Annotated in this window: 40 protein-coding genes, 1 tRNA gene and 2 pseudogenes; 21 read left to right on the top strand and 22 right to left on the bottom strand. The window is 55.0% G+C overall.

Annotated features, from left to right (window positions below; genetic code table 11):
• The 4 genes and pseudogenes from JUJ53_RS18580 to JUJ53_RS18565 form a co-directional block, all read left to right on the top strand.
• Positions 1-221 (top strand): annotated as a pseudogene (locus JUJ53_RS18580) (RNA-guided endonuclease TnpB family protein); the annotation flags it as partial.
• 66 nt (positions 222-287) lie between these two features.
• Positions 288-1208, top strand: coding sequence for a tetratricopeptide repeat protein (locus tag JUJ53_RS18575; protein WP_204153529.1), 921 nt, complete (start codon positions 288-290; stop codon positions 1206-1208).
• Between the two features lie 8 nt (positions 1209-1216).
• Entirely contained in the window at positions 1217-2380 is a 1164-nt protein-coding gene (locus JUJ53_RS18570; protein WP_204153528.1) for an IscS subfamily cysteine desulfurase, read from the top strand.
• Positions 2381-2591: 211 nt separating this feature from the next.
• Complete coding sequence (locus JUJ53_RS18565) at positions 2592-3362, top strand: PspA/IM30 family protein (protein WP_204153527.1); 771 nt, start codon at positions 2592-2594, stop codon at positions 3360-3362.
• Between the two features lie 241 nt (positions 3363-3603).
• Here the strand turns inward: JUJ53_RS18565 and JUJ53_RS18560 are convergent, their stop codons facing one another.
• The 4 genes from JUJ53_RS18560 to JUJ53_RS18545 all read right to left on the bottom strand — a co-directional run bounded on the left by JUJ53_RS18560 (position 3604) and on the right by JUJ53_RS18545 (position 9370).
• Complete coding sequence (locus tag JUJ53_RS18560; RefSeq protein ID WP_204153526.1) at positions 3604-4209, bottom strand: NYN domain-containing protein; 606 nt, start codon at positions 4207-4209, stop codon at positions 3604-3606.
• Positions 4210-4315: 106 nt separating this feature from the next.
• A complete protein-coding gene (metG, locus tag JUJ53_RS18555) occupies positions 4316-5923 on the bottom strand; it encodes a methionine--tRNA ligase (RefSeq protein WP_204153525.1) in 1608 nt (535 codons plus the stop codon).
• A gap of 727 nt (positions 5924-6650) precedes the next feature.
• Positions 6651-8081: an ABC transporter substrate-binding protein gene (locus JUJ53_RS18550; RefSeq protein WP_204153524.1), complete on the bottom strand. Its 1431-nt coding sequence runs from the start codon at positions 8079-8081 to the stop codon at positions 6651-6653.
• A 125-nt stretch (positions 8082-8206) separates the two neighbouring features.
• Positions 8207-9370, bottom strand: coding sequence for a pyridoxal phosphate-dependent aminotransferase (locus JUJ53_RS18545; RefSeq protein WP_204153523.1), 1164 nt, complete (start codon positions 9368-9370; stop codon positions 8207-8209).
• Positions 9371-9929: 559 nt separating this feature from the next.
• Between JUJ53_RS18545 and JUJ53_RS18540 the strand changes: the two genes are divergently transcribed.
• Together JUJ53_RS18540 and JUJ53_RS18535 are read left to right on the top strand one after the other, a co-directional pair.
• Positions 9930-11882, top strand: coding sequence for an FAD-dependent oxidoreductase (locus JUJ53_RS18540; protein WP_204153522.1), 1953 nt, complete (start codon positions 9930-9932; stop codon positions 11880-11882).
• A gap of 185 nt (positions 11883-12067) precedes the next feature.
• Entirely contained in the window at positions 12068-13159 is a 1092-nt protein-coding gene (locus tag JUJ53_RS18535; protein WP_204153521.1) for an aromatic ring-hydroxylating dioxygenase subunit alpha, read from the top strand.
• Here JUJ53_RS18535 and JUJ53_RS18530 read toward each other — a convergent pair.
• From JUJ53_RS18530 to trpC, 6 genes are all read right to left on the bottom strand, one after another.
• The gene (locus tag JUJ53_RS18530; RefSeq protein ID WP_204153520.1) at positions 13156-13722 is read right to left on the bottom strand and encodes an adenylate kinase; all 567 of its coding nucleotides are present in this window, start codon (positions 13720-13722) and stop codon (positions 13156-13158) included. The genes JUJ53_RS18535 and JUJ53_RS18530 overlap by 4 nt on opposite strands.
• 226 nt (positions 13723-13948) lie before the next feature.
• Positions 13949-15463, bottom strand: a complete 1515-nt coding sequence (locus JUJ53_RS18525) for a DUF1565 domain-containing protein (RefSeq protein WP_204153519.1) — start codon at positions 15461-15463, stop codon at positions 13949-13951.
• Positions 15464-15884: 421 nt separating this feature from the next.
• Positions 15885-16469: a DUF1997 domain-containing protein gene (locus JUJ53_RS18520; RefSeq protein ID WP_204153518.1), complete on the bottom strand. Its 585-nt coding sequence runs from the start codon at positions 16467-16469 to the stop codon at positions 15885-15887.
• 220 nt (positions 16470-16689) lie between these two features.
• Positions 16690-17637 (bottom strand): DMT family transporter, encoded by a 948-nt coding sequence (locus tag JUJ53_RS18515; RefSeq protein ID WP_204153517.1) that lies wholly within the window; start codon positions 17635-17637, stop codon positions 16690-16692.
• A gap of 6 nt (positions 17638-17643) precedes the next feature.
• The gene (locus tag JUJ53_RS18510) at positions 17644-17907 is read right to left on the bottom strand and encodes a DUF5340 domain-containing protein (RefSeq protein ID WP_204153516.1); all 264 of its coding nucleotides are present in this window, start codon (positions 17905-17907) and stop codon (positions 17644-17646) included.
• Positions 17908-18103: 196 nt separating this feature from the next.
• Positions 18104-18985, bottom strand: coding sequence for an indole-3-glycerol phosphate synthase TrpC (trpC, locus tag JUJ53_RS18505; RefSeq protein ID WP_204153534.1), 882 nt, complete (start codon positions 18983-18985; stop codon positions 18104-18106).
• A 367-nt stretch (positions 18986-19352) separates the two neighbouring features.
• On the opposite strand from trpC, the gene JUJ53_RS18500 reads away from it, so the two are divergent.
• Entirely contained in the window at positions 19353-21062 is a 1710-nt protein-coding gene (locus JUJ53_RS18500; protein ID WP_204153515.1) for a mechanosensitive ion channel family protein, read from the top strand.
• A gap of 65 nt (positions 21063-21127) precedes the next feature.
• The gene (gene argS / locus JUJ53_RS18495; protein ID WP_204153514.1) at positions 21128-22885 is read left to right on the top strand and encodes an arginine--tRNA ligase; all 1758 of its coding nucleotides are present in this window, start codon (positions 21128-21130) and stop codon (positions 22883-22885) included.
• 2 nt (positions 22886-22887) lie between these two features.
• Here argS and def read toward each other — a convergent pair whose 3' ends face one another.
• A complete protein-coding gene (gene def, locus JUJ53_RS18490) occupies positions 22888-23433 on the bottom strand; it encodes a peptide deformylase (RefSeq protein ID WP_204153513.1) in 546 nt (181 codons plus the stop codon).
• A 491-nt stretch (positions 23434-23924) separates the two neighbouring features.
• On the opposite strand from def, the gene JUJ53_RS18485 reads away from it, so the two are divergent.
• The 3 genes from JUJ53_RS18485 to cbiT all read left to right on the top strand — a co-directional run bounded on the left by JUJ53_RS18485 (position 23925) and on the right by cbiT (position 26329).
• On the top strand, positions 23925-24131 hold the full coding sequence (locus tag JUJ53_RS18485) for an NfeD family protein (protein WP_204153512.1): 207 nt from the start codon (positions 23925-23927) through the stop codon (positions 24129-24131).
• A gap of 61 nt (positions 24132-24192) precedes the next feature.
• The gene (locus JUJ53_RS18480; RefSeq protein ID WP_239125196.1) at positions 24193-25686 is read left to right on the top strand and encodes an aminotransferase class I/II-fold pyridoxal phosphate-dependent enzyme; all 1494 of its coding nucleotides are present in this window, start codon (positions 24193-24195) and stop codon (positions 25684-25686) included.
• A 40-nt stretch (positions 25687-25726) separates the two neighbouring features.
• A complete protein-coding gene (cbiT, locus tag JUJ53_RS18475; RefSeq protein WP_204153511.1) occupies positions 25727-26329 on the top strand; it encodes a precorrin-6Y C5,15-methyltransferase subunit CbiT in 603 nt (200 codons plus the stop codon).
• A 160-nt stretch (positions 26330-26489) separates the two neighbouring features.
• Here cbiT and JUJ53_RS18470 read toward each other — a convergent pair whose 3' ends face one another.
• Positions 26490-27008 (bottom strand): hypothetical protein, encoded by a 519-nt coding sequence (locus tag JUJ53_RS18470; protein ID WP_204153510.1) that lies wholly within the window; start codon positions 27006-27008, stop codon positions 26490-26492.
• A gap of 5 nt (positions 27009-27013) precedes the next feature.
• A complete protein-coding gene (locus tag JUJ53_RS18465) occupies positions 27014-27262 on the bottom strand; it encodes a Ycf34 family protein (RefSeq protein ID WP_204153509.1) in 249 nt (82 codons plus the stop codon).
• A gap of 242 nt (positions 27263-27504) precedes the next feature.
• Here JUJ53_RS18465 and JUJ53_RS18460 point away from each other — a divergent pair, with 242 nt between their 5' ends.
• Positions 27505-28797 (top strand): CCA tRNA nucleotidyltransferase, encoded by a 1293-nt coding sequence (locus JUJ53_RS18460; RefSeq protein ID WP_239125195.1) that lies wholly within the window; start codon positions 27505-27507, stop codon positions 28795-28797.
• Between the two features lie 93 nt (positions 28798-28890).
• Here the strand turns inward: JUJ53_RS18460 and JUJ53_RS18455 are convergent, their stop codons facing one another.
• The 6 genes from JUJ53_RS18455 to JUJ53_RS18430 form a co-directional block, all read right to left on the bottom strand.
• Positions 28891-29841, bottom strand: a complete 951-nt coding sequence (locus tag JUJ53_RS18455; RefSeq protein WP_204153508.1) for a DUF1517 domain-containing protein — start codon at positions 29839-29841, stop codon at positions 28891-28893.
• Between the two features lie 297 nt (positions 29842-30138).
• Positions 30139-30354, bottom strand: coding sequence for a sulfur carrier protein ThiS (thiS, locus tag JUJ53_RS18450; RefSeq protein WP_204153507.1), 216 nt, complete (start codon positions 30352-30354; stop codon positions 30139-30141).
• A gap of 62 nt (positions 30355-30416) precedes the next feature.
• On the bottom strand, positions 30417-31514 hold the full coding sequence (locus JUJ53_RS18445) for a thiamine phosphate synthase (protein WP_239125194.1): 1098 nt from the start codon (positions 31512-31514) through the stop codon (positions 30417-30419).
• Between the two features lie 54 nt (positions 31515-31568).
• Positions 31569-32546 (bottom strand): helix-turn-helix domain-containing protein, encoded by a 978-nt coding sequence (locus JUJ53_RS18440; RefSeq protein WP_204153506.1) that lies wholly within the window; start codon positions 32544-32546, stop codon positions 31569-31571.
• Positions 32547-32724: 178 nt separating this feature from the next.
• Complete coding sequence (locus JUJ53_RS18435) at positions 32725-33753, bottom strand: hypothetical protein (RefSeq protein ID WP_204153505.1); 1029 nt, start codon at positions 33751-33753, stop codon at positions 32725-32727.
• A gap of 333 nt (positions 33754-34086) precedes the next feature.
• Positions 34087-34758: an Npun_F0813 family protein gene (locus tag JUJ53_RS18430; RefSeq protein ID WP_204153504.1), complete on the bottom strand. Its 672-nt coding sequence runs from the start codon at positions 34756-34758 to the stop codon at positions 34087-34089.
• A 718-nt stretch (positions 34759-35476) separates the two neighbouring features.
• Here JUJ53_RS18430 and JUJ53_RS18425 point away from each other — a divergent pair.
• The 3 genes and pseudogenes from JUJ53_RS18425 (at position 35477) to JUJ53_RS18415 (ending at position 38268) form a co-directional block, all read left to right on the top strand.
• Positions 35477-35549: transfer RNA gene (locus JUJ53_RS18425), tRNA-Arg, on the top strand.
• A 312-nt stretch (positions 35550-35861) separates the two neighbouring features.
• Positions 35862-36458, top strand: a complete 597-nt coding sequence (locus JUJ53_RS18420; protein WP_204153503.1) for a DUF4126 domain-containing protein — start codon at positions 35862-35864, stop codon at positions 36456-36458.
• A gap of 180 nt (positions 36459-36638) precedes the next feature.
• Positions 36639-38268: pseudogene (locus JUJ53_RS18415) on the top strand (Ppx/GppA phosphatase family protein).
• 84 nt (positions 38269-38352) lie between these two features.
• Here the strand turns inward: JUJ53_RS18415 and JUJ53_RS18410 are convergent.
• Positions 38353-39864 carry a UbiD family decarboxylase gene (locus tag JUJ53_RS18410; protein WP_204153501.1) on the bottom strand — a complete coding sequence of 504 codons (1512 nt, stop codon included), beginning with the start codon at positions 39862-39864 and terminating at the stop codon, positions 38353-38355.
• A gap of 397 nt (positions 39865-40261) precedes the next feature.
• Here JUJ53_RS18410 and JUJ53_RS18405 point away from each other — a divergent pair, with 397 nt between their 5' ends.
• Positions 40262-40897 carry a peroxiredoxin gene (locus JUJ53_RS18405; protein WP_204153500.1) on the top strand — a complete coding sequence of 212 codons (636 nt, stop codon included), beginning with the start codon at positions 40262-40264 and terminating at the stop codon, positions 40895-40897.
• Between the two features lie 320 nt (positions 40898-41217).
• Positions 41218-42297, top strand: coding sequence for a C39 family peptidase (locus JUJ53_RS18400; RefSeq protein WP_204153499.1), 1080 nt, complete (start codon positions 41218-41220; stop codon positions 42295-42297).
• Between the two features lie 161 nt (positions 42298-42458).
• Here JUJ53_RS18400 and trxA read toward each other — a convergent pair whose 3' ends face one another.
• Positions 42459-42788 carry a thioredoxin gene (gene trxA, locus JUJ53_RS18395; RefSeq protein ID WP_204153498.1) on the bottom strand — a complete coding sequence of 110 codons (330 nt, stop codon included), beginning with the start codon at positions 42786-42788 and terminating at the stop codon, positions 42459-42461.
• Positions 42789-43124: 336 nt separating this feature from the next.
• On the opposite strand from trxA, the gene JUJ53_RS18390 reads away from it, so the two are divergent.
• Both JUJ53_RS18390 and JUJ53_RS18385 read left to right on the top strand, forming a co-directional pair.
• Positions 43125-44000 carry a RodZ domain-containing protein gene (locus JUJ53_RS18390; RefSeq protein ID WP_204153497.1) on the top strand — a complete coding sequence of 292 codons (876 nt, stop codon included), beginning with the start codon at positions 43125-43127 and terminating at the stop codon, positions 43998-44000.
• A gap of 148 nt (positions 44001-44148) precedes the next feature.
• Positions 44149-44355, top strand: a complete 207-nt coding sequence (locus JUJ53_RS18385; protein ID WP_204153530.1) for an RNA-binding S4 domain-containing protein — start codon at positions 44149-44151, stop codon at positions 44353-44355.
• 133 nt (positions 44356-44488) lie between these two features.
• Here JUJ53_RS18385 and JUJ53_RS18380 read toward each other — a convergent pair whose 3' ends face one another.
• On the bottom strand, positions 44489-44887 hold the full coding sequence (locus tag JUJ53_RS18380; protein ID WP_204153496.1) for a universal stress protein: 399 nt from the start codon (positions 44885-44887) through the stop codon (positions 44489-44491).
• Between the two features lie 426 nt (positions 44888-45313).
• On the opposite strand from JUJ53_RS18380, the gene JUJ53_RS18375 reads away from it, so the two are divergent.
• A complete protein-coding gene (locus JUJ53_RS18375) occupies positions 45314-46519 on the top strand; it encodes a phosphoglycerate kinase (RefSeq protein ID WP_204153495.1) in 1206 nt (401 codons plus the stop codon).
• Between the two features lie 332 nt (positions 46520-46851).
• Positions 46852-47564, top strand: a 713-nt coding sequence (locus tag JUJ53_RS18370) for a tetratricopeptide repeat protein (protein ID WP_204153494.1), incomplete at its 3' end; no start/stop codon positions are given.

The raw sequence follows: 47564 nt of genomic DNA, 5'->3' as shown, positions 1-47564 counted from the left end.
GGTCAATCAAACCCCGTGATGTGGCGGCAGCTCAAGTCATTCGTACCCGTGGGCAACGGGGAATAGAAAATGCCTGTGGAGTCGATGCGGCGGGGGCTGGGGTCACTCAGTCTAGCTGGCTGGCTGTGAAGCAGGAACTCTTTGGGGCGACCCAAGGAATCTCCACCCAATCGCTAGGCGATATGGGTGGAGAGGATGTCAAGCTGGAGAACATAAAGTAGGCATGGAACATAGATAGGGTTATCTAGATGTGTTAGACGTAAATGAGCAGAGCGGGGCGATCGCAGATGAGACAACATAAATCATGGCGTTGGGTGGGCTGCATGGGGGGGCTAGCGCTGGCGTTGGGGAGCGTATGTGTCCATGGTCCAGAAATCTATGCTCAGGATCTGCCCCATGGGCAAATAGCCCAAACATCCAATTTAGGTACAGCAGAGGAACAGTTCAATCTTGGTCTAGAGGCGATTCAGCAAGGGCAGCTTGAGGCAGCGATCGCCGCCTTCCGACAAGCCACGCAGCTCAACCCGTCCATGGCTCCGGCTCACTACAATCTCGGTCTAGCCCTACGCCAACAGGGGCAACTGCAGCCAGCGGCCGATGCGTTTTACAATGCCACAGTGGCCGATCCGCAGTTTGCTCTGGCCTATGCCAATCTTGGCGCAGCGTTGCTGGAGGGCTTTAATTATGATCAAGCCTCCGACTATCTAGACTATGCCATTGCCTTGGATCCGACGATGGGTCTGGCCTACTACAACCTAGGACTAGTGCGGCAACAGCAAGGACGTTGGCCCGAGGCGATCGCCGCCTTTGAACGCACCCTAGAACTCAGCCCCAATGTGCCAGAGCCGCCCTACTATCTGGGCATGAGCTATCTGCAGGAACAGCGGTTAGAGGACGCCATTCAAGCCTTCCAGCAGGCGATCGCCCTCAACCCTAACTACACCGAGGCCCACTACAGCCTGGGCACCATCTATCTACAGCAGGGGCAATTGGAGGCGGCGATCGGGGCCTTTCGGCAAGCCGCGGAGTCCAATTCCAACTATCCCAATGCCTACTACGGAGCCGGTCTAGCGTTTATGCAGCAGGGCAAGTATGCCGATGCTCGCCAGGTGCTGGAATATGCGCGGGATTTGTTTTCTGCCCAAGGCAATCCTGAATGGGCTGCCAATGCTGAACGGTTAATGCAACAGGCCCAGAGTCAGCTCTAGCGATCGCCATGCCCCACCGTCCTATTTACCTCGATGCCCATGCCACCACGCCCTTGGATGAACGGGTGCTGCAGGCCATGCTGCCCTATTTCACCGAGTACTACGGCAATCCCGCCAGTGCCACCCATCAATATGGCTGGGAAGCCGAGGCGGCGGTGGAGCGATCGCGACGGATTCTAGCGGAAGCGATCGGGGCCACACCGGAGGAACTGGTGTTCACAAGCGGCGCAACGGAAGCGAATAATCTAGCCATTAAAGGGGTTGCCGAAGCCTATTTTGCCCAGGGCAAGCATATGGTGACCGTGCAAACCGAGCATCGGGCGGTGCTCGATCCTTGTCAGTATCTCGAAACCTTGGGCTTTGAGATCACCTATCTGCCGGTGCAGCCCGATGGGTTTATTGATCTTGGGCAACTGGCAGCGGCCCTGCGTCCAGATACTCGTCTGGTGTCGGTGATGGCGGCCAATAACGAAATTGGCGTGATTCAGCCCCTAGAAGCAATTGGCCGCCTCTGCCACGATCGCGGCGTCTTGTTCCATACGGATGCGGCCCAAGCGATCGCCAAGATGCCGCTGAATGTGCAAACTATGCAGATTGACCTGCTGTCGATCACCGCCCATAAGGTCTACGGGCCCAAAGGCATTGGAGCGCTCTACGTGCGACGGCGCGATCCCCGAGTGCAGCTTGCTCCCCAGATGCACGGCGGTGGTCATGAACAAGGGCGGCGATCGGGCACCCTCTACCCTCCCCAAATTGTTGGTTTTGCGAAGGCCGTCGAGATTGGTCTAGCTGAGTTGGAGTCGGAAACTCAACGTCTCTGCCATCTACGCGATCGCCTTTGGACATCACTCAGGGATCTGGGGGGAGTTCACTTAAACGGACATCCCACCCAGCGCCTGCCCGGAAATCTGAATATCAGCCTTGAAGGTATGGATGGGCGAGCATTGCTGCGGGGGTTGCAGCCCCACGTGGCGGTGTCCTCTGGGTCAGCCTGCACGGCTGCCAAACCGTCCGCGTCCCACGTCCTCAAAGCCTTGGGGCGATCGGATGCCCTAGCCCAAGCGTCCCTACGTTTTGGTTTAGGACGCTTTACCACCGACGCCGAGATCGATCAGACCATTCAGGTAGCGATCGCCACGATTCAGTCCCTACGAGGGATGGCCGTGGACTAAGCTGGTACTCAGGGTCTACTGAATCCATGGGCGAATCAATAGGTGAATCAATAGGCAAACCGCTCTGCTCAGAAAGAGATGTGTTAAGACTATTGGCAAGGCGTCACTGAAGGTATGTGGGCTAAGCTAGATTTGGAACGGTAGCTGTGGCAAGCCTGTACCCACATTGCTGCTTACCGTCGTACACCACGCTTAAGGAAAGCATAGAGTCATGGGGTTATTTGACCGTGTTAACCGGCTCGTTCGGGCTAACCTAAACGCGGCTGTCAGTTCAGCCGAAGATCCAGAAAAAATCTTGGATCAAGCAATCATTGATATGCAAGAAGACTTGGTGCAAATGCGCCAGGCCGTTGCGGGAGCGATCGCTAGCCAAAAACGCACCCAACAGCAGTACGACAAGTCTCAGTCTGAAGCCAATACCTGGTATCAACGGGCTCAATTGGCGATCCAAAAAGGGGATGAAAATCTGGCTCGCGAAGCCCTCAGTCGCCGTAAGTCGTTAGCGGATGCAGCTGGGTCGCTCAAGACGCAGTTGGATCAACAGCTCACCAATGTTGATCAGCTCAAGCGAAACTTGATTGCCCTAGAAGGCAAGATTTCGGAAGCCAAAACCAAGAAGGATATGCTCAAGGCTCGGGCCAGTGCGGCCAAGGCCAATGAGAAGCTGCAAAGCACGATGAATTCCATGGGCACCAGCGGCGCAATGGCTGCGTTTGAGCGCATGGAAGACAAGGTGATGCAAATGGAAGCTCGTTCCCAGGCGGCCTATGAGCTAGGTAGCAATGATCTAGAAAATCAGTTTGCGGCCTTGGAATCGGGCAGTGATGTGGATGATGAATTGGCAGCCATGAAAGCCCAGCTCACTGGCGCTGCGCCTAGCCAAGGTCAACTACCTGCGGGAACCACGGAGGCTGCTGCTCCCCAAGATCAAGCCGTGGATGCAGAGCTAGAAGCGCTGAAAACGCAACTGGATCAACTCTAAGTCTCTCTAAGTCCGTGCAACTCTAAGTCTGTGTCACGTTAGGTCTTCCATCAACAGCTAACGGGGTTAACATTCCCGCTCGTTGATGGATGGCCACCCTTCTAGATCCTCCGAATAACGGGGGATTTTGAGTATGGAAAGATAGAGCGCCTGTACAGCGCCCGCACTTGCAGGGTAGCCGTGAGGCTACCCTACGTTCCTATGCACAGATTCCTATCTACAGATCTAGGGGATCGTCTCGTTATTCTTCATCGGGATCATCTACAAAACCAATGCCCGAGAGAGGGCGATAGGTGTAGTTGTGGCGCGGTGTTTTTTGGATGTCTTCCTTGATGCCATCGAGGTCGATGTAGCGATCGGCCACGTTGATGAGGCTGTCACTGGTCATCGATCGCAGGCTGACGACTTCCACGCGCACTCCCCGATAGCTGACGGCATCGACGGCGTAGGCCAGATCCCCGTCGCCACTCACCAACACAGCAGTGTCATAGGCTCCCACCAATGCCATCATGTCTACAGCGATTTCCACGTCTAGATTAGCTTTCTTGGAACCATCGGGAAGCTGTACCAGATCCTTGGAGATGACGCGATAGCCATTGCGCCGCATCCACAGCAAAAAGCCCTGCTGCTTTTCATTGGTGCGATCGACACCGGTATAAAAGAAGGAGCGCAGCAGGCGAGACCCGGCGGTCAAGCGGCAAAGGAGCTTCGTATAGTCGATTTCAATGCCCAGTTGCAATGCGGCATAAAACAGGTTGGAGCCATCAATGAAAATCGCTACCCGACCCCTATTTTCTAAAACTTGCTCTGGTGTGAATACAGAGTCTTTCTCAATATGATCAAACATTTGTTATGCCTCGGTTTTTATGAAGAAGAGCAGAGTTGCTCAAGGGTTAATAAAACAGCAGATTAGAAAAACTCACGATCAGGATAGATTCCAACGATGCACGCCCTTAAGACGGGGTAGATAGTTCGGGCACAGCTAGCTGTTGGAAGATGGGCTGGGGCTCTCCGAGGGGTTGTTCGGGAGGGAGGCAGCCCCAAACGGTGTGGAGGGGGAAGGGAGCGATCGCCCCGGCCTCTGGCTGGTTGAAGTCAAGGGTGTAGCCAAGCTGCTGGTAAACGGCATTGCTAATATCAGGAATGATGGGAGATAGAAGATAGGCCGCTAGCCGAGTCGATTCCAAGACACTGTAAATGAGTTCATCAACGTCGGCCTGCTTCCCTGCTTTAAACAATGCCCAAGGAGCTTGATCATCAATCAGCTTGTTGCTAGCACGGGTCAACGACAGGACTAGCTCACAAACGTGACTGAAACTTAGACGGCTGTAGGCTTGGGACACCTGCTCGGCCAGATCGCTCCCCTTGGATTTGAGTGGATGATCGTCAGCGATCGCCCCCACATCAATCCCCGGAACCGCCCCATCACAATACTTCTTAGCCATTTTCAGGGTACGATTCAGCAGATTTCCCATATTTTTGGCAAGATCTGCGTTGAGGACATCGACGAAGCGGGTTTCGCTAAAGTCTCCATCTTTACCAAACTCAATAGCCCGCAAGAAATAGTAACGAACGGCGTCCGCTCCATAACGGGTTACCAAATCAACAGGATCCAGGGTATTGCCTAGGCTTTTACCCATTTTCTGCCCATCTTTGGTGAGAAATCCATGGCCAAACACCTGACCGGATACGGGCACCCCCGCCGACATTTGCATGGCGGGCCAATAGACGGCATGGAAGCGCAGGATATCTTTGCCAATCAGATGGATGTTGATGGGCCACCAGCGCTTCAGGGCATTGTCTAGGGTGGGCTCATCCTCCGGATCCAGCAGGGCGGTGACATACCCCAGGAGGGCATCAAACCAGACGTAAAGGGTATGTCCTGGATCCGTGGGTACTGGAAAGCCCCAGTCTAGGTTGACGCGCGAGACGGAGAAGTCTTGCAGCCCCTGTTCTACAAAGCTCAAAACCTCGTTGCGCCGACTAGTGGGCTGAATAAAGTCAGGGCGATCGCGGTAGAGCTGTTCTAGAGCTGGCTGGTATTTAGACAGCCGAAAGAAATAGTTAGACTCGTCTCGCCATTCGGCTTGGCGATTGGTGTGAATGGGGCAATAGTGATCGTCTAGAAGGTCTCGCTCCTCCTTAAACTCCTCACAGGAGACGCAGTACCATCCTTGCTGCTGCCCCAGGTAGATATCTCCATTATCCCAAACCCGTTGGAAAAATTCCCGCACAATAGCTTCATGGCGAGGCGCAGTGGTGCGGCTGAAGCGATCGTAGTGGATATTCAACTGTTTCCAGAGCCGGTCAAACCCAGCCGCCACTTGGTCGCAGTGATCCTGGGGCGATCGCCCTGCCGCCTCCGCCGTGCGCTGAATCTTTTGCCCATGTTCATCCGTCCCCGTAATCATTAAAACGGGCCGCCCCTGTAATCGATAAAACCGGGCGATCGCATCCGCCGCCATCGTCGTGTAGGCGCTACCAATGTGAGGCAAATCGTTTACATAATAAAGCGGTGTTGTAATTGAGAAGACTTCTGTATTTGAAAATGTAGAATCCATTGAGTCGTTAGAGTTTTAAAAATACTATCGCACTAGAATTCAATCATACTTGAGGTTCTTATAATTGCGTCTTTAGCCCGATATTTTCCAAGAAAAATGCGGAACGCATTCAGTAAAATCTCTGAATACTCTGATTGATTTAGGGCTTGACCTAGGATGGGTGGCTGTGCAGGACGTCAGGTATCGATAGGAACCCTGAGTCGGTCACCCAAACTCACGGCGCGGGAGATTAAGCCTTTCAGGATGTCGCAGAAAACATTGATATAGAAGACTTAAGACGAGTTACATTGAGCCCAGGGAAGACATCAGAGGGATAAACCAAGGTTGTTTTGCTAGTAGGGTTCTTAAATCTGAATCTCCCTCAATAGCTAGGGGAAGTTCATGGTTTGCCCATGCCATAGAGTAGATTGTCTTGGGTCGATCAAGGGATCTCATAGCCTCAAGACAACCGCTTCAGCAGCATTGAGTAAAGGGTTGGACAGAACAGCAACGGGTCAAGAATTGATGACGTATTTGCACTATGTTTAGTGTGCAGCACAGTTGCAAAAAATCGACAGGTTTTAAGAGTTTCTACAGACATGGACGTCTAGTTTCAGACTGATTAGGGAACCCTATCACTGTCATTGAATAGCCCTATCATTACTATCAACACCATTCGGTATACTCCCGACCAGTCTATCGATCTAGACCATCGATGCCAGAGCTCCCCCGCACCGCCAAGTATCCCCTAGGGTAGGGGTGTGAAATCATACCCATAGCCCGACTGGGATCCAGGCTGCACCACCACGAGCTGTGCCGCGCGGTTGCGATCGCCTGAAGGCAAAAACTGAATTGTCCCAGATGCGCCATTTGCCGAAAAGTTGGGCGTATTAAGCGCTTGATGGATACCTGAGCGCGTTGGGTTTTGGGCCATGGCGGCAATAAAAACCTGAGCTGCATCGTAGGTCATGGCAGACCGCCAGCTCACATCCCCGCCCCAGAGTTGACGGGCCGCTTGGGGAAAGGTGGCCGATGGGTCAGCATCCCGATGCCACGGAGCTGCCACCACCATACCCACAGCATCAGCCTGTCCCGTTTGCAGCAGTTCCGCCGTAAACAAGCTGTCGCCCCCTAGGAGCTGCAAGCGCTGGCGATTGGCGGCGATCACCTGTAGAGCCTGGGGGCGAGTTTGGGTATTGGTGGCCAGCATTAAAACCTGAGTGCCTTGCTGAATGGCTTGCTCCACGGCAGCGTTGGCATCAAACCCCGAGCTGACATCCACTTCAGCGGTAATTTGCCCACCCCCTGAGAACACCGCCGATGTAAAGGCATCTTTGAGCGAACTGCTGTAGTCGCTGCTGGAGTCGTAGACGACCGCCGCCTGCTGCAGATTGTTGTCTAGCATGTAGCGGGCCAAGCTATCGGCGGTGAAGCGATCGCTCTGGACGGTGCGAAATACATAATCGCCTAGTCCTGAAATGCGGACGGAGGTGCTGGTGGGGGAGATCACCGGTAGACTTTGCTGTTGATAGACCTCGCCAGCAGCCAGGGTGGCATCACTGCTGAAGTGACCAATGACGCCGAGAATGTCTGACTCACCCGCTAGGGTTTGGGCAAGTTGGGCCGCCGTGTCTGGGCTATTGCCATCATCCGCGATCACCACTTTGAGGGGCGTGCCCTGAATGCCGCCAGCTTGGTTGACTTCGTTTTGCGCTTGGGCGATCCCCCGCAGCAGTTCTTCTGTGGAATCACTGGCGCTGCTGGCAGGAACGGCGATCGCCACGGTATAGGCAGGGCGATCGGCAATCCGAGCGTTGTTCAGGTAGATCAACGCTTCGGGATCATTGCGGTTGGCGGCTATAGCGGCTTCTAGTTGCTGCACGGCTTCGCTGTAGTTCCCAGCGGCGATCGCTTGAATGCCGGCTTGCTTCTGCGGCGAGGTATTGCTGGAGACCAGCAGGCGATCGCCTTGGCTGAGTTGGCCACCCGTTGGGGAGGATGAACCAGGAGCAGCGGGATCGCTAGAGCCATCGCTAGAGCCAGACGTTGTGCTAGTTGCCGCCGGATCGCCCCCTAGCAACCCAAGATTTCCCACCAGCCAATAGGCACCAAAGCCAATAGCGGCCAGGGTAATAAACAGCGACAGAATTAGGATGGGAGCTTCATTTTTCTGGGACATACGATACCGCCTTGAACGCTTGAACCAATCTCTTACCCTAGCCTAGCCGCTTGTTGGCGATCGCAGACAGAGGAGATGTCTGGATAGCGGTTCGGGATCATGCATCGAGCGTCAAGAGCCGCGGGCTATCGAGATGCAACAAATGCGGCAATGCGATCGAACCCGGTTTTCAGGGTGGCTAGGTCTGTGGCATAGGAGATGCGCACGTGGTCATCGGCACCGAAGGCACCCCCTGGGATCACCGCCACTTGCTGTTCCTCCAGCAACTGATCGCAAAATTCCAGAGACGTTAATCCAGTTTTACTAATATTCAGAAAACTATAGAAAGCACCGTTGGGCGTTGGGCAAGAGAGACCAGGAATGGACGCGATCGCATCCAGCAAAAATCGGCGGCGTTCGGCAAAAGCGCTGACCATCTCCTGCACGCAGTCTTGAGGGCCCTCACAGGCAGCGATCGCTCCATATTGGGCAAAGGTGCAAACATTGGAGGTGCTGTGCCCTTGAATGGTGGCAGCGGTTTTAATCAGCTCAGCCGGCCCAGCCAGAAAGCCAATCCGCCAGCCGGTCATGGCGTAGGCCTTGGCAAAGCCGCTGCTGATGATCGTGCGGCTAAAGGCCGCCGGACTGACCGCGCCAATGCTCAAATGGGTTGCGCCATCGTACAGAATCTTGCTGTAGATTTCATCCGACACCACCCAGATATCATGGTCGTCCACCACCTTGGCTAGGGCGCGAATTTCCTCCGGTGTGTAGACCATGCCGGTAGGATTGGCAGGGGAGTTGAGCACAAACAGCTTCGTGCGCGGCGTGATCGCCTGCTGGAGAGCTTCGGGGGTGATGCGTAGCCCCGTGCTGGTATCTGTGGGAACAATCACCGGCGTGCCACCGGCCAGCTTCACCATTTCTGGATAGCTCACCCAGTAGGGCGCAGGAATAATCACCTCATCCCCTTCTTGGATCATCGCCAGCATCAGGTTGAACAGGGAATGCTTGCCACCGTTGGTGACGATAATATTTTCGGGCCCGTAGCAAAGATCATCATCCTGCTGCAGACGGGCGGCGATCGCTTCCCGAAGTTTGGGTTCACCGGCGGCTGGGCCGTAGCGGGTCTTGCCTTGGTCAAGAGCTTGCTTAGCTGCTTCGCGAATATGAATCGGCGTATCAAAGTCGGGTTCGCCTGCCGTAAAGCTACAGACATCTACCCCATCAGCTTTCATGGCCTTCGCCTTTGCCGTAATGGCTAGGGTCACAGAGGGCTGAACGCTTCCGACTCGTGCTGCAAATTCCATGATGCAAAAAATCCTGTCTCTCTAACCAGCCATTGATGAAGATTCGCGGTGAAAAAGCGCTAGCCCGTCATCAGCCAGCACCCAACTCGCTGAGGCTAAGCGATGAAAAGGCAACTCAGATGACCCTCAAGGCATGTCCCCATAAGTTTTACGATACTACGTCACTAGAGAGACTCTACGGCTAGAGTTTCAGGAGATGTTCATATTTCGCAAGATGTTTCCCACACCGCCAAACGTCCCAGCTAGGGCGTACCTCACCCTGGGTGGAGCTAAAGAGATTCCGAAGTATCGTTGAATTTTCCGCATTTGGGCGTATGTGTAGTGTCAGCAACACGGTTCCAGATGCAGCATCTTGAACACTAGGGCTACTAGGACTAGAACGACTAGGACTAGACATCCTAGAACTACACAGGGAGCATCCCGCTAGACATCTGACATAAGATGCAGTGATGCTAGAAACTCAGCTATCATCATCCACATCCATGCGATCGCTCCACGGGATTACCTTTGCTGATTATTGACTGTTTTTGTTTAACGGCATCTTTTAACTGCATCGTTCATGAATCCAAAGCTTCAATCGCTATTGTCTACCCAGGTTTCTCGGCGTACGGTGCTCAAGCTGGCGGGCGTGAGTACGGTAGGGGGAGCCCTGGGCTACTCTCGGTTTTCTAAGCCCCAGCCTTCTACGTACCAAGAAGATGCGATCGCTCTGCCGACTCACCTCAGCCAGCCTCGACGAGCGGTGGTCGTCGGGGGCGGCTTAGCGGGCTTGGCAGCAGCCTACGAACTCAGCCAACGCGGTGTTGAGGTGACGTTGCTGGAAAAATCACCCCAGTTGGGCGGCAAAATCGCCAGTTGGGATATTGAAGTCGGTGGAGAACCCCTGCGCATGGAGCACGGCTTCCACGGCTTCTTCCCCCAGTACTACAACTTGTGGAGCTTAGTGGATGAGCTAGAAGCCCAAGAGAACTTCACCTCCCTGCCGTTTTACGCCGTCGTCTATAAAGGCGATAAGCAAGCCTATGCGCCAGAACGCTTCCGACCAAGCAGTTCAGCTTTTCCCTGGAACATCGTCGATCTAGCGATCGCCTCCGATAATCGGTTGAACTGGGGGCTGAACCTGCTGAAGTTTTCCCATTGGCAGGTGTTTCGCGAAATTACCGGCTTCCATCCCCAGCGCAGCTATGGCCGCTTGGATAACATGTCGGTGACCGAGTGGGTGAAGAATGACTTTCCCCAAGGTCTCTATGACCTGTACTTTTTACCCTTTGCCAAATCCAGCCTCAATGCCCCGGATGTTTTAAGTGCGGGAGAACTGATGCAGTTTTTCCACTTTTACTTCTTTGGCAATCCCGAGGGGCTAGCCTTTCGCGGCACCCGCCAGGATATGGGTCGCAGCTTAGTCGATCCAATTGTGGCGGCCATTCAGAGCAAGGGCGGCAAGGTGCTCACCGGGGTCTCGGTCACTCAGGTGAACTGGGCCGATAGCCAAGTTGCTTCTGTGGACTATGTGGACGGTAGCGCCACCTCGCCAGCTCCCTTCTGGGTGGCGAAAAATGACGTGATCCCCACCGAAGGTGCAACCCAGTTCTACGGCGCAGGCGATCGCGTCTATGCTACCCAAAACCACACCGAAGCCCTATCCCTCACCTGCACCCATCAAGGCTGTACCGTTCAGCCCGCCGCCAACGGCGAATTTCACTGCCCCTGCCATGGCGCTGTCTACGATGCCCAAGGGCGCGTGGTCAGCGGCCCTGCCCGCCGTGATCTAGACCGCTATCAGGTGGTACAAACCGAGGGCGATCGCATCCAGCTCGCCAGCGCGGATCCAACCCCCAGCCTGGCCCAAACTCTAGATGCCGACTACTTTGTCTTCGCCACCGACGTGCCCGGCGTTCGCTACCTGCTGGATCAATCCCAGGGAGACGTTCATCCCCAGATCCAAGAGCAAATTGGTCAGTTAGCGATCGCTGATCCCTTTGCTGTAGCCAGATTCTGGTTTGACCAAGACTTTGACTGGGAGTTCAGCGACTTCACCTCCCTGTCAGGCTATCGCCTCACCGATAGCATCACCCTCTACCATCGCATTCAGGACGACTATATCGAGTGGGCTAAGAAAAGCGGCGGCAGCGTTGTGGAACTCCATGCCTACTGCTACAAAGAGCGGGACTTTCCCACCCAGCAAGCCATCCTGACCACCTTTGAGGAAGAACTTTACGACATTGTTCCAGCCCTCAAGGATGCTTCTATGCTGCATCGAGAACTGGTCAACCAGAAAAACTTCTCCGGCTTCCCCCCCGGCAGCTACCCCAACCGTCCCGAAACCCAGTCTCTGGCTCCCAACCTCCTCTTCGCTGGCGACTGGGTGAAAATGCCCTTCCCCTGCGGCTTGATGGAGCGGGCGGTGAGTAGCGGTCTGCTGGCAGCCAATGCGGTTCTACACCAAGAGGGTCTACAGCGTCGCACCTTACTCACGGTGCGTCCTCAAGGCGTATTTTCCATCCTCGCTTAACGCTGGTTCATAAGCAAACCTGGGAGAACGACTCACGTCTCTCAGGTCAAGGCATCAGGGGAAATGTCGAGGTGTTGCGTATTCCCCTAGTCGTCCCGCCAGATCCTGAACCTCCTCCTCAGTTCTCCCCAATCCTAAGGACTTGATGAGCCATCCCCTTTCCATTGCATTTGGTACTCACTGCGATGACCCAAACCTTTAGCGATCCTGTCGAATCTCCTGCCTCTCAGCCAGGATCCTTTGATGTGCGCCAAGCTGGCATCAACCCCAACCATTGGTACGTTGCGGCGCGCAGTGACGAGGTGACGACTACGCCCCGGGGGGTGACGATCTGGGGAGAGGCGATCGCTCTTTATCGAGACAGTCACGGCCAGGTGCAGGCGTTAGCCGATCGCTGCCCCCATCGCTTTGTCAAACTCAGTGAGGGGCAGGTGGTGGGCGATGACTTGGAATGCGCCTACCATGGCTGGCGGATTGCTGGCGATGGACATTGTACAGCGGTGCCCTACCTAGCCGAGGATCAGCGGCTGCCCTCCTGTCGGGTACGGCTCTACCCGGTGCGAGAGCAGGATGGCTTTATCTGGGTCTTTCCAGGGGATGCGGCCCTAGCCGAGCAGGTGAATCCCCTCAGCATTCCCGAGTGGGAGCATCTCAACTACATCGCCACCGTCTCGATCATCGACTGTCAAGCCCACTATTCCTACCTGATCGAAAACCTCATGGACATGTACCACGGGCATCTCCATGCTGATTATCAAGCCTGGACAGAGGCGAAACTGCAGGCTTTAGAGGAAACAAGCGATCGCGTCGATGTTCACTACGAAGCCCAAAGCTACTACCGCATTGATAAGATCTGGTCGATTTCCCAACTCTTCTTTCCCAGCCTGCGGCGATTACACCCCGAGCCCTTAGACGTCAGCTATGTGTATCCCAACTGGGTTTCGACCCTAGGGCAAGACTTCAAAATCTACTGCCTCTTTTGTCCCATCGGCCCTACCCAGACCCGCGCTTACCTGATTCACTTCACCTCCCTCCAAGCCTTCTCGCGACTGCATAAACTGCCGATCGCCTTCCGCCGATTTTTGAAACAGCGTCTCTTTGGTGCAGCTCAATCGCTTCTAGATGGCTTAGTGCGCCAAGATGTGGTGATGATTGAGCAAGAGCAGCAGGCCTATCTGGCCACCCCCCAGGCTCGCCCCCATGAACTAAACCGTGCCTTGGTGAGCGTGCAGCGCCTGATTCGGGAGCAACATCAGCGATCGCTCAAGATACCCTAGGCTTCGGTACTTCCCTGGCCAAGAGCTTGGCGAATCGCCTGCTGTACCTGCTCCATGGATTGGTTGCCATCAATCTTCAGCAGCCGTTTGCGGTAGCCGTAGTAGTCCAAAATGGGCACCGTCCGTTCTTGGATTAATTCCAGGCGACGATGCACCACATCCGGCTGATCATCCGATCGCGATCGCTCCAACGATCGCTCCACCAACACCGCATTGGGCACCTCTAACCAGATGGCCCAGTCAATGCGCTGCTCTAAGGAGTCCAGCAAAAAGTCTAGTTCCTCCGCCTGAAACGCCGTCAGGGGATAGCCGTCCAGCAACCACCCCTGCTGACTATCGGGCTGCTGCAATCGCTGACGAATCAGCTCAATCATGATCTTATCGGGAACAAATTCGCCCTGTGCCACATAAGCCTGCACCTGTTTCCCCAAGTCACTATGGGCAGCGATCGCCTCCCGCAAAATCGTCCCCGTAGAAATATGGGGAATGCTTAAAAATTGGCATAGCTGACTGGCCTGCGTGCCCTTGCCGGCTCCGGGCCCACCCAGAATAATTAATTTCACACTGACTCCTACGCCCTTATAAACGGACACCACCATAGCCCCTGACCGAGGCCCTCTTGCCTAGGGTAGCGCTAAGGGCGATCGCGGGTCGAGAGGAGATGTCCCTACCGATACCTACCGATACCTACCGATACTTATCGATATCTACCTCTATCCAGCGTCACCGATACCTACCGATACCTACCGATACTTATCGATATCTACCTCTATCCAGCGTCAACCGTTTCTATCGGGATTCTAGACTGGCCTGAAACCCATAGCTGGTTAGTAGATCCACTAACTCTTGCGCATTGGCGCGATCGCTGAACGCCCCGGCCTGCATCATCGTCTGTCCATTGACCACCGTGGAAAATGCGCCCGGCACCAACGACTGAATGCGGGTGCGGGTCGTCGCCTGGCTGGTCTCCACAAGAACCCGGTATTGGGCCATCGATCGACTAGATGACGCAACCGCATAGGATGTACCGCCAGAGACAGGCACCCGCGCCAGACCACCCACGTTGCCAACAGGGATCTCCATGCTAGGAACGGGTAACACATCCGGCGATCGCGTTGGCGCAGCAGCTTGGCTAGGGACGGTTGTCTGCACAGGTGGCGGCGACACCGGAATTTCAATGGGGGTTTGCTGAGCCCCTGAGTCTAGCAATCCTGGAGAAATCGTCCAACTAGGCTCTTGACGGCTCACCAAGCTGGAAACGGCTGACCCTGACTGCGGCAGGATCACCGGAATCTCAACCGCATTCTCGGCAGGCTCCTCTAGCTGGTAGCCAATGGTCGAGCCCTGGTTCAGAATGCCATTGAGCTGAATGGAAGGGGTATCCCATGGGGAACGTCCTGCTGGCGGAGATTGCACGGGAATGGGGATCTCTGGTGCAGCCGTGGGTCTAGCTGAAGTGGCCACAGGAGGAATGGCGGTGGCAATGGAATGATTAGGCTCCACGCGGGGCAGGGGAGAGGTTGTTTCCACAGGACGGGCAGCGGGCGGCGCTGGCTGCACAGGCACCGATGGCATGGGTGATGCCGGTGATGCCTGGGCCGTTTGACTGGCTGCTTGATTTGCCGTTTGACTGGCTGGATCTGCCGCTGGGGTCGGATCAGCAGTCCTAGTCGCTGCCACCATGCGGTTATTTTGCAGGGTGGGCTGGCTGGATTGGGCGACGTGCAGCGATTGGGCCGGCGATAGGCTGTTGTTCATCAAAAGCGGCGTTCCATCGGCCACCCAAACGCTATAGCCATCAGCCTGAGGCTGGGTCACACTCACCCCCACCAAGGCGGCCTGCCCCGACAACATGACGGTAGCCGACCCTTGGGCCGATCCTTGAATGACAATGCCCTGACCATAGAGCCCGGGATTGCCTTGCAGCGTGATCTGGCGATCGACTTCTAGGGGAAAGGTTTCACCACTGTCGGCGCTGTAGACCCCCGGCGCGAGCATAATCACGCTATTGGGTTCAGCCAATTCCAGAGCGCGGGTGATTGTCCGCAGGGGCGATCGCCCGCTACTACCATCCTGGCTATCCTGCCCCAGACGAGGATCCACGAAGAGAAGATGGGTGCTGGCGGAGGATGAAGCTTGCGCTAGGGTCGCAGGGGCAGTTTCCGGCAAGGGTTGAGCGATCGCCCCCCCAGACCCCAAAAGTCCAGCCGCGATTGGCAGGAGAGCCCAGCTAAGATGCTGCAGGATCGGTCGTCGGGGGCGAGGTGAGGCAGTGGAGCAACGGCGCAAACGAGTAGACAACATAGCAGTTCTAGGAGCAACAGAACGATGACACCAAAGGATGCACAATTGTAGTAGCGCTCGGCAAGAATGGCACCTGGTTGATCAGCGAACTAGTATTGCAAGACAGAAGAACGAAGATAGAAGAACGAAAAGAGATGTCAGGACGCACAAGGGTTTCCGCTTGAGTCAATAGGCGGTTTACTTCTCAGAGGACTAGCCATACTAAATAATCCCCAGCGGCTGAAAGCAACTGGGGATTTTCTGTCGGTCGATGGTAACTCGCTAAGAACCTGGATAACTGACCAATTGTGTTCCGTAGGCTGGGTCGAGCAATGGAAAAGCCAGCACCAGCTCAGAGTCCGTTGGGTTACGCTGACGCTGACTCAACCTAGGTGAGAATCAGGATGACAGAAGTTTTGTCGATCAATCAGGCTAAGACAAGCTAAGAACTAATAGGACTATTGCCCAATACCATACCCTGGGGTGCCGACTGCTGCTCTGGATCCGTGGCCCAAACCGCATAGTCTGACAATAATTGATGCATCAAACGCTGCTTGATCGTCAGCAAAACGCTTTGCAGCAGTCCATTACCGGTGGCTTCCAGAATAGGGCGCGGCGTTAGCCAAAGCGGCGGTGGTAGATCGACGCCAACGGCAAGATCTGCTTGCCCCACCAAGTGGGGTTTGTCATCATGGATCTGGGGGCGGAGTTTGCCCAGTAAATCTAAGCTAAACCGCTGGTTGATATAGTCATTGCCGCGAATTTCACACCCCACCGATCGCAGGTGAATGGTGCCATCTGAACTACCCCACAGACGCAAATCCACTGTGGGCTGCACGCTAATCATCATGAAACTGAGCGATCGCATCTTGAGACGAAAGACTTCTGGGCTCAGTTGTTCCGTGCGCTTAGGATCCACCAAGGCCCGAATTAAGCGCTGGGGCTGGCGGAGATAGTGCTGGATGGGTACCGATTGCTCAGGGACAGCCAAGCAGACCGATTGGGAGGCGTTAAATTGAACATTCATAGCAAACCATGCGATCAACCGAGCGAGACCACCAGGGGACAGATTAAAATCTATCGGCGGACGTTCTTCATTAAACTTAACAACTTTCTCAGGGTTTGAACTGAGGAGTCGCTGAGTTTTGCTGAAAAGCCGTGAAGAATTGACGGCTGTCCTTTAGCATCTAATGAAATATACCGATAATCGCTAGGTTGTTCATCATTCTTTATGCAGATTCTTGAAGTTAGCTCTGCAGTTGCTCAGGCTTCCCCATACGTTTGCTGAGGGCGATCGCCACCGAACCACCCACCACCAGCAGGGCTCCCACAAAGCCCAGGGCGCTAATATGTTCTGGCGCTATCAATCCCGGAAACCAGCGCGCCGCCACCTGCATGGAAGCGATCGTCACCAGGGGCGTCAGAGAAATAATGGCGCTGACCCGCGAGGCTTCTAGGTGTTCCAAGGATTCGCTAAAGGCACCATAGGCTAGGAGGGTGTTGATGCCGCAGAAGATCAACATGCCCCATTGAAACAGCGACAGCTCTAGCAGATCCGGTAATTGGGACAGGGGTAAAAACAGCAGGGCACAGCCGCCGTAGATCACCAGCATGATAGCGGGGGAGGGAAGCACCCTCAACAGTTGCTTTTGGGCCAACGCGTAGATCGTCCATGTAAGACAGGCTAAGACCGTTAGGCCGTTCCCCAAGAGATAGGTAGCAGTAGACTGCAGCAGCACCTGTAGTTGCTCATGGAAAAACAGCGCCAGCCCCAAGGTCATCACGCCCAGACCCGTCCACTGCAGGCGACTGTAGCGTTCCTTAAAAATCACGAGGGCAGCAAGACCAAAGGTGACCGGCGCAAGCTGCATCAAAACTTCCACATTGGTGGGAGATGTGAGTTTCAAACCCATCAGGAACAGTAAATAGTTCAGCCCTAAAAACACAATGGCGATCGCCATCAGCTTAAAGGAGGCACTGCGAAGCTGTTTGCCTTGGGGAAATTGTCCCTGCTGTTTGAGATAGAAAGCCAGGACGCTGAAGGCGATCACAAATCGTACACAGGTGATCGTGTATACGTCTAAAACATTCAGCACAACGGCTAGGGCAATGGGCAGAATTCCCCATAGCAGCATAGTCGTGGCAGCGAGGATCATCCCATACTGCCACCGTCCAGAGGTTTGATGTAGCGTCATGGATGGTTAGGAAGGGAGCGATCGCTCCGAGGGAGATGGCTCTGAGGTGGCGTCGTTGAGAGACCAGTGAAAATCAATGTCAATGTGAGCGCGTTGGCAGCTTTCTTCTAGATGTCGCTGCTGACTACGGGCTTTGCGTAGGGTAATGATCAGTTCATTCAACTGTTCTCGCAACTGGGGCTGATTGCCAACCGCGTGGGAGGTTTGGCGCTCTAGCAATTGCAGCAGTAGTTCATAGTGAATATGAGAGGGTAGGGGGATGCGATCCATAGGGGTAAGCTAATTCAGCCGTAACGATAGTGGAACCAGACTAGGCAGATAGCCCCATGGGGTTAACATGCCCGGTTTTCGGGGTAGAACAGCTAGGACATGGACTGCTGCTGACGCAGACTTAGAAGATCTATCATCGATGGCATCAATGGCGGCCGGGCGATCGCTGCCATCGATGAGCACGGCTAGGGAAGGGTTAGGACAACAGGGAGGCGATCGCTGCCCCAGGATCGTCTTGCCGCATCAAGGATTCTCCCACCAAGATGGCATTCACCCCTGCCTGGGTCACCGTTTGCACATCAGCGACGGTGTGAATACCCGACTCACTCACCACGATAATATCGCGCTCTTGCAGGGTCTGCCGCCGCTCCGCCATGATTTGACAGGTGGTTTGCAGGTCAACATGAAAGGTTTCGAGGTCGCGATTGTTGATGCCCACCAACTGCACGCCATCGAGCGCCAAAACGCGATCCAGTTCTTCTAGGGTATGCACTTCCACGAGGGCCGTCATGCCAACCGTGCGCACAATCTTCAGGAAGTATTGCAGATCCGCGTCCGACAAAATGGCCGCGATGAGCAGGATCAGATCGGCTCCACAGGTGCGGGCTTTATAGATTTGGTAGGGGTAGATGATGAAGTCTTTGCAGAGCAGGGGAATGTCCACAGCGGCGCGAATGGCTTTGAGGTAGTCAAAGCTGCCTTGGAAAAATTCCTCATCGGTTAACACCGAGATACAGGTTGCGCCGTGCTCAGCGTAGGTCTGGGCGATCGCCACTGGATCGAAATCAGGGCGGATGACGCCTTTGCTGGGCGATGCCTTCTTCACTTCGGCAATCAGGGCCGGAGTAGTGCGACCTTGGCGCAGGGCAGCGAGGGCGTCGAGGGGCGGTGCTGCATCCGGGAGCTGCTTGCGTAGATCGAGTAAGGGAAGGCGATCGCGCAACGCATCCACCTCATTTTCCTTATGCCACACAATTTTTTCGAGGAGATGAAGCGGTTCGGCACCAGGCGCAGCGACCTGATACTGAAGATAGCTAACTTGGATGGCAGGGCTAGGCGGACGGCGACGAATCTGCATGAAGGGTAAAACGGCTGAAAACTCGACAGTGGGTGGACAGGGAGGATGCACAGAGGCACCCCCAATCCTGCTTCCATTATGGGTCGATTTGGTGCGGATTTTCGAGCCCCGCTCCGTTTTCCCTAGATCCAACGCAGTCAATAGGGGCCCGTCCCGATCTAAAATCGCGGGGACTGTCCCTTCCTTCCGTTCTTAGAAAGTCCAGTCAAAATTCATCTGATCGGTGGAGGGCGATGAAGCGATCGCGCCCTAGCCTGGCCATGACAACATGAATCAAATCGTCAGCGAACGCTTCATAATGGATATCCACCGTGATCCATCTTGATAGTTGACGTCCTAGTTCTGCCCATCTGGTGTGAGGTACGTGATGAAACGATCTAGAACTCGATGGCGGCGATCGCTGCTGGTAAAAGCCAAGCATCTTTGGCTGAAATGGCTAGCATGTATGCTGCTGTTGTTCGTGCTGATCAGCGGCCTCCATATCGTCTCCGTCTCTGCCCAGCTTCCGAGTCCTGCGGACTTTACCGATCCGCTACCGATATTTAAGTCCACGTTGGCCCAAGATGAGATCGAAAGTGGTTGGGTGCGGCTGGATGGCCGGCCGCTCTTTCGGGTAGCAGCTCCAACCTCAGAGCTTAGCCAGCGGGTTCAAGACATTCAACGCAACCTAGCTGCCGTCAGTCGGGCCTATCGCGAAAGCGAAACGTCAGAGCTGAACCTAGAGTTGCGGGGATCTGCCGATCTTCCCACCATTTATATCAACGATCGCTACGTGATGACCGTCACTCATCTGGATGCCCAGCTTGAGATGACCACCCCCACGGCCCATGCTGAACGTCTGAGGGATACCATTCCCCGGGCCTTGCGAGAATCGGCCCGGGAGCGACAGTCGTCAGCCTTGGCCGATCAATCCAAATGGGCGATCGCCATCCTCTTGGGCATGTGTGTTTGCAGTTTTGGCATCTCCGTAGCCCAGCATCAGTGGCGATCGCGACGGCGGGCCGCGGCAGCCAATCAGTCTCCCTCCACATCACACATTAGCCAACGCCGCCGGGAGAACCTTAGTGCTATCCAGGTTTTAGCCTTCCAGTTGAGCCAAGCATTGGTGTGGTCAGGAGGAACTCTATTGATCCTGCGGTTATTTCCCCAAACCCGCTGGCTGCAGGTATGGGTTTTGACCCATCTACCCACCTATCTATCCATGCCGCTGATTGCCCTCGGCATCTACATCAGCGTTCGCCTCAGTTTTGTCACCATTGACTGGTTTATCGACACCCTTGTCGATGGTGGATTGCTCACCCCCAACCGCAACCAGCGCTTGCAGCAGCGGGTCTCAACCATTTCTCGGGTGATCAAAGGCGTCACGGTGCTCCTCTTGGTGCTGATCGGCATCTTTATTGTGCTGATTAACTTCGGGGTGGATATTGCCCCCCTAATTGCCGGTGCTGGTTTAATTGGTGTGGCCATTTCCCTAGCCTCCCAAAACCTGATTCGAGATGCGATTAATGGTTTCCTAATCTTGGTGGAAGATCAGTATGCGGTAGGCGACGTGATCGCCGTGGGCACTGTCTTTGGCATGGTGGAAAACATCACCCTGCGCATCACCCAGCTCCGCGATCCGGAAGAGCGCTTGATTACTATTCCCAACAGTGAGGTCAAGGTCGTCTCCAACCTATCCAGCCGCCATTCCCAGGCCGATATCCGCATCCCCGTGGCCTATAGCGCCAATATTGACCAGGCGTTAGATCTTGTGCGGCAGGTGGGAGAAGAGTTGGCCCTAGACGAAGAATGGATGGGCAGGATTTTAGCCAAACCGCTGACCCTAGGGCTGGATGAATTTGGCGATCGCGGCATGGTGATCCGCGTCTGGATTCGTACCCAGCCGTTAGAGCAATGGAATGCGGCCCGGGAATATCGTCGGCGCATTAAAGTAGCCTTCGACCGCGCTAAAATTCCGCTGATGCTATCCCAGCAAGAGCTGTGGCTCCATGATACCGAAGTAGAGATGGCTCCTCCGCCCATGGCCTATCCACCAGCCGACGCGACCCATACGCCCTCAGCCGAATCAACGATCTAAGTTCGGGGTATCGTGGAACAGTAACGTCATCCAACTCACGTTTATCCTCGAACATTCCTAGGTTCATGAACTCCACGATCGCCTACCTTACGACTCAACTTGAAGCTGCCCTCGTTGCCGCCTTTGGCCCCGACCTAGCCGGCACCGATCCGGTCTTGGTACCCACCACCAATCCTAAATTTGGCGACTACCAGGCCAACGTAGCTTTGTCCTTGGCCAAGCGTCTCCAGGATAAACCTCGGGCGATCGCCGAAGCTTTAGTCGCCAAGCTAGAGGTTAGCGACTGTTGCGAACCACCGGCGATCGCTGGCCCAGGGTTCATTAACCTAAAATTGCGCACCGATTATCTACAAGACCAACTGCGGCAGATGCACCAAAGCGATCGCCTTGGCGTAGCCCCCACCTCAGCGCCCCAGCGGGTGATTGTAGACTTTTCCAGCCCCAACATTGCCAAAGAGATGCATGTGGGCCACCTGCGCACCACGATCATTGGCGACTCCCTAGCGCGGCTGCTAGAATTTCGCGGTCATGACGTGCTGCGGCTCAATCATGTTGGCGACTGGGGGACTCAATTTGGCATGTTGATCACCCACCTGCGAGACGTTTGCCCCGAGGCGATCACCGATGCCAGCACGGTCGATATTGGTGACTTGGTAGCCTTCTATCGCCAGGCCAAGCAGCGTTTTGATGCCGAAGATGATTTCAAGGAGCGATCGCGCCAAGCTGTAGTGGAACTGCAGGCTGGTGATGAATCTGCCCGGAAAGCTTGGCAAGTGCTCTGCGACCAGTCGCGCCGCGAGTTCCAGCAGCTCTACGATCGCATGGACATTCGCATCACCGAGCGGGGCGAGTCGTTTTACAATCCCCTGCTGGCCGACGTGGTGGCCGATCTAAAAGCATCGGGGCTCCTCGTGGAAGACCAGGGTGCCCAATGCGTGTTCCTCGAAGGATTTACCAACAAAGAGGGTAATCCCCTGCCGCTGATTATTCAAAAGTCCGACGGCGCCTACAACTACGCCACCACCGACCTAGCCGCCATTCGCTACCGCACCCAGCAGGATCGGGCAGAGCGGGTGATCTATGTCGTCGATGCGGGCCAGGCCAACCACTTCACCCAGGTCTTTCAGGTGGCCCGCCGGGCCGGTTGGGTGCCGGAAGGCGTCGAACTGATTCACGTGCCCTTTGGCGTGGTCAAGGGTGATGACGGCAAGAAATTTAAGACGCGATCGGGGGATACGGTACGGCTGAAAGATTTGCTGGATGAAGCAGTGCGCCGGGCCCAGTCCGATGTGGAAAACCGCCTACAGCAAGAAGAGCGGCAAGAGTCACCAGAGTTCATCCGCCATGCTGCGGAAACCATCGGCATGGCCGCGGTGAAGTATGCCGACCTCAGCCAAAACCGCACCAGTGACTACATTTTCAACTACGATCGCATGTTGGCTCTGCAGGGCAACACAGCTCCCTACATGCTCTATGCCTACGTGCGGGTGCAGGGGATTAGCCGCAAGGGCGATATTGACTGGAGCCAGCTTCAGCAAACCGTGCCGGTGGATCTAGACGACGAGACCGAATTTGCCCTAGCGCGCCATCTGCTGCAACTGGATGAGGTGATTCTGGCGGTGGAGGCAGACCTATTGCCCAACCGCCTCTGTCAATACTTATTTGAACTGAGCCAAAAGTTTAACCAGTTCTACGATCGCTGCCCGATTTTACAAGCAGACGAGCCGAAACGTACGTCTCGACTCGTCTTAGCAGATCTGACTGCCCGTACTATTCAGCTAGGACTATCGCTGCTAGGCATTTCTGTCCTAGAGCGCATGTAGCCCTATCGACCAGCCAGCACAGGTGTCAGCACCCGTTGGCGGTATTCCTGTTCGGTCATCAGCTCTTGGGGCTGTTGCAGGCGATCGAGAAATACCATGCCTTCCAGATGATCAAATTCATGCTGGAAAATCCGGGCAATGAAATCGGTGAACACCTGCCGCTGCAGTTTGCCAGCCGGGGTGGTATATTCCACCTCAACGGCCTGGTAGCGGGGCACTCGACCACGAATATTGGGAATGCTCAGACAGCCTTCCCAATCGGTCACATAAGCCTCCGAGTGATCAATCATCCGAGGGTTGATCAACACGGTTGGTTCCATCATCGGCGCATCGGGATAGCGCTCGTTGGGATGGGAGGCCATCACCACAATCCGATGGGGACTACCCACCTGGGGAGCCGAGATGCCCACTCCCTGAGATTGGATCAACGTCAGAATCAGATCATCAATCAGCGGCTGCACCCAATCATCCTGCACATTGGAGATAGGGCGGGCAGTTTGCCGCAGGACGGGATCACCCAATTGCGAAATCGGTCGTTTGTCGGCCATATTGAAATCCCTGAGTTTGTCTATGGCACCACAGCGATCGCCTTCTATCAATACCTAAAGCAATGGGAATAGAGATATGGTTTTCATATGAAGGGCAAACCATCAGAGCGATCGCACCGGAGTTGGGGCTAAAGAACCGGCAATTGCGACCTAGGATGGGCTGCTAGTAGGGGGGTGTTATGAATGGAAGGTTGAAGGCAAAAGCGTGGCGTGGATGAGCCTATTCAGCTCATATTCACTGTAGCGAATTTCTCGAAAGCTGGCTTTAATTTGCAATTAAACTTGAATGAGAAATCGTAATAAGACTAGTTTGCAATGATCCTGACTAGGTTTTCCTTTGAATAGCTGCATTCCAGGCTGAATTTCATGTTCCATCGGAAGCAATCGCCCTAGGACAGTTTCTCAATTGGTTGTGGCACTGCATAGTTGGTTCCCTAGTCATCCGACATAGAGGTAATGGTCCACTATCAGGATGCCCGGAGGCCGTGATCATGACTTGGAACACTATTGACCCCTTCGATTTTTCAGACATACCTGCGATCGCCACGGTGGAATGGGTAGAACCTCGCTTGCGCGTCACCTATTCAGCATCAACCTGGCCCGCCAGCCTGGTGATGCCCATCAACAGTCCCTTAGAGTTAGGGCAGCAAGTGCGTGTGATTGGCCGACAAGGCCTGACCTTACTTGTCACGCTCTAACCCTTGCCCCCCTCAGCACCTGATCTCTCTCCATCTCGCGAAGGCAGGGCCATGCAGGATAATGACTCCTGTAGCGCGATCGCTCTCCATGGCCCAGTTCAACCACCTCGACGCCCACCAAACGCCCTTGCTCGACGCCCTGCGGGCCGCCGCCACGCGTCCCCATGCGCCCTTCTACACCCCCGGCCATAAACAAGGGCAGGGAATCTCTCCGCGTCTAGCAGCCCTCTTCGGAACCGAGGTCTTTCGCGCCGACCTGCCAGAATTGCCCGATCTTGATAACTTGTTTGCCCCCGAAGGCGTGATTCGTGCCGCCCAGGATTTGGCTGCGATCGCGTTTGGTACCGGGGAAACCTGGTTCTTAGCCAACGGTTCCACCTGTGGCATTCAGGCAGCGGTGTTGGCCACCTGTTCGCCGGGTGATTCCCTAATCCTGCCGCGCAATGCCCATCGCTGTGCGATCGCCGCCTTGATTCTCTCGGGAGCCATGCCGGTCTTTGTGTCGCCGGAACTGGATAGCCAAGGACAGATTCCCCTAGGTGTCTCCCCAACGGCGATCGCCCAGGCGCTAGAGCAGCATCCTGCCGCCGCTGTGCTGCTGGTGTCGCCCACCTACCACGGCGTCAGTAGTGACCTACAGGCGATCGCCGCCCTTGTCCATGACCGCCACCTTCCCCTGATCGTTGATGAAGCCCACGGGGCCCACTTCGCCTTCCATCCCCAGTTTCCTCAGACCGCGATCGCCGCCGGGGCAGACCTAGCCGTGCAGTCTATCCACAAGACCCTAGGCGCTATGACCCAAGCCGCCATGGTACATAGCCACCTCCACAGCCGCATGGATCGCGATCGCTTGGTTGATAGCTTGGCCCTCGTGCAGTCCAGCAGTCCCAGCTACCTACTCTTGGCGTCCTTAGATGCAGCGCGGCATCAGATGGCGATCGATGGCGAAAGGTTGATGGCGCAAACCTTAGATCTGGCCGATTGGGCTAGGCTAGAGCTATCCAAGATTCCCGGTGTCCGCGTTTGGACGCCTCCCACTGGTACCCCCTGGGATCGCACCCGCCTGACCGTCGATGTGAGCGGTTTGGGATGGACAGGGTTTGCAGCCGACGAGCACCTGCACCAAACCTTAGGGGTGACGGCAGAACTGCCCAGCCTGCACCATCTCACGTTGATCATCAGCCTAGGCAATACCCGCGAGGATCTGCGGCATCTCGTACAAGGCATTCAAACCCTGGCGCAGGACAAGCGATCGCCCCTGTCTCTGCCCAGCCTTCCCCTGCCGCCGCTGCAGGTGCCGATCCTCTCCCCGCGCCAGGCCTTTTTCAGTCGCCGCCGTACCGTACCGGCCTCAGACGCCATCGGTCAGGTCTGCGCTGAACTCATCTGTCCCTATCCCCCCGGCATTCCCGTCCTCATGCCCGGCGAACCGATTACCATCGAAGCGATCGCCTACCTCACCCAGATCTGTACGATGGGAGGCACGATCACCGGCTGTGCCGATCCCACCTTACAAACCTTGACTATTGTGGAAGAGGCGATCGCCCTTCCCTAAGCTCCCCCAGCACTGCCCACAACCTCATCATCCTGATTCTATGGTTTCTGAACTTTGGCCCTACCAAACCCCCGGCATCCCCGATCGCCTGTTTGAACGGTTGCCCGGCATTCCCATGAGTAAGCGCGAGGTGCGTGTCTTGCTCATTTCCCATATGTACCTGCGCCCTGATGCCGTACTGTGGGACATTGGCGCTGGCACTGGCACCATTCCCGTTGAAGTGGGTCTGCTCTGTCCTAAGGGGAAAATTATGGCCATTGAGCGCGATGAAGAGGTGGCTGGCCTAATTCGCCGCAACTGCGATCGCTTTGGCGTCACCAATGTGCAGGTGGTTGAAGGGAATGCGCCCGACTGTCTGACGGATCTCAAGCCCTTGCCCGATTGTGTTTTCATTGAAGGTGGACGGTCTGTGAAAGCGATCGCCCAAACTGCCTGGGCCTGCCTCAAAGCGCCAGGCCGCATCGTCGCCACCGCCACCGATCTCACCAGCCTCTATGCCCTATCAGAAACCTTGGCAGAACTGCAGGCGCGCAACGTGGAAGTCATCCAATCTGCCGTCAACCGCCTAGAGTCGCGGGGCAACAACCAGGTCTTTGCCGCCGTGGATCCCATTTTTATTCTGAGTGGCGAAAAACTCACGTGACCATCGTTCAGCCCTGTCCTCCTTGTACCTGAGTTCGATGACGTTCTGAGTAGAAAACTCTATACAGGCAGGATGCATGAGCGACAGCGTAACGCATCAAAGCCTTATGAGATAGTGCGTTACGGCTCTAACGGTACCCTACTCCTAGGCTCAGGTTCTATCAAAATGAAAATAGGGATAGAGGAGGAGCTTCAATAAAACTGAACGGCGGCAGGCCAAGAAAATCGGACACCAGCCAGGCAGCATTCTGGGCTTTCTCTAAGTTAAAGAACGTATCAGACGACAGGGCAAGCCGCTCCCGCGATGAGCGCAGCTCTAGGTACACCCAATACACCCGTCCCTCTCGCCACGAACGCTTGCGATACCGCCGCTCTTGCAGGGTGATATGGGACACGGTAGGCAAAGGCACGACCGTCGTGGTGGTACCCCGCAGACCACTGCGTTGATAGGTGAGGCGGCCCTTTTGCTTATCAAACGCGCAGGTCACCTGATCTCCCCGCCAGAGCAACAAGATCAGGGCAAAACTTAGCAGGAATAGTGCATATATGGCTCGGGCCGCAGCAGTGCCCGACACACCCGCCACAAAAATGTAAACGATCGCCCCTGCTGCCATCAGCCAGCGATGCACAGGATTATATCGAATGACTAGTCGCTGAGGAGTTTGCTCAAGAATTTGCATGGTGATTAGGTCGGAACCAGTTCTCCCGGACGCAACCGCGACCATTTGCCTTGATCAGCGGTAAAACTTTCGCACCCAACCACATCCCACTCCATCTCAATTTCTTGATCATGGTGGCGGATATTGACATTAATCGTTGGTTCAACCGCTTCGAAATCTGGAGATTCTGTGAGATGGGGTTGCTGATGCTGGTGCTCGACCTCATGATAGGTAATACAGCGATCGACATAGCGGCAGTTGACGCAAATACACATCTCAAAGCCTCCCCCTGGGTAAAAATGACCAACCAATGACCGTTTTTTGTTAATCTAACTCATGTTTTGCCGAATCTGGGCTGTCGTTGGGTAGATGTTGCAAAATGCAACGATTCCCCGATCGCCCCATTCAGCTTCCCCGGTGTAGGCATTGGCTCGGCAGATTCATGTCCCCATGACTATCCCCATAACTGTCCCACTTACTGTCGTACCCTCCCCTCTGGGAGGCTGTGTTCTATCCCTTGATTTCTTTACAACAGGTGTCTAAATCCGCATCGGTCTTATCCCCAGAGACGTGGCCATTCAGCGTCAATTGGCTACCATCCGATGCCTATTTGGTGGGTGGCAATGTTCGCGATGCCTTACTAGAACGGCACGCCGACTATCTGGATCTAGACTTTGTGCTGCCCCATCATGCGGTGGAAACCGCGAAAGCGATCGCTAAACATTACCGAGCTGGCTTTGTGGTGCTTGATGCAGAACGCCAAATTGCTCGCGTTGTCTTCCACCAAGCCACGGCAGACTTTGCCCAGCAGGTCGGTGAAACCATTGACGCCGATCTCAAGCAGCGCGACTTTACGGTGAATGCGATCGCTTACCATCCAGCCAGTCAGACGCTCTTTGATCCGCTCCATGGCTACGCTGACCTGCAGCAACGACAAATCCGCATGATTGCCCCCTGCAACCTCCAGGATGATCCCCTGCGACTGCTGCGGGCCTACCGCCAGGCGGCCCAGCTCGGCTTCTGGCTCGATGCTGATACCCGGCAGACGATTCAGGGGCTAACACCGCTCTTGCAGCACATTGCCGCCGAGCGGGTGCAGTCGGAGCTAAATTATTTGCTCAGCGCCCCCAGCGGTACGGCATTTTTGACCATGGCCTGGCAGGATGGGCTCTTTCGCCATTGGCTGAGCCACGCCACAGCCGCATCCATGGACTGCATTGCCCAGATTGACCGGGCTGCTATCGCCCTTGACGAACACTATCCTGCCCTTGCCGCCGAACTCACCACCTGGATGCGCGATCAGCAACATGCCTCTGGAGTGGGGCGCAGTTGGCTACGCATCGCTAAGCTAGCCTGCCTCGTCTCGTCGGTGCCGGCCCAGGCAGAGGCAGAACTGTGGCAGTTGAAATATAGCCGCGCCGAGGTGCAGTCGGTGGTCACCGCCCTCAACCACAGCCATGTTTTTGCTGACTTTGCTGAGCGTGGTCTATCAGCCCGTGAGCAATACTACGCCTTCCGCCATATAGGAGCGGCGCTGCCGGCGCTGGTGGTGCTGGCTCTAGGCCAAGGCGTTGCCCTAGGCGCGATCGCCCCCCTGATTGAGCGGTTCCTAGATCCTCAGGATGCGATCGCCCATCCTGTTCCCTTAGTCAGCGGTCGAGATTTAATCCAGCATCTGCAAATCCGCCCCAGCCCCCGCATTGGTCAACTGCTGGAAGCCATTCAACTGGCCCATGCCGAAGGCCAACTTCACACGGCCTCGGAGGCCATGGCCTGGGCGCGATCGCTGGTGGAAAACAACCTGGCCTAGCGTCATTCCACAGCAAAAACGGGTGAGTCTTGTTGGTAGACCCACCCGTCTTATTATGTTTCAGCGAGCCAAGCGAGGCTCGCCGAGGCTCATCTAGACCAGTCGTAGGTCAGGATATTCCGCCAGCAGCTCATCCGCCGATAGGGTATCACCCTCGGCTTGGGGGGTCCATAGCACCTCCAGAGCCGCAAGTTTATCCCCAGCGATCGCGCCCATCTGGCTTAGCGCCCGGCGCAGATCTTGAGAGCTTTGAATGGTCGGCAGATCCAGCTTGCCTTGGTTGGCCGTAATCAGCGTGACCACAATGTATTCGCCAGGTTGATCCGGTAGCTTAGCGGGATCAATTTCACCTTTGGAACCTAGGGCCAAGCGATCGCTGGCTTGACGCAGTTGGTTATTCACATTAGACAGCGTTTCTTCGCTGAACTTACTGCGCTCCGTCAACGCCAGCCGGTTAAACTGCAGTTCCGCAGAATCCATCTTGGCCTGTTGGCTGCTGCTGCTGCCGTAGACCCAATATTCCGGGTGCCGCAGCAGCGATAGGCTGGTTTCTTGCAGCACTTGGGCTAGCCCAGCAGTGGAACCTGTATCAGCGGATTCCGCAATGCGGTTTAGGTCATCCTGTAGGGTGCGGGCATCAGCCAACAGCGCCACCTGCAGTTTGTTCACCGACATGGTGGGGTTGTAGGTTTCCTCCATCGTCCCATTCTCCTGCGATCGCCGCACCGCCGACATCAGGAAGTTGCCCACGGCAATCACCATAAAAATGGTGAACAGACCGCCAAAGCCACCGCCAAAGCCGAAGAAGGGGATCAAGAAGGGAAAGCCGAACCCACCGCCACCATAATAGCCGCCCCCTGGAGCCGGCCGTGCTGGAGAAGTGTAGGTGCGACTGGGCGCTGACCGGAAGCTACCGCCTCCCATGCGTCCACCACGGGCCGCTAAGGCGCTATCGGCTTGGCCAAAGACCAAGGCAACCATGAGGGCAAGGGCTAACAGGGGCTTAACTAGGGACTTGAAGCGTTTAATTCGTGTGTTGTGCATAGTGTTTGTGTTATTCCAGCAAACCAAGACCAGGGATGGCGATCGCTTCATCTAGAGCGATCGTTGATGCTCAAGGTTGGGTTGATGGCGTTGAGCATCCTACGCTCCCTACTTATTACTGTACTGTCTTGTTCTTCAGAACCGAGGCGAGCTTAAGGAGGAATTTATGGGGAATATCCGAACTAATACCGCAAGATAGAAGAATGAAGACAGAAAAACGAAAAGGAAGTCCAAGACACACAAGGGTTCCTGCCTTAGCACCTAGGCGGGTTACGTCCGCGTAGGAGTACTAGTCACCTAGCCGCCGCCCACAATTGTGACCACTTCGAGGCGATCGCCCTCTTGGATCAGCGTCTGCTCCCAAAACTGACGATGGAGAATTTCGCCGTTATATTCCACCGCCACTAGGCGAGGATTCATGCCAATTAGGGTTAAAAACTGGGGTAGCGACGTTTGGGGTGGACAGGTTTGGGTCTCCCCATTCACCGTCAAGGTTACAGAAGCAGAAGTCATAAAGTAGCGTAGGAACGTCTAAGGGATGCAGTCGGTCGCAGCGAGGCATCGAGAGGGCATCTCTAGGGCGATACAGCCGGGGTCTGACTCGCCCGCATCATCTGCACTCGATGCAGTTGGGATAGGACATACTGGGTGATCAGCGTCGGTTGCTCCGCCTGCATAATGGCGCGAACAATGGCCACCCGCTCAGCCTGAGCCCCCAACACATGGGTAAGATTGTCGGCATCAATACCGCCGATGGCATACCAGGGAATCGGGCAATGCTCGGCAGCATAGCGCACATAGCCCAGACCCGCCGCCGCCTTGCCGGCCTTGGTAGGCGTTTCATACACCGGGCCAACGCCCACATAGTCGGCACCGTCCTGGATGGCCTGGTGCAGCTCGTCAGGATTTGTGGTAGACCGACCAATAATTCGGTTTGTCCCCAGAATCTGTCGCGCCAGGGCAATGGGAATATCCTGTTGACCTAGGTGTACGCCGTCGGCATTCACCGCTAGGGCTAAATCTACCCGGTCGTTCATGATAAACAGAGCGTTATAGCGATGGCACAGCTCACATAGGTCTTTACCTCGCTGTAGGCGAGTCGTATCGTCGGCCGTTTTATCCCGATATTGCACCAGAGACAAACCGCCCTGCAGGGCCGCTTCCACCGCTGATAGCAGATTCTCTTGGGGAGAGGTGACCAAATAGAGAGGCGATCGCCCTAGGCGCTGATGGCGCTGCTGGCCGGTGAGTTGGCTATCCAGCGTATACACCCGGTAGCGCATTTTCTTGCAGGCTGCCCCCATCTCGCTGGAGTAGAGCTTGCCATATTCTTCCAGCACCCGCAGGGCTTCCTGGATGCGGCTGAAGTTAGCCTGGAGCAGATGGGTAATACTCTGGCGCTGCTCTTCTTGGGCATGGGTCAGATCAGTGCCCACATCTGCCAAGGTGTCGCGGGCGGCCCGAATATCTGGGGTGTGCCAGCGGGCTAGCTCCTGCCGCAGTTGCTTGCACTCGTCCGTCAGCGTCCCTTCATTCAGGCCAAACCGGCACCATTCTTCGATGGTACGTAGGCCTTCCCTTGCTCGGTCTAGGTTGGCATCAAGAATCCGATGCACCGCCGATCGACTGACGTCTGGCTGATTGCCAACAGAATGGTCATCCATTGCGCCCATGGTGATTCCCGTAACAGTGCTTCCCTTGTAGCTGTGATTCCCGTAACAATGTCATTAAACCTCGTAGATATGCCCATCTACAAAGAGGCGGGTAATGCCCTTGGCATTGAGATAGCGGCTGACCTTGTGCAACACCTTGCCATCGGGCACCTTGACAATGCGCTGGGTGCGACGAGAAAAGCGGCGGGCAATACGATGATTGTCAAACACCGGCAGCGTCCGCTCCCGAGTTTCGGCTTCGTCAATTTGCCCAAGGTCGGCAAAGTCTTTCAGGGGACGGGTAATTAAATTCGCCGAGCGATCGACGACCACATAGTAACTCCGGGTGAGCGATGCTTCAATCAGCGGACGGACTTCTAGCGGCGAGAAGCGATCGCCCCCCGTAGATAGCCCTTGAAACGCATTGCCATCGTCGTCATCGTCATCGTCATCCTCGTCGTCGTCGCTGTAGTCAGCATTGTCGAGGTCATCAAGGTCGTCATCGTCCTCGTCGTCGTCATCCTCCAGATCGGCTGACAGCTTGCGATCGCTCTTCTCATCCTCCTCATCCAGCCGATCTACCGACGGAGTAGGCGCAGATGAACGAATTTTTGGCAAAATTAAGCGATCTTTAACCGGCTTGTCGAGCGTCTCCTTTTCGTCCTGAGGCTCTTCAGGCTCAGATGCTACAGCCGGCTCTGGACGCGGCCGTACCCGTCGAGGTCGAGGAATCTCAGGCTTGGCAACCGGTTCCGGCGTTGGATCAGGAATCGGTTCGGGGGGCGACTCAATCGCATCAGAGGTTGGCTCAACCTCTGGCGTAAAATCCATGGGAGGTGATAGCTCAAATTGGATCACCGATCGTGGCCCACTGCGCTTTTGCTGCACTAGGTCTTCATATTCAGCGCTGGGCAGACCTTGCTTAACAATGCGGCTAATGGTGCTGCTGCTGACGCCAAATCGGTTGGCCAGCGTTGAGGTTGATTCATCTGGATGGCGATACAGCTCAATAATGGTCTGCTTGTCCGCATCCGATAGTTTTTTAGGAGCCATGTTGTTGCCGTCCTCCCGCAGTTCCCAAGCAATTCGCCCTTTGCGCAGCTCCCTACCAATACAGATCCGAGCATGGATCGTTTAGTACAGCCGAGGCTTTCCTAGAATAACGCGTCTTTGCTCAATCCGTACGGGATTCTTGAAAGAAACTCACCCTTGGGTGGGGGATACAGGTGCTTTACATGCGGCGACGGGTCGTGCGGCGAGAACGGGTGGATAAGTCGTACTCCAAAGCAGCGCCAATGCTGACCAAGACCGCGCTAAAAATCCAAAAGACTTCTAGCAGTGCGCCGGTTTGGTAGTTGGGGATATAGCTAATGGCAAAGTTAAACCAAATATCAGCGATATAAAAGGAGAAGGCTGCCGCCGCGATGAACCGCCAAGAGGTGGAAAACCGCCCGCCCCAAAAGGCTAGAAGCAGCATCGTCGCCATAATCAGCAGTAAAATATCGCCCACGATATAAAGCAGGGCAATCCACTCAGCATAGGGAGCTAGGAAGGATTCTGCAGCGATCGCCCAGCCTGGAGCATCCCCATCACTGGCTGGCGCACCTTCCTCCACGGCGGGTGCATCGGCTGGAGGCGCAGCATCTGGCACGGCGGGCGCTGGCTCCGCAGGCGGGGCCGTGGCATAGACGGGAGCCACCCAACTCACCTGGGCAGATGTGGGAAGACTGGGGCGATCGCCCACCAGTTCCTCGGGTACCGCAACAGAGGTGTAGTAAGCAATGACGATACCTGCTACCCCAATCGCTGCCACCGTTCCCCACTGGGCAATCGAAAGATTCAGGCGACGGGTCATCACCGCCAAAAACATCCCGATCCCTAAGAAGAAATAGTTCAACAGGAAGAAAATATCACCGGGCGATACATCCGCATCTTTGCCCAGCACGATCTCCCAGTAGAACAAAATTAAATTCCCAATAAAAAACGACAGCATGCCCAGCCCTAGCATGAGCCACACGGTACGTCCGCTGACAATCTGAGAGCTACGCCAGTTGCGAAAACACAGTAGCGTAGCTCCCAAGAAGGCTACATTTTCTAAGATATAGGTGACAATGCCATACCACGTGGGAAATCCTTCGGTGGGAATGAAGTCGCTGAATAGCAGAAAAAATAGCAATGATATAAAGGCCCACCCAATCGCCGCTAGTACGACGACCTGGGCAGAAAGTATGGACTTCGAGCCAGGGGTTTTTCTAGTCAACAGACTGCTCCTCAATCAGTGCGGGTATCGGGGTTATGATCTACCATCCTCTGGGATCGGTGAGGTAAAAGGACAAACCGTAGCATGTTATGTCCCAATGTCGAATCATATCGTCTCATCATCAGGCTGTTCTTGCAGATCATGAACCGACATCACAGAAAAAGGTAGTGGAAACAACGTCCTCTTGGGCAGCCGTGGGTCAACCATGCGGTGACGATCGCTCGGCGAGGCAGACACATGTCTGGCTAGGTTCTTGCCCATGAAGGAGTTGCCTGAATCATAGTTGCCTGAATCATAAACGACTCAGGGGCCATCGACCCGGTTTTTTTGCAGCTATTGCCACACTCGTCCTGTAGGCGATTGCTTGAGCCAGTCTAAAAATCGACGGCGATCGTCGTCGGGCATGTCTTGCAACGCGTCTAACACACGGGCCGTGAAGGTTGCATTACCAAAGTGGTCTTTGGCGATGCGATAGAGCTCTTGCAACAGGGTATTGAGGTGATGTTCTTGCCATGGGGGAATTTGCAGAGACGCTAGGGGATCAACCGTCAAAAGTTGATTGATCTCCGCTGGGGTCTCCGACTGGGGAAAGCGCCACTGCTGAAAGACGGCGGAGATTTCCTTCTGGAACAAGGCAATTTGGCGATCGCCCAGCAAATCTTCAATATCGATATAAACCGCTTGCAGCAAGAGCAAACAGGCTTGGGTCATTGCCGGAGCAATGTCTGTATCAGCATCCCCGCCACCGGCATCGCTCCCCAGGCTTTCTAGACGGACTTTTCCCCATACGCTGTAGCGATCGGGCTCCTCTAGCAAAACACAGGCTTTACCGCGATTATCCGTCAGATCTCGCCAAAAAGCTTTGGCTTCTTCCTCCTGAGCCGCACTAAAGACGCTAATGAGCCGAAACGTCTGTCCTTGATAGCTAAGGATGGGAATTTTTTGATCCCGCTTGGGGTGCTGAATGGCAGAAATTTCAACATCCTGTCTCTTTAAGATAAACATGACGTGCTCAGTTAGCTCCTGTCAGGGACGGGGATCGGCGGTGCAGATGTCTTAGATCGGCACGAATGGGTAGCATCAAAGAACGGTAACAACTCACGAGTAACGCTTGGCGATCGCCGATGAAGCGATTTTCCACGATCCGATGGTAGATAGAGGTGACAACAGACTGGCTTAGCGATCGCTAGAACGACTAGAAGCAATGCTCCTAGTGCATCGTGGATCACACGTGCATCTAGAATCTAGCCGAGTCATCAGTTTATAAATGATATTACGCTACTTCAGCATTGCTCGCTGCATTGGTTGAATCTCCATCCTTTTTCTGGCGATAGGGAGGCGATCGCCCCTAGTCAGGCTGAGTCATGGTTCGATGAGCCCTCGCAGTCTGGGGTTGATTTTGGTACTATACTGACGGAGGCGATCGCATGGTTGACAGTTCCTGTCATGCCTGCCCGCGCTCGTCCAGCTCACCCCTAGGTTTATGACCACCTCCGATCTATCGAACCGGGTTTATCAACCCTGGTCTATCGACCTTGATCAAGGGTTACGCTGGTTCTAGCTGCTTCAGGATCTGTTGTACCGTCAAACCCTGGGTCGAAGGTTTTCAGTACCATTATCCCGTGGCTCAGCCCCTAGGACATCTGTCTAGACAGGTTGAACTAAACAGGTTGAAGCTAGACAGGTTGAAGGGCGGAAAAAACTACCGATTGTCGTAAGATTTGCTCCAGTAGCTCAGTGGATAGAGCATCTGCCTTCTAAGCAGACGGCCGTAGGTTCGAATCCTACCTGGGGCGTAGGAACAGTACAAATCCATGGATGTCTGGTAGGATAGCGGCGATCGCTTCTCCTAACAAGTTCATGCTCAAATGTCTCATGATAGGACATAGGGTAAGACGCTGGGGCGAGAGATGCCTCATTCATCGCCCGATACAACAACCAGGCATTACCCCTGTTCTACGGCCCAGGAAGGATGATTCAGTTGCTTCATGATCACAACCAACGTTCATGCCAAGTCAGCTATGGGATCTGGCAGCAGAACCGGGCTGGACTCGTTCCTTGGGCTCAATGTATGGCATTAGATTTTAGGGTGAGTCGGCGGCATCATTATGATTGAGATTCTCGCTGCTCTATCGGTTTCTGCGGCGGCTGGCGTCAGAATTGGGCTCCCTCTCCTGATCATTGGTTTGCTCTACAGCGACAATTTATGGGCAGATGTTCCTATCCTGTCTCAGTTTCATCCCTCCTTAGTGCTGGGCGTGTTGGTAAGCTGGTCCCTCATTGAGCTGCTGCTGTCGAAGGAGCCTGTAGGTCAACGGGGCATCCAAATTGTGCAGCTTTTGTTTAGTCCGATCGTGGGCGCGATCGCTGGCATTGCCGTGGCCCGCTCGGCCCAATTACCTAGCCTCCTCACCGGCGTTTTGGGGATGGTCGGTGGTCTGTTGGCCTTAGTTCTACAGCTTGTGCAAGTCGGCTGGTTTTATCGCCTACGGCGGACGCCCATCTGGCTGATCTTTGCCCAAGATTTTCTCTGCATCACCCTTGTGCTCTTGGCCTTTGATGCACCTGAACAGGGCGGCATCATTGCCTTGCTGCTCCTATGGTTTGCTATCCGCAGCTCAAAAGAATGGCAGCGCTGGTATCAACGGCAGTCCTCACCGGGCGATCGCCACCATCCCCGCCGCTATAAGCAAGATCCAGATTAGGGCTAGAGCTAGGGAGGCATTCCCAGCGATCGCCCCGAATCGGTTCACATGGCACGATAAGATGATGGCACTTCATCCCACATTGGGGTGGTCTACGGGAGTGAGACCAGCAACGCTGATGTCCAACAGCGATGGGCTATGAACCGAGTACCCCACCCTTGTTGCTCCTTCCCACTAACCATGCCGCTGATATACATTCCTTCATTCATCATTCACTATGGTCATTGAGCAAGACCGCATCCTTGCTGCGATCGATGTTGGTACCAACTCGATTCATATGGCAGTGGTTCGCATTCAGCCCGACCTGCCGTCGTTTACGATCATCGACCGCGAAAAAGATATGGTGCGTCTGGGAGAGCGTGATCCCAAAACGGGCAACCTCACGCCAGAGGCCATGGATCGGGCGATGAAAACCTTCAAGCGCTGTATGGCGATCGCCAAAAGCCGTCATGCAGAAGACATTGTGGCCGTGGCCACCAGCGCCGTCCGTGAAGCACCCAATGGTCGAGAATTTCTCGATCGCGTCGAAGCTGAGCTGGGGTTGTCTATCGATCTCATCTCTGGCCCCGAAGAAGCCCGACGCATCTACCTAGGCGTGCTGTCGGCGATGGAGTTTAACCAACATCCCCACATCATCATTGACATTGGCGGTGGTTCGACAGAGCTGGTTCTAGGGGACGGCCACGAAGCGGCATTTTTGAGCAGTACTAAAGTCGGCGCTGTCCGGTTAACGTCAGAATTCGTGACGTCTGACCCGATTGAAGATGAAGACTTCTATCGCCTTAAAGCCTTCGTGCGCGGCATGTTGGAACGATCCACCGAGGAACTGCAGTCCCACGTTTCACCCAACAGCCATCCCATCATGGTCGGCACATCGGGCACCATTGAAGCCCTCGCCACCATGCACGCCTGCGAACATCTCGGCACAGCGCCCGATCCACTCCAGGGCTATGAGTTTAGCCTAGAAGACTTGCGGGATATCGTAGAGCGCCTGCGTAAGCTCAGCTACAGCGATCGCCTCAAAATTCCAGGCTTGTCCGATCGGCGGGCAGAAATCATCCTGCCGGGGGCGGTGATTCTCCAGGAAGCCATGACCCTGTTGAAGCAAGATCACATGACCCTCTGCGAGCGATCGCTGCGGGAGGGCGTGATTGTCGATTGGATGCTCACCCATGGCTTGATTGAAGATCGGCTGCGCTTTCAAAGTTCCGTACGACAGCGCAGTGTCTTTCGGTCGGCCCAAAAGTATCAGGTCAATCTGGCCTATGCTGAACGGGTGGCCGACTTTGCCGTCAATTTATTTGACCAAACCCAGGGACGCCTCCATGACTGGGGCGCAGGCGAACGGGAACTGCTCTGGGCTGCGGCAATTTTGCACAACAGCGGCCACTTCATTAGCCACGCGGCCCACCATAAGCATTCCTACTACCTGATTCGCCACGGAGAACTGCTGGGCTACACCGAGTTGGAAATTGAAGCGATCGCTAACCTAGCCCGCTACCACCGCAAGAGCGACCCCAAGAAAAAGCACGACAACTATCGCAACCTTGGCAGTAAGACCTACCGGCAGATTGTCGAGCAACTCAGCCCCCTGCTGCGCATCGCCGTTGCCCTAGATCGCCGCCAAATTGGCGCGATTAAGAAAGTGGAATGTCAATATCACCCGGAAATCAAAACCCTGCACCTCTTGCTCACCCCGACCCAATCTGGCGATGACTGTGCCCTAGAACTGTGGAGCTTGGGCAACAAAAAGAGCAGCTTTGAATCGGCCTATAGCCTCAAGCTAGTGCCGATTCTGCGCTACATCTAGCATCTCGTAGGCAAGCATTCCGTCGGCTTCGATTCCGCGCATCAACCGACGGGATGTTGACCACTTCACCGACTGGGGCAACCATCACCGAGGCATATCGTAGCCGAAGAGGTTGGGATCCACCGAGCCAAACTGCACATCTCCCAGGCCATAGTCGGCCCAACGGCGATCGACCAAGGCCGCCACCTCCGGATCCGACATGAGCGGTTCACCCCAAGCGTGATCGGTTTCCGGGGGCATTTTGGTGGTGGCATCGATCCCCATGCGGCCGCCCAGACCAATGCGCTCGCTGGCAAAATCGAGGGTATCAAAGGGCGTATCCGGCAAAATGAACACGTCTCGACTGGGATCCACCTTCGAGGTGATCGCCCATACCACTTGACGCGGATCGCGGATATTAATCTCCTTGTCTACCACAATCACAAACTTGGTGTAGGTGAACTGGGGTAGGGCGCTCCAAAAGGCTAGGGCGGCGCGGCGAGCTTGCCCCGGATAGGCCTTGTCGATGGAAATAATCGCAGCTTTGTAGCTGAGGGCTTCCATGGGCAGGAAAAAGTCTACAATTTCCGAGACTTGCTGCCGCAGGATCGGGGTATAGATACGGTTAAGCGCGATCGCCATCATTGCCTCTTCCTTGGGAGGACGGCCGCTAAAGGTGGTGAGATAGACCGGATTGCGGCGATGGGTCATGCATTGAAAGCGCACGAGGGGCGAGTCTTCTACGCCGCCGTAGTAGCCCATGTGGTCGCCAAAGGGGCCATCGGGCAGCATTTCGCCGGGGGTGATCGTGCCTTCTAGGACAAACTCTGAATCCGCAGGAACTTCCAAGTCCACGGTTTTACACTTCGCCAGATGCACACCCGAACCGCCATAGAGACCGGCAAACAGCCATTCGGATAAGTCCACCGGGATGGGCGTCGCCGCCGCCATGATGATCAACGGATCGACCCCCAGGGCGATCGCCACCTCCAGCTTCTTGCCCCGCTCCGCTGCCTTGCGCAGATGCCGAGCACCGCCCCGCACCGATAGCCAATGCACGGTCATCGTGGTTTTTGACTGAAGCTGCAGCCGGTAGACCCCCACATTGGGAATGCCGGTTTCGCAATCTTTGGTAATTACCAGCCCTAGGGTGATGATTTTGCCCGCATCCCCGGCATAGGGGCGAATCATGGGAATTTGGTTGAGATCGAGATCGTCACCCTGCACCACCACCTGATGACAAGCGGGCAAGAGATCCCGAGATGGCTTGGCTCGTACCACATCAAACAGCACCTTGCCAAAATCCACCGCCTGGGAAATTTTCTTCGGTGGCTTTGGCTGTTGCAGCATCCCTAGCTTTTTGCCTAGGGTTTCCAGTTCCTCGGGCGCTTCCATCTTCATGGCCCAGCAGATGCGTTCCACCGTCCCCATGGTGTTCACAGCCACTGGATGGGGAGAGCCCTTGACATTCTCAAACAGCAACGCTGGGCCGCCACACTGCAGCATCCGATTTGAGATTTCTGCAATTTCCAAGTCTGGATCCACCAGGGCCTTAATGCGGCGCAGTTGCCCCCGTTCTTCAATGAGATTGAGAAATCCCCGTAAGTCTCTCGCCATGATGCCGTTTGTGAACCTATGTAACACACTCTTTCATTATGCTATCGATTCCGCAACCGGCCGGACAATCTCCCCTAGGCGATCGCTTCCCTAGGCACCAGCATTCCACCAAAACCCGAATGATCACCGCCTCACCGGGGAATAGGGAATGGTCTCAACAGACCGCAGGGCAAGTCTTAACTGCGATCGCTCCTGGGTTGTCATCAGAAGAAAATATAAAAAGATCTAAACTCCGACCGGAAAACCGGGGTTTTATGGCATCATGGCATATAGGTTCACATAAATGTCTTAAATCAGGAGCTAAAGGCGCGATCGCTTGCAGAGTTTCCCAGGATTTAGGCATTGGTGATGTTAGTCATGCATGTACTACAGTTTCGATTCACAGGACTAAGGAATTATGGCGCTTCGACTCGGTGATACTGTTCCAAACTTTACCCAAGCCTCAACCGAAGGCGAGATTAACTTTTACGATTGGGCTGGCGATAGCTGGGTTGTTCTCTTCTCCCACCCCGCTGACTACACTCCGGTGTGCACCACCGAGTTGGGAACGGTTGCCAAGCTCAAGCCAGAATTTGACAAGCGTAACGTCAAAACCATCGCCCTCAGCGTCGATGACGTTGATTCTCACAAGGGTTGGGTATGCGACATTGAAGAAACCCAAAGCACTGCCCTCAACTACCCGATCTTGGCAGACCCCGATCGCACCGTGTCTGACCTGTACGACATGATCCACCCCAACGCCAGCAATACGCTGACCGTGCGTACGGTGTTCATCATCGACCCCAACAAAAAGCTGCGGTTGTCCCTCACCTACCCCGCCAGCACCGGTCGTAACTTTGATGAAATCCTGCGGGTGATTGATTCTCTCCAGTTGACCGACTACCACAAGGTAGCCACCCCAGCCAACTGGACTGACGGCGGCGACTGCGTCGTGGTACCTTCCATCTCCACCGAAGATGCCAAGAAGCAGTTCCCTAAGGGTGTGACCGAAGTCAAGCCCTACCTGCGCATGACCCCCCAACCCAACAAGTAAGCGGGGCGCGATCGCTTCTAGCGACTTGGGTTTTATGATGTTTGGGAACGGTGCAGACCTCTGCACCGTTTTTTATGGCGTGAGGTTAGCCAACAGAGGTTGATGAATACAACTCGAAGACCCTCACCCCAAACCCCTCTCCCAGGTCGGTAGAGGGGCTTTGAGAGCACTTGTACCTTCTTACTCCCCTTCTTACCCTTGTGGGGGAAGGGGCTGGGGCATGAAGGGAAACATACGTCAGCTAATCAGAGGATTTGCTTGGTATTGTGGTGCCATGATGGCATGATGCAACTAGGGTCTTTAGTGGGCGTAGACAGCATATGGTTAAGCTTTTACGGGTCACGGTCGATACAGTTCTCAAGCGGCGCACCGAGCAGTCGTCTAATCTACCAGAACAAGAGCAATACCGAGCGATCGCTGGTCAAGAATTTCCCATCGCGTCCTATGCCTACGCCAGCGGCGGCATGGATTTTAACGGCCATGTCAAAGTTGCGTTAGACGGGCAAACCCTCAACGGCTTTAACACCTGGTATATCTACGATCGCCACGCCCAAATCTTCTACGACGGCAAGGCGGTTTATCCACCGCCCGATAAACATGCCCCCCTGCGCAAAGGGCAGGTGTTAGTCGTCACCCAAAACACCATGTTCAAGCTGCGCCCCTTGCAGGCCAGCCAGCTCGCCGATACAGAGTGCTGCCAAATTCCCATCGGCACGCAGTTTGAAATCCAGTCCTATGCCTATGCTAGTGCAGGACAAAACTTTGATAACCACATCCGCATCTCGCTGAAAAATCAGTTCCTGCGGGGGCGCAATACGTGGTACGTCTACACTCCCCATGCGCGGGTGGAGCAAGATGGCAAAATGGTCTACCCGGTTGTAGCAAAACGGGCCGACAAGAAGCCTCTAGCCGTACCCTACTTCAGCCAGCGGGACAACTATATTGAATCGTGGCGCACCTGCAATAGCTCAGCCTGCGCCATGGCAGCTCGGTTTCTCGGAGCAGCGATCGCCAACGATAACGACTACCTGCGCAAAGTGGTTGCCCTAGGTGACACCACCGACCACGCTGTGCAAACGCGAGTGCTGCAGTCCTACGGCATCCGCTCAGCCTTTCACTACAACCTAGACTATGAGGATCTCGATCGCAGCCTCGATCAAGGAAAACCCATTGTCATTGGCATCCTGCATCGTGGGCCGATCACAGCTCCCTCAGGTGGCCACATGATTGTAGTCGTGGGTCAGTATGACGCTGGCTATGTCTGCCACGATCCCTACGGCTCCGTCCATGACGGCTATTCGGGGAGGGGTGGACAGTTTGAAAAATACAGCCGCGAACTGCTGAATGCGCGCTGGCTCACCCATCGGCGTAAAAACGGCTGGGGCAGATTGTTTGAGTGAACCAGCAGCTTCTCAGTCCGATCGCCCTAGCGAATCTCCTTCGAGAAATAGATAAAAATTCCAATGGAAATGAACAGGGTCGCGAAGGCAACTAAATTTCTCAGCATAGGAAAAAAGAGAGGTTAGATAGACAATTAGCTAGGCATTAGCTAGACAGGGGTTCAAGACGCGTCGTCGAGCAAGCTCGTAAGATGGGGAATCAGTTGATGGCTGCGCACCACCCCCTCAATGCGTTCGATCGGCTGCCCGTTTTTAAACAACACCAGGGTGGGTAGGGCTTGAATGTCATGCTGGGAGGCGATCGCTGGATAGTTGTCCGTGTTGATTTTCACAATGCGCAGCCGCTCCCCAAGCTGAGCATTCACCTCCTTGAGAATCGTTGCCATCAGTTGGCAGGGCCCACACCAAGGCGCATAAAAGTCGATCAGCACCGGCTGTTCGGAGGTGGCTAACATATCATCAAAGCTAGAAAATGTCTGTTTGGTCACCATAGGAGGCAGGCTCCTTAAGCCACTAATATGGTTTCTACCACCAGTCTAGTCGCACATCTATGGCTTCTTGCTATCAAGACTGCCTAAAGTTGATAATTTTTTGTTGCTTGCCTCCTACCCAATAACCGGCGGTAATCCTATCAAGTGCTGACGTCTCTCTCGATGTCTTTCTAAAGGTAGTATTCAGACAACGCCATTCGCGATATTCTTTGAGCAGCAGGAATTGCTCCGATAGTGGTTAATATGGGCGATGCGTCGCCCACAGTCCAGCAGATTGGTGTACTGTAACGTCAGAAGATGAAAGCAAACATTGTGCCAGGGAATTTGAGGACGCGTGTGGGCAAGCTAACTCCAATTCAAGTTCAACACCTCATTGAAATCGGGGCTTTTCTATGCCAAGTGCGAGAAGAGCAGGGAATTTCATTGGAGCAAGTAACGGCAACCACCTACGTGCCCCTGAGAATGCTGCGGGCCATAGAGTCTGGGCAAGTAGACATTTTGCCAGAAGCCGTTTTTGTTCAAGGTTTCATCCGCCGACATGCTGAAGCTCTAGGTCTTGATGGAATTGCAGTTGCCAAACAGTTTCCCATTAATCCATCTGCCGCCGAGACGGCGACGGATCAACCTCCGCAACCCGATCACTATGAGGTCGCCGAAGAAGCTACGGCACCCGACGATGCCTTTGCCTTAACGCAAACCGTCTTGCCTACCCCGGAAGCCGATCTCGTGGCTCGACGCATGTCGCGGCGATCGCCCTCGGCTGGATTTCCCCTCTGGCTAGGTCTGGGTACCGTGGCGCTGGTGATCATCGGCATTGGTGTTGCCGTGGGAGTCGCCAATCGTTCATCCTCAGATGACGAAGCGATCGCTCCCAGCCCAGAGCCAGAGATTACTGCAGCAGAGCCGCTGGTTGAAGAACCGACCGAACCGACCCCGCCCCCAACCGTGACGCCTGACGTACCCATTGCAGTCACCCTCACCGCCAGCGAACCGGCTTGGGTGAGCATCACAGTGGATGGCACTACAGACTACGAAGGCACCCTGCCCGCCGGCACCGAGCGTCAATGGGAAGCCCAGCGAGAACTCGTGATCTTCACCGGCAATGCTGGCGGTGTCACCCTGTCCTACAACGGCGGGGAAGCTACCTCCATGGGCGATCGCGGCCAAACCGCAGAAGTCACCTACACACCCACGGGCCCCAGCACCAATTAATCCTCTCCTTTGCCTACAGAGACGGCCCATGGGTTTCTTACAAGAAGCTCATGGGCCCTTTGAGTCGCAGGGGCGATCGCCGGGACAGGAGTGCTGTCACGCGCCCCCATCCTCCCCATCTCACCTCCATCCTGTACCGAGACCCTCCATGTCAGATCTGCAGCCCGATACCATTAAACTCGACCAGTTCTTGAAGCTCACCGGCACAGCACGCACGGGCGGCCAGGCCAAGCTGATGATTCAAGACGGTCAAGTCTTGGTGAATGGAGCCGTAGAAACCCGACGCGGGCGGAAACTGGTGGGAGGCGATCGCGTCGTGGTTGAAGGTGAAGAATTTGTGGTGGTGGTGGACTAGCTTTGAACCAGGCGGCATGGATCCGCTGAAGCGCTAGCGTAACGCATCCATGCTTCATGAGATGGTGCGTTACGGCTGCGCAGCAGCACCCTATGACTGGAGCATCAGCATCTCCAACTGGACGAGCACTAACCTAGGGCACAATCAACACCGGACAAGGAGCCAGATTGATGACTCGATTGGTGACACTCTCCGCCGCGCCCTCTTCCGTGAGCCCCAAACCGCGACAGCCCATAATAATCACCTTGGCGTTAATTTCATCCGCCACATCACAAATCATGAACGCCGGGTTGCCGGTGCGCTCCATCGTTTCCGCGGTAATTCCTCTCGCTCCAAATAACGTCTTGATTTCATCTAACAGCTTAGCGATCGCCTCATAGGCAGCAGATTGAGCTTCCTCCTCCGCCTCCTGATCTACAACCGAAAGAATGACAAGGCGGCTGTGGCAAAGATTCACCACTTGAGCCACCATACCCGCTGCCTCAATCGACTCACGGGTTTGGTCAATGGGATACAAAACAGTCTCAAACATAGGGTGCCTTACTAGAACGCAGACTCCGGTACAATATGGACGATACAACATAAGACATGAAGCAATAGATATCCCATAGCGGGATCTATCGCTGTCTATTCTCTAAGGCTAAAGCCTAGATGAACCGTTATTCCATCTGGTTTAATATCTTGTCAATTTTGGTGCGTCCGTCCAAGGGATGGGCACCTGGTTGAGATGATGACCAGAGCAGCTCTCCAACCTTGTCACCTAAACTCTTAGATCCACCATCCTTGAGATGAGGAGTGCAGAGGAACCCGCTGAGGTCTGTTGAGCAGAGCGTCATAAGATACCACGATGGAAAAAAGTACCTAGAAAAGTCCGGGGCTAGGACGGTTCTCAGACCCAGTCATGAGACAATAATGTCCATAGGTAAAAACACTTATTGAGTTAGGGGGTTCATTCGCCGTGGCGAAAAAAACATTAGCGACTTTATCTAAAGCAGATTTGTCTGGCAAGCGAGTGCTGGTGCGTGCAGACTTCAACGTACCCCTCGATGATCAAGGCAGCATCACCGACGACACCCGCATTCGGGCTGCTCTACCCACCATTCAATACCTGAGCGACAACGGAGCCAAGGTCATCCTCACCAGCCACTTTGGTCGTCCCAAGGGCAAGGTGGTTGACAGTATGCGGCTCACGCCGGTAGCCACTCGCCTTTCCGAGCTGCTCGGCAAGCCCGTCCTCAAATGTGACGACTGCATTGGCGATGCCGTGGCCGCTGCTGTTGCTGGGATGCAAGATGGTGAAGTTGTACTCCTAGAAAACGTGCGCTTCTACGCAGAAGAAGAGAAAAACGACGCCGACTTCTCCAAGAAGCTAGCATCCGTTGCCGATCTCTACGTGAATGACGCCTTCGGTACCGCCCACCGCGCCCATGCTTCTACGGAAGGGGTGACCCATTACCTCAGTCCCTCCGTGGCTGGCTTCTTGATCGACAAGGAGCTGCAGTATCTCCAGAATGCGATCGAAAATCCTAAGCCTCCCCTAGCAGCGATCGTTGGCGGCTCGAAGGTATCGAGCAAGATTGGCGTCATTGAAACCCTGCTGGAAAAAGTAGACAAGCTGCTGATTGGCGGCGGCATGATCTTCACCTTCTACAAGGCCCGTGGCCTCAGCGTTGGTAAATCCTTGGTAGAAGAAGACAAGCTGGAACTCGCCAAAGCGCTAGAAATCAAAGCCAAGGAAAAAGGCGTTGATCTCCTACTGCCCACCGACGTTGTAGTAGCCGACAACTTCTCTCCCGATGCCAATGCCCAAACCGTGAGCATCGACGCTATCCCCGATGGTTGGATGGGTCTCGACATCGGCCCCGACTCCATCAAGGTGTTCCAAGCTGCCCTGGCAGACTGCAAGAGCGTCATCTGGAATGGCCCCATGGGTGTGTTTGAATTCGAGAAGTTTGCCGCTGGGACAGAAGCGATCGCTCATACCTTGGCAGAACTAACCCCCAAGGGCACCACCACCATCATCGGCGGCGGCGACTCTGTGGCAGCCGTGGAAAAAGTGGGACTGGCCGATCAAATGAGCCATATCTCCACCGGCGGTGGCGCTAGCTTGGAACTGCTGGAAGGCAAAGTGCTGCCGGGTATCGCAGCCTTGGATGAAGCCTAAGCTCGGTTAACCTAGGCGCTCGATTCATCAACCTCAATCCATAACGCCTGCGTTCAACGGCCCAGTAGATCTCGTCATCTGCTGGGCTTTTGAGTAGCGATCGCTCTTGGGTTGGTTCATGTCGGCCTCAACGTCGTATGACCGTCCATCCTGTGCCAAATGTGCTTAAGATTGCGCACAACAGATAGGACGGTCTTGCCTGAAATGTTATCTAGTGTATCTTTAGAGCTGTATTAGTCTAGATGAGTGGTTGAGATCTGGGTACACGGCGTGCATAGGTGGCGTTGCCCCAGCCATAGGTAGACATAGCTGATATGTGCAGGTGAAGACCCATGGACGATCGAGCGAAACAGCACAAGCTGAGTCAATCTATGAAGTGGCGGACGCGACGATGGTTGAGCTTGGCCCTGGCGACGGCGATGGTGACGGGAGGGTTGCCGAGTGCTTGGGCGCAGGTGACGGCAGAACCCTCTACTCATCCAAGTAGCGTTGGCCATGATCAGTTGGCATTACAGTCTGGGCCAACGGCTAATGTGGAAGGATCAGCACGACTCGAAGAGGCTAGTCGTTTGAATGATCAAGGACTTGAGCTGCACCAGGCCGGTCGCTATGCCGAGGCTGAACTTCTCCTCCTACAAACCCTGGAGATTGTCCGCGGGCAATTGGGCGATCGCCACCCCTCTGTTGCCACCAGCCTCAACAATCTGGCAGTATTGTATGAGACACAAGGGCGCTACGGGGAAGCCGAACTCCTCTACCTACAAGCCCTAGAGATTTCCCGTGAGCAGTTGGGCGATCGCCACCCAAATATTGCCAGCAGCCTCAACAACCTAGCTGTGCTTTACTATGCACAAGGTCGCTATGAGGAGGCTAAACCACTCTATCAACAGGCTCTAGAGATTGTCCGCGAGCAGTTGGGCGATCGTCACCTCTATGTTGCCCAAAGCCTCAACAATCTGGCAGTGCTGTATGAGGCACAAGGGCACTATGGTGAAGCCGAACTCCTCTACCTACAAGCCCTAGAGATTTCCCGGGAGCAGTTGGG

The sequence above is a fragment of the Leptolyngbya sp. CCY15150 genome, from assembly GCF_016888135.1.
GTDB lineage: Bacteria > Cyanobacteriota > Cyanobacteriia > RECH01 > RECH01 > RECH01.
Note: the sequence above shows the minus strand (reverse complement) of the source record. Positions and strands in the feature narration are given on the sequence as shown.

Bases quoted from the DNA above. Each gene is read 5' to 3' on its own strand.
- JUJ53_RS18575 (WP_204153529.1), top strand. From the start codon at position 288: ATGAGACAACATAAATCATGGCGTTGGGTGGGCTGCATGGGGGGGCTA.
- JUJ53_RS18570 (WP_204153528.1), top strand. From the start codon at position 1,217: ATGCCCCACCGTCCTATTTACCTCGATGCCCATGCCACCACGCCCTTG.
- JUJ53_RS18565 (WP_204153527.1), top strand. From the start codon at position 2,592: ATGGGGTTATTTGACCGTGTTAACCGGCTCGTTCGGGCTAACCTAAAC.
- JUJ53_RS18560 (WP_204153526.1), bottom strand. From the start codon at position 4,209: ATGTTTGATCATATTGAGAAAGACTCTGTATTCACACCAGAGCAAGTT.
- metG (WP_204153525.1), bottom strand. From the start codon at position 5,923: ATGGATTCTACATTTTCAAATACAGAAGTCTTCTCAATTACAACACCG.
- JUJ53_RS18550 (WP_204153524.1), bottom strand. From the start codon at position 8,081: ATGTCCCAGAAAAATGAAGCTCCCATCCTAATTCTGTCGCTGTTTATT.
- JUJ53_RS18545 (WP_204153523.1), bottom strand. From the start codon at position 9,370: ATGGAATTTGCAGCACGAGTCGGAAGCGTTCAGCCCTCTGTGACCCTA.
- JUJ53_RS18540 (WP_204153522.1), top strand. From the start codon at position 9,930: ATGAATCCAAAGCTTCAATCGCTATTGTCTACCCAGGTTTCTCGGCGT.
- JUJ53_RS18535 (WP_204153521.1), top strand. From the start codon at position 12,068: ATGACCCAAACCTTTAGCGATCCTGTCGAATCTCCTGCCTCTCAGCCA.
- JUJ53_RS18525 (WP_204153519.1), bottom strand. From the start codon at position 15,463: ATGTTGTCTACTCGTTTGCGCCGTTGCTCCACTGCCTCACCTCGCCCC.
- JUJ53_RS18520 (WP_204153518.1), bottom strand. From the start codon at position 16,469: ATGAATGTTCAATTTAACGCCTCCCAATCGGTCTGCTTGGCTGTCCCT.
- JUJ53_RS18515 (WP_204153517.1), bottom strand. From the start codon at position 17,637: ATGACGCTACATCAAACCTCTGGACGGTGGCAGTATGGGATGATCCTC.
- JUJ53_RS18510 (WP_204153516.1), bottom strand. From the start codon at position 17,907: ATGGATCGCATCCCCCTACCCTCTCATATTCACTATGAACTACTGCTG.
- trpC (WP_204153534.1), bottom strand. From the start codon at position 18,985: ATGCAGATTCGTCGCCGTCCGCCTAGCCCTGCCATCCAAGTTAGCTAT.
- JUJ53_RS18500 (WP_204153515.1), top strand. From the start codon at position 19,353: ATGAAACGATCTAGAACTCGATGGCGGCGATCGCTGCTGGTAAAAGCC.
- argS (WP_204153514.1), top strand. From the start codon at position 21,128: ATGAACTCCACGATCGCCTACCTTACGACTCAACTTGAAGCTGCCCTC.
- def (WP_204153513.1), bottom strand. From the start codon at position 23,433: ATGGCCGACAAACGACCGATTTCGCAATTGGGTGATCCCGTCCTGCGG.
- JUJ53_RS18485 (WP_204153512.1), top strand. From the start codon at position 23,925: ATGACTTGGAACACTATTGACCCCTTCGATTTTTCAGACATACCTGCG.
- JUJ53_RS18480 (WP_239125196.1), top strand. From the start codon at position 24,193: ATGACTCCTGTAGCGCGATCGCTCTCCATGGCCCAGTTCAACCACCTC.
- cbiT (WP_204153511.1), top strand. From the start codon at position 25,727: ATGGTTTCTGAACTTTGGCCCTACCAAACCCCCGGCATCCCCGATCGC.
- JUJ53_RS18470 (WP_204153510.1), bottom strand. From the start codon at position 27,008: ATGCAAATTCTTGAGCAAACTCCTCAGCGACTAGTCATTCGATATAAT.
- JUJ53_RS18465 (WP_204153509.1), bottom strand. From the start codon at position 27,262: ATGTGTATTTGCGTCAACTGCCGCTATGTCGATCGCTGTATTACCTAT.
- JUJ53_RS18455 (WP_204153508.1), bottom strand. From the start codon at position 29,841: ATGCACAACACACGAATTAAACGCTTCAAGTCCCTAGTTAAGCCCCTG.
- thiS (WP_204153507.1), bottom strand. From the start codon at position 30,354: ATGACTTCTGCTTCTGTAACCTTGACGGTGAATGGGGAGACCCAAACC.
- JUJ53_RS18445 (WP_239125194.1), bottom strand. From the start codon at position 31,514: ATGGGCGCAATGGATGACCATTCTGTTGGCAATCAGCCAGACGTCAGT.
- JUJ53_RS18440 (WP_204153506.1), bottom strand. From the start codon at position 32,546: ATGGCTCCTAAAAAACTATCGGATGCGGACAAGCAGACCATTATTGAG.
- JUJ53_RS18430 (WP_204153504.1), bottom strand. From the start codon at position 34,758: ATGTTTATCTTAAAGAGACAGGATGTTGAAATTTCTGCCATTCAGCAC.
- JUJ53_RS18420 (WP_204153503.1), top strand. From the start codon at position 35,862: ATGATTGAGATTCTCGCTGCTCTATCGGTTTCTGCGGCGGCTGGCGTC.
- JUJ53_RS18410 (WP_204153501.1), bottom strand. From the start codon at position 39,864: ATGGCGAGAGACTTACGGGGATTTCTCAATCTCATTGAAGAACGGGGG.
- JUJ53_RS18405 (WP_204153500.1), top strand. From the start codon at position 40,262: ATGGCGCTTCGACTCGGTGATACTGTTCCAAACTTTACCCAAGCCTCA.
- JUJ53_RS18400 (WP_204153499.1), top strand. From the start codon at position 41,218: ATGGTTAAGCTTTTACGGGTCACGGTCGATACAGTTCTCAAGCGGCGC.
- trxA (WP_204153498.1), bottom strand. From the start codon at position 42,788: ATGGTGACCAAACAGACATTTTCTAGCTTTGATGATATGTTAGCCACC.
- JUJ53_RS18385 (WP_204153530.1), top strand. From the start codon at position 44,149: ATGTCAGATCTGCAGCCCGATACCATTAAACTCGACCAGTTCTTGAAG.
- JUJ53_RS18380 (WP_204153496.1), bottom strand. From the start codon at position 44,887: ATGTTTGAGACTGTTTTGTATCCCATTGACCAAACCCGTGAGTCGATT.